The sequence below is a fragment of the Pedobacter frigoris genome (assembly GCF_032678645.1).
GTDB lineage: Bacteria > Bacteroidota > Bacteroidia > Sphingobacteriales > Sphingobacteriaceae > Pedobacter > Pedobacter frigoris_A.
The window spans coordinates 1,384,113-1,441,783 of sequence record NZ_JAVTSP010000001.1 but is presented as its reverse complement, the minus strand read 5'-3'; the positions used below and the strand labels follow the sequence as shown (position 1 = coordinate 1,441,783).

Below are 57,671 nucleotides of genomic sequence, written 5' to 3'. Positions count from 1 at the left end.
ATTTTGCGAAGGCTTGCGCCATTGTAATTGTATCCTTGTGGAACTTCTTTGCTAACTACCTGTATACTTTCACGGGATAATCCTATTTTTAACGCATAAAACTCTATTTCATGTTGCAAACAAAGAGAAGTTCGGAACAACTGCTATTATTTTTTTTAGTGTTCTGGGCGATAATTAATATTATACAAGCTGCTTTCGTTGAATTACATGCTGATGAGGCTTATTATTGGATGTATTCCCGCTTTTTGGACTGGGGATATTTTGATCATCCTCCAATGGTAGCTGTGTTTATAAAATTGGGAGATACTTTGTTCCACAATTCCTTGGGTCTTAGATTAATTACTATTATCACGAGTACGCTTTCTGTTTATCTATTATGGAAGACTGTCAGCAGATACACACAAAATTTTAAACTTTTTGCTTTATTATTTAGCGCAGTCGTTTTGTTTCATGTATACGGCTTCATCACTACGCCCGATTCACCACTGTTCTTTTTCACTGTATTGTTTTTTTATGTTTACCAGCGGTATGCTGAAGAAGATAAAGTAAAATGGGCATTGTTGCTCGCTTTGATAATAGCTTGTCTTCTTTACAGCAAATACCACGGTATATTGGTGCTCTTTTTCACCATTCTGTCCAATTTTAAATTATTAAGGAGACCTTCTTTCTGGCTGATTGTGGTGGTTTCAATTGTTGCATTTTTACCACATATTATATGGCAGATTGACAATAATTATCCATCCTTTTATTATCATGTAATAGACAGGAATGCCGATTTTTATAAATTTAAATTTACATCTGAATACGTACTGGCACAACTCGCACTTGCGGGTCCGTTGGTAGGATGGTTTCTTTATAAATCTGCAGTACAACTTAAATCTTCTGATGCCTTCATTAAAGCTATTAAATTTAATTTTTACGGAATATTTGTCTTTTTTCTGTTCAGTACCTTTAAAGGAAGAGTAGAAGCACATTGGACTTTGCCAGCGATGCTTTGCTTATTTATTCTAGCTTATATAGAAATAGGACGTAAACCTGTTCCCAGGTGGTTTAATTATCTCGCAATTGTAAATATTGTGCTCATTATTGCCGTAAGGCTAATCCTTGTTTTTCCTATTGATGCATTGATGAAAGTCAAAGTTGTTGCATATTATTTCGGCACTAAGCAATGGGCAGCTCAGATTAAGGAGAAGGCAGGAACATTCCCGGTTATATTTACCGATTCATTTCAGGTTCCGTCCCGATATAATTATTATACTTACAGTACTAAGGGATTTGGGTATGACAGCAGGTACTACAGAAAAAATCAGTATGATATCTGGCCTTTGGAAGATAGCATAAGAAACAGAAAAGCATATTATGTATTGTCTCAGAGTCATGGAGATCATGTCAAGCAAGACACTATTGCTACGGATAAAGGAATGTTCTATGGTGTCTGGATTAATAAAGTGAGAACGTATCAAAAAATTGCGATAAATCTTTCAGAGGTTCCGGAGGCTTGGAAAAGAGGTGAAACAAAGAAGGTAACCTTAGAAATTACCAATCCGTATCATGAGCCAGTCTCTCTTGGTAATGCAGGCGAAGAATGGAAGTGTTTTCTGGAATATGGCTTTAAAAAGGACGGAAACTTTGTTTATTTTAAGACATTTACAGCAGATGTTTCTCAGCTTATCATTGCGCCCAATGCTACAGTACGCGTAGGTGGCATGATGAAGATCCCGGAAGAACCAGGAAAGTATAAACTGATTTTCTCCCTTAGAACTGAACCTTTTTCAGGTGGGCGGAACAGCGGTATGATTACTGCGGATGTAAAATAACTCTAGCTGATCCCTACTTAAATAATTTAACATATTTTAACACTAAACTATGCCGCTGGCATTTGCGAGAAAATTAACGTTTGTCTAATTTTCGCAAATAAAAATTAGGTCCAAAAATGGAAGAAACAAACATGACTGAGCGTTCATCATACGGAACTGATATCCGTGCTTTGAATGAAATGATACAGAAGGAGAGTGCGTTTATAGATCTCCTTTTTATTGAAATGGATAAAGTGATTGTAGGCCAGCGTTATATGGTAGAGCGTTTGCTGATAGGTCTATTGGCAGATGGGCATATTTTGCTGGAAGGCGTGCCCGGACTTGCAAAAACACTTGCTATTAACACACTTGCAAAAACAATAGATGCAGGATTTAGCCGGATCCAGTTTACGCCCGACTTATTACCTGCTGATTTATTGGGAACTATGATCTACAACCAGAAAAAAGAGGAATTTGTAGTAAGAAAGGGCCCTTTGTTCTCTAATTTTATTCTTGCCGACGAGATTAATCGTGCACCCGCAAAAGTACAAAGTGCTTTGCTGGAGGCAATGCAGGAACGTCAGGTGACGATCGGAGACAGTACTTTTCCGCTCCCTAAACCCTTCCTGGTATTGGCAACACAGAATCCAATAGAACAAGAGGGTACTTATCCACTTCCAGAAGCGCAGGTAGACCGTTTTATGCTGAAAGTGGTACTTGGCTATCCCAAAAAAGAGGAAGAAAAAAGAATTATGCGGGCGAATATAGCGCCAGAGGGAATGGCTAAACCAAATGCAATACTTCATCCGGACGATATCATAAGGGCTAGAAAAGTAGTGAGAGAGGTCTATATGGATGAAAAAATAGAGCAATATATTATTGATATCGTTTTTGCAACACGTTTTCCTGATCAATATAAACTAGCTGATTATAAAAATCTGATCAGTTTTGGTGCATCTCCTAGAGCAAGTATCAATATTGCCCTGGCTTCGAAAGCTTATGCCTTTATTAAGAGAAGAGGTTATGTAATTCCGGAGGATGTACGGGCGGTTTGTCATGATGTGTTGCGCCATAGAATAGGCCTTACTTATGAAGCTGAAGCCGAAGATATCACCACTGAAACTATCATTACGGGGATATTAAATGCTGTTGAAGTACCTTAATATTAATTCTTTTTAGAATTTTCTATATGGCCAGTATAATTTCATTCAGATATTAAATATGGATACTAAAGATCTCTTAAAAAAAGTAAGAAAGATTGAAATTAAGACGCGTGGGTTGAGCAATCAGATTTTTTCCGGAGAATATCATTCTGCTTTTAAAGGCAGGGGTATGGCTTTTAGTGAGGTTCGTGAATACCAGATGGGTGACGAGATCCGTACGATTGACTGGAATGTGACCGCCCGTTTCAATCACCCTTATGTAAAGGTATTTGATGAAGAAAGAGAGATGACTGTAATGCTGTTGGTTGACGTAAGCGGATCGAAAAGCTTTGGAACTCAAACCCAGCAAAAGCAAGATCTGGTGACTGAACTGTGCGCAGTTCTTGCTTTCTCAGCAATACAAAATAATGATAAGGTAGGTGTTCTGTTTTTTAGTGATCAGGTAGAGAAGTTTATACCGCCTAAAAAGGGCAGAGGGCATATATTGATGATCATCAGGGAACTGATTAATTTTAAACCAGAACATAAGGGTACTAATATAGCTCAGGCATTACAGTACTTTAATAGTGCTATAAAAAAGAGATCCACAGCTTTTTTAATCTCCGATTTCATGAGTGATACTTTTGAGAATGAACTTAAGATAGCCAATCGAAAACATGATCTGGTAGCATTGAGAATATTTGATATCCATGAAGAAGAATTTCCTAATCTGGGGCTGATTCCTGTGCAGGATGAGGAAACAGGCCAAATTGAATGGATCAATACTGCCGATGAAAAAATACGTCATGCTTTTAAAACAGCTGCTTTGGAAAGAAATGGCCGATTGGATAATCTTTTCAAAAAATCTGGAGTGGACTTTACAAAAATAGGGACGCATCAATCGTATGTGAAACCATTGATGACATTATTTAAAAAACGGGAAGCCAGAAGGTAGGAACATGAAACAATATTTTAATTTTTGCTGGTGTTTACTTTTGTGTTTAACCTGCTTTATTGGTCAGGGATATGCACAACAAGTTACGGTAGAAGCGAAACTCGATAAAAGCACCATTGCTTTGGGTGATCAGACAGTATTGCGTTTAATAGCAAGATTGCCAGTTGCCGAACAGCTTAGCTTTCCAGCTCTTACAGATACCATCTCTTCAAAAATACAGATTGTTGAGATTGGTAAAACGGATACGCTTAAGGATGCATCTAATCCTGCCGTTCATACGATAAGCAGGTCTTATGTAATTACTTCATTTGATGCAGGTATCCAGATAATCCCTTCATTTGCATTTACAACTAAAAGTGCAAGCTTCAATACGATCTCGATACCTCTGGAAGTGAAGGGGGTAAAGGTTGATACAACCAAAGCTATATTTGATATTAAGCAGCCTATAGCTGTATCTTATACTTTTATGGACTGGTTAAGGGATAACTGGCATTGGGTGGTGTTTGCTGCTGTTTGTTTGTTTATGCTTGGAGGAATCCTATACTATTTCAAGAAAATGCAAAAGGTTAAGCCGGTACTGGCAGTACCCGAAAAACCTGCTGTACCGCCACATCTTATTGCGATAGAAAAATTGAAGGAACTTAGAAATAAGAAATTATGGCAACAGGATGCTGTTAAGCAGTATCACAGTGAACTCAGTGATGTTATTCGTGAATATCTGGAAAAAAGATATGGGATCAACGCGCTTGAGCAGACTTCAGATGAAATCCTATCAGGATTGAAATTTACGGAAATTAAAGAGGAGGATAGAAATATGCTCCGACAGGTATTGTTGCTGGCCGATTTGGTGAAATTTGCGAAGGCCACTCCATTAAATACAGAGAATGAATTGAGTATGGACAATGCAATTAGGTTTGTTACGCATACAAGTGTGTTGAGTCCGATAGCTGAAAATAAAACTGATCAACGAAATGAAACTGTTTAGCGGAATCGAATTTGCCAATCCTGGATTCTTTTGGTTATTGATCATTATCCCTTTAGTGGTTGGATGGTACTTCTGGCGGAATGGAAGACTTCAGGGTACTCTTAAAATGTCTTCTGTACAAGGTTTTTTAAAAGCTAAAAGAAGCAAATTAAGCCATCTAAGACATTATAGTATTGTATTTAGATCACTTGCGTTGGTTGCCCTGATTTTTGCACTGGCGAGACCCCAGTCTGCCTTGAGCTGGCAAGATTCAACAACAGAGGGGATTGATATTGTGATTGCTACAGATATTTCAGGAAGTATGCTTGCGGAAGATTTGAAGCCAAATCGTTTAGAGGCAGGTAAAAATATTGCCATAGATTTTATAAAAGACAGACCAAATGACCGTATTGGGCTGGTAGTTTTTAGCGGAGAAAGCTTTACTCAATGTCCCCTTACTATAGACCATGATGTACTTATTAACTTGTTCAAGGACATTAATAATGGAATGATAGATGATGGTACGGCAATAGGAATGGGATTAGCAACTGCTGTAAATCGATTAAAGGAAAGCGAAGCCAAAAGCAAAGTAATTATATTACTTACTGACGGTTCAAATACAACAGGTTCCATACCTCCAGTTACCGCTGCTGAAATTGCAAAGCAAATGAATGTAAGGGTGTATACGGTTGGTGTTGGAACAAGAGGGTATGCTCCATATCCGGTAAAGACGCCTTTTGGTATCCAATATCAGAAAGTTCCCGTTACTATCGACGAGGGCGTATTGAGTAATATTGCAAAGATCACCGGAGGAAAATATTTCAGAGCTACAAATAACGAAAAATTAAAAGCGATTTACCAGCAGATCGACCAGTTGGAAAAAGCAAAAATTGCGGTAACTCAGTATCATAAAAAAACAGAACGGTTCTTGCCATTTGCGATATTGGCACTGGTGTTTTTACTATTGGAGTTTACATTAAGAAATACATTTTTTAAAGGAGCACTAACTTAATCATATGTTACGTTTTGCATATACGGAATTTTTATGGGGCCTTGCCGGAGTTCCTTTATTACTGATCATTTTTTTGATGATCAGAAGATGGAAGAAAAAAGCATTGGACTCTTTGGGCGATAGAGAAACAGTGAGGAAAATGATTCCGGAGGTTTCTTTCAGCAGACCAGTCCTGAAGTTTACGTTATTTTTAATTGCCTATAGCGCACTGATTGTGGGTCTTGCCGATCCGCAGATCGGGACAAAAATAGAAGAGGGAAAGAAAAGCGGGTCTGACCTGATGATCTTGCTGGATGTATCAAATAGTATGATGGCAGGTGATCTCGCTCCGAGCCGATTGGAAAATGCGAAACGGGCAATCTCGCAATTGATTGACAACTTGCACAACGATCGCATTGGTATCATTATTTTCGCAGGTGAGGCCTATGTACAATTGCCAATTACTACAGATTATTCTGCAGCCAAACTATTCCTCAATAACATCAACACCAGTATAGTACCAACACAGGGTACGGCTATAGGAGCTGCAATAGATATGGGAATGAAGTCATTTGATTTTGTGAATGGTACCAGTAAAGCGATGATCCTCATGACGGACGGTGAAAATCACGAAGATGATGCTTTAGCCGCTACAAAAAATGCAATAGCTAAAGACGTTTCAGTACATGTAATAGGTCTCGGACTGCCGGAGGGGGCACCCATTCCGATTTATAAAAATGGCAGTCCTGTTGGATTTCATACCGATGAAAACGGGAAGACTGTACTGAGTAAACTGAATGAAGAAATGTGTAAGGAAATTGCGACCGCAGGGAATGGAGTTTATGTGAGAGCAACCAATGCAAATAGCGGATTGAACATTGTTAGGGATCAGATAGATAAAATGCAGAAGAAAACATATGACAGTAAAGTGTTTAAGAACTATGAAGACAGATTTCAATTTTTTCTCGGACTTGCATTTTTATTGTTAGTGCTGGAGTTCTTTATTTCCAGCAGGAAAAACCTGAAATTAAGTGAAGTGAACTTGTTTGAAGTGAAAAAATGATGAAGCGAATAATAGTTATCATTTGCATTATGCTACAGGGATTTGTGCTTTTTGCACAAAAGGAGAAAAAGTATGTTCATAATGGCAATAAGTTATATGAGCAGCAAAAATTTGCTGAAGCAGAAAAAAGTTACAGACAATCTGTAGAACATTCAAAACAATCTGTTGAAGGTAATTTCAATTTAGGAGATGCATTGTACAAACAAAAGAAGTTTGATACTGCCATTCAGAAATTTACAGAAATTGCTGGTTCTTCAAACGATAGAGCAGTGAAAGCAAAGGCATATCATAATTTGGGGAATTCTCTTTTGGAATCCAAGAAGCTTGAAGAAAGTATTGATGCGTATAAAAAATCGCTGATTAATAACCCTAAGGACGATCAAACCAGGTATAACCTGGCTTATGCACAGGAAAAACTGAAACAACAGCAGGATCAGCAAAAAAAGAACGACAAGAATAAAGACAAGAATAAAAAAGATCAGGATAAGAAGGATCAAAATAAAGATCAACAGGACAAGGATAAGCAAGATAAGGATAAGCAGGATAAAGATAAAAAAGACCAGGATCAGAAGGACAAGGATCAAAAAGATAAAAATAAAGATGATCAGCAAAATGGTCAGAAGCCACAACCTGATAAACTATCTAAGGACGACGCAGAGCGTATGCTTGAGGCCCTGAATAATGAAGAGAAAAATACGCAGGACAAGCTTAAAAATAAAAAAGCTAAAGGTGTAAAAGGTCGCATCATTAAAGATTGGTAAGTAAAAAGTATTTGTTATTTTGGACAAAATGAAACATTATATATTAACGTTTTTATTGCTGTGGAGCAATCTTTTGCTGGCCAATGATCCCATTAAAATTACAGCAACAGTCAGTAGAAATCCAGTGGGTACGGGAGAACAATTTGAGGTTAGTTTCACAGTAAATGGTAACATAGAAAAATTTAGTCCGCCTGATTTTAGGGGTTTTCAAGTTTTAGGTGGACCAAATCAGTCGTCGAGTGTAACTTCCATTAATGGGAATACTTCTATGAGTATGTCCTTGAGCTATGTACTTGTTGCAGAAAGAACAGGAGACTACACCATAGGACCTGCAATAATTCAGGCGAATGGTAAGCAGTTAAGATCTAACTCGATCAGGATGAAGGTTGTGAAGGGGGCTTCTCTGCCCCAACAAGGTCAATCAGGAACATCCGGACAACCAGATCCTCAGGTTTCTCAAGCCGCAGCCAACGTAGATATATCCAAGAGATTGTTCATCAGGGCCGTGACCAATAAGTCAAATGTTTATCAGGGTGAGCAGCTTGCAGTAACGTATAAATTGTATACAAACATTGAACTCGTAGATAATGCATTAGATAAGCTTCCTGATTTTAATGGTTTCTGGAGCCAGGAGATTAAAAATAATAACCCAAATGTCCAATGGGAAACGGAAATTCTTAACGGTACTAAATATAGTGTTGCCACATTAAAACAGATCATTTTATTTCCTGAGCGCTCAGGAAAACTTACGTTGGATCCTTTGGGGATGACTTTTCTGGTCCGTGTACCCGTTCCATCGAATGATCCGTTTGAAATGATGTTTGGCGGATCTTACAAAGATTTAAAACGAAAAATAAAAAGCCAGCCTGTAACTATAAACGTAAAACCTTTGCCGGAAGCAGGTAAACCTGAGGGCTTTCAGGGAGCGGTAGGTAATTACTCAATGGAGGCTGCTGTAGATAGATCAGAACTTAAAGCTAATGAATCTCTGAACTATACGATCAAAATTTCAGGATCAGGAAACTTGAAACTATTGAAAGCCCCCGAACTTACACTGGCGGCTGATATTGAGAAATATGATCCTAAAGTAAATGATAAAATTACAGAAACCATTAGCGGTGTTTCAGGAAATAGAGATTTTACTTATTTGTTAATCCCGAGACATGAAGGAAACTATGCTGTAGCACCATTTAAATTTTCTTATTTTAATCCTGCTACGCAACGATATGTTACCTTAAATTCTAAAGGATTTAATCTTAAGGTAGCAAAAGGTGCGCCTGGATCAAATGTTACTGCTTATTCAGGCGGGCAGCAGGATGTTAAACTTCTGGCTAAGGATATCCGATATATAAAGACTGACGCCCCCAAACTGATCAGATCTGGCGAGGGATTTAATGGCTCCCCTTTATATTATGTCCTGCTTGGTGCCGGTCCGGTATTATTTCTATTTGCATTGGGATATCGCAAATGGTATCGTGAAAATAACAGCGATTATATAGCTGTAAAAAGCCGGAATGCAAATAAAATCGCTAATAAACATTTGGCTAACGCTAATAAACAATTGCAGTCGGGAGATAAGAAATTATTCTATGAAGCTATTTATAAAGGTTTGTATGGGTATTTAAGTGATAAGCTGAATATTGAGGCTGCTGATCTGAACAAGGAAAATATTACCTCTCAGTTGAAAGTCAAGGGGGTAAAAGATGAGTTTATAAACCAATTGTCTGAGACCATAGATTTGTGTGAAATGGCAAGATATGCCCCGGTTTCGGGTATTTCAGAAAAAGAAGTGTTTGATAAAGCTAAAACCATTATTAATGAGATCGAAACAAATGCATAAACATAATATCTGTTTACTACTGTTAGTACTTGGATTCCCTTTGTTTTCAATGGGAAATAATAAAGCTGAGGACTTTTTTTTAAAAGGCAATAAGGAATATGCAAAGGCTGACTATGAAGGGGCGCTAAAAACTTATCAGCAACTGCTTGATGATGGTTATGAATCTGCAGAGGTTTATTTTAATATAGGCAATTCAAATTATAAATTGGGTAATATGCCCTCAGCAATATTAAACTATGAAAAGGCACATAAACTAAATCCAGGAGATGAGGATATTGAGCTTAATCTGCAGTTGGCAAACCTAAAGATCACAGATAAAATTGAGCCAGTTCCTGAATTTTTTCTTGCGACCTGGTGGAGAAGTATTGTGCTATTTTTCTCAGTATCCTTGTGGTCTATACTTGGTATTGTAACTATTACGTTAGGGTTTCTGTTGTTGATTGTTTATTTATTTGCTCTGGCGCTTCCCATAAAGAAATCTGCATTCTATACAGGAATTTGCCTGATTTTTATCGGAGTACTCAGCATTATAATGTCTGAAATACAACAGGCTTATTTTAGCCGCCATCAGGAAGCTATTGTTTTTGCAGGAACGGTGAATGTTAAAAGTGGTCCGGATGCATCGCAAAAGACCTTATTTGTCATTCATGAGGGAACTAAAGTCAGTATTAAAAATAAGAATCAAAATTGGATTGAAGTCGAGCTTCCCAATGGCAACACCGGATGGATCACTTTATCTGATGTAAAAGAAATTTAGCGAACTTTTCAGTTCGCTTTTGGTTCCGCTTTTCCATTGTGACAAGTGACACATGACACTGCTAAAAGAGCTTTTCCTTCCTTTGTTTTTTCATCGTGGAAGTACTTCTTGTTAATTTTTGCTGTCATGCGCATCATGTTTCTGGCAATTTCTTTTTCCTTTTTCTCATCGCTGGCAAAGTCCATTTTTTTAGGATCCTCTTTTTGAGGTGAATGGCAAAAATTACATCTGACCCCAAGCGCTGAATTAAAGCCCCGCATTAATTTTTCGAGCTCTTCATGGCTAATGTTTTTTGGCAGAACCTTTAGGTTTTTCGCTTTTTGTTCCTGTTGCTTCGGCATAAATGCGCTTAGCATTCCTACGGTGATCATCAGGAATGATAAAGTAAGTGTTTTTTTATATCGCATGGGTCGTGTGTTTGATAAAACAAGATAAAAAATCGTAACGATAAAAAAGCAATGTTTACTGTATTAAAATTGTTTTATAACATATAAAATACCCAAGGTAGTTATGCAATATGGTACCACTCATTATTTCTTTATCATCTTTTATTTTTTAATTTCCCAAGCCTGTTTCATCGCCCCCAGGAAAGTTTCAGGAGGTTGTGCACCGGATACGGCGACTTTCTGATCAAATACAAAAAATGGAACACCTCTTACACCTATATTTTGAGCAGTTTGCTCATCATAGCGTACTTCATCTGTAAAATCAGCGCTTTTTAGCATCGTTTCAATAGTTAATTGATCCATTCCGATGGAAGTGCCAATTTCTATCAGGGTGGTATGATTACTTATGTCTTTTCCTTTTGTAAAATAGGCATCAAATAAGCACTCTTCTATCTGATCACCCAAGCCTTCCGTCTTCGCTAGTTGTATGAGCCTATGGGCATCGAAGGAATTGACAACAACAGAAATGTCAAGATGGAAATCCAGCCCGACTTCTGCGGCTGTTTGGGTTACATTCTGATGCATTTCTTCTGCCCATTCCCGCGATCTTCCGTATCTGTTGGCCAGGTAATCTACTGCATTGGCCCCAACGATTGTTTCAGCATTCGGATCCAATTCAAAGCTGTGCCATTCAATTTCAACCTGATCTTTATGTTCAAATTGTTGTAATGCAGCTTCAAATTTTCTTTTTCCTATATAACAAAACGGACAGCGTACGTCCGACCAGATGTCTACTTTCATGTTGGCAAATGTAGATGCTTAGCTTTTATAAGTACCGGTATTTATAGGATTATGATTTTGGGGTGATGTTTTGGTTCTTTATCAATGATTAATAAATGTTTATTTTTTCCTATTTTACATCATGAGTTTTTTAACTGCTGAATGGAGAAAATTAGCTATAGCTAATTATGCAATTGATAAAGAGTTACTGACACCTTATTTACCTGCCGGGACTGAACTGGATTTGTGGAATGATACCTGTTATGTGAGTCTGATCGGTTTCTTATTTAAAAACACCAAACTGCTTGGTTTTAGTATTCCCTTTCATGCAAACTTTGAAGAGGTAAACCTTAGGTTTTATGTTAAATATAATGACAATGGAGTTTGGAAAAGGGGAGTTGTTTTTATCAAGGAAATTGTTCCAAAATTTGCCTTGTCTGTGGTAGCAAATACAATTTACAATGAAAATTATGAAGCAATGCCGATGTCTCATAGCTTAAAAGAATTGGATGAAGAACGCGAAGTGATCTACAAGTGGAGGTATAAAAATCAGTGGCAGAGTTTTGCAGTCAAAGCACACAGAGCTTTATCGGAAATCCTTCCTGGTAGTGAAGCTGAATTTATAACCGAACATTATTGGGGGTATGCAAGGTATAGTGATGTCAAAACCAATGAGTATGAGGTAAAACATCCGAAATGGGCACAATATAAGGTAACTGGTTTTGAGATCAATGTCGATTTTGGATTGGTTTACGGGACTTCGTTTGCATTTTTAAACGAGCAGCAACCATCTTCATTAATGCTTGCGGAAGGTTCTGAAGTTTCGGTTGAGAAGAAGAGAACCATTATTTAGAAAAGAATAGAACAAGATTAACTGATCTTTTTACCCGTCATTTTAAAGATGATGAACATTACAATTCCTGAAAGGGCAATCAGGATCATGTAGCTATAGTTTAGGTGATATTGATCTTTGGCTGGTATGAAGAGTATGATGCCATAACTTAAAAAAGACACAATTACATAATTAATGCCCCCTGTAAGTCCGCTTGCAATTCCAGCATTTTTAGGGAATCTGCTCAGACAAAAAGTAAAAAAGCTATTGAAGGTATAGCCTGAACAGGCGTGGATCATAAATGCAAAGAAAATCATAGAATATAAGGTGGCTGCGAAGCCTGTGTATATAAACATGATGATACCAAAGAATAGCTGTATGCTCAAGTTGATGATCAGCTTTTTATTGAAGGGCTTGTTTATAGTTGACTTGCCAATGAAACCACCAAGCATTACTGCCGCACCTAATATTAGCGAGCTATATCCAGCCACTATCGGACTAAGTCCCAATTGGTGTTCTATGATAAAAGGGCCTGCCATATTGTAAATCATGACCATAGAGTACGATAACCCCAGCATTACAATCCCAAGTGTAAAGCTCGCCGTGCTAATCATTTCCTGATAGACGGTACTGATGATTTTCAGGTTAAAAGGCATCCGTTGTTTTATCGTTTCTCCGCTAAACATGAATTCCAATATAAATATGATGATCGCAAAACCTGCCAGGAAATAAAAATTAGCCTGCCATCCAAAATAATTTTGGAGATAACCTCCTGCGAAAGGAGCAATGATCGGAGCGGTAGCCCATATAATTGAAAACATGCTGAGGTAATGTTTTAATTTATCCCCGGAAAATACGTCTACAAAAAAGGCCCTTTTAGACACGACAATAGCACCTACAGTAATGCCATGGATAATTCGCATGGCATATATAAGATATATGCTCGAGGTGTTTGCGATAATTATACTGGCTAAAGCGAAGATAATAAGGCTGATCAGATTGATCTTATATCTGCCAAAACTATCCAGCAAGCTTCCAACGAATAACTGTGCTATACCATAGCTGATCAGGAATAAACTGAGTGTCATCTGTACCTGTATGTCACTTACCTGAAGATCAGCAGCCATACTGGGAAGAGAGGGTATATAAACATCTGTTGCAAAACCCGAGAGCGGAATCAGTGTAAATGCCAATACTGTAGAGATGCCCTGATGTTGCTGTTTTAATGTTTTTTCGCGATTCAAGTTGATGTTGTTTTGAGCGTTCAAAGTTAGTTTTTACAAATCCTTTTGCCGGAATCTTTTAGAACATGAGATTGTAATAAAATAAAATCCTGCTTTATGTAAGTATTTTGTTCTTATTGTTACTTATAGAATAAAGTAAGGTTATATGTATATTTCAATAAAAAAGGATGATGGATGATCACGAATTCTTAAAGGTGTTGCATTTGCATCAGGGAATTATCCATAAGGTCTGCAGGCTTTATCGCGATGGTAAAGAAGATCAGGAAGACCTCTTCCAGGAAATTACTTATCAGCTTTGGAAAGCCTGGCTAACTTTCAGGGGTGAAGCGAAGATTACTACCTGGATGTACAGGATTGCTTTGAACACTGCGATAGCCTCCTTCCGTAAAAAGAAACCTGTAATAGAATACACGTCAATACTGCCGGATGTTACTCAGGAAGATCAAAATGAGGAGCAGATTGAGCGACAAGAAAAATTATTAAGGGTGCTCAAACAGCTGGACGACAGTGAAAAGGCAATAGTGACGTTGTATTTTGAAGAACTTAGTTATAAGCAGATCGCTGAAGTAATTGGCATTACTGAAAATAATGTAGGGGTAAGGCTAAACAGAATCAAAAATAAAATTCAAAAACTCTTAATCAGATAAAACCATGGAACTAGATGAACTAATGTCAGATTGGAAGAACATATCTACTCCTGATAAAACAAATGAACAATTCAGTGCAATGCTGAAAGAAAATAATCATCCTGTCCTAAAAGGCATCAGGAGGCAGTTGGTTATTGAGATTGCGGGATGGACTACATTTCTCATTTGCTATTATAGTATGTTTGACGGTGAGCGAAAGCCTTTGTTAATCAATCTAATATTGATAGTGTCTATTTTGATCTCTATGATTCATAATGTTTCGTGGTATAATTTTGCAAAGCATCAAGTTGACGACGGAAGTATATTGAGTTCATTGGAAAATTATTTTTCTAAAGTGAAGCGGTTTGCAATATTGTCAGTGATATTCAGAATTGTATTCGCCGTTGGCTTGCTCAGCTTTTTTAGCTACAACATCAGATTTGGACCCGAAAAATATCTTTTATTAGCTGTTGTGATCTTTTTGTTTCTGATACAAATATTTATTCTTAGCGGTATATGGGTTAGACGATTAAAACTACTTCGACAAACTATTGATGATTTTGGAAATGGATAATGATGTTGAAGTCTAAGTGTTTTATTTACAGAATGGTAGAGGATGATTAATAGACAGGAAGATTTATTTTAAAAAAAAATGAAAATAAATCTTCCTGTTCGGGTAGAGTTAATCGTTAGCTAAATAATTATATCCCTAGATGTGCAAAATATTTGTCAATGCTCTCTTACATTGGCCGGGTCAGATGGTCAGTAGATACAATTAAATTAATTGTTTTTACTGACACTGATCCTTGCTCTTTTAGCACTAATTTTTCTTTTGCAGTTTTCTTATTTTTTGATTTAACATCTCAATGCTATCCAGTATCTGTTTATTCTGAGATTTAATACTATCCAATTGCAATTGAATTTTTTCATCTCTGATTTGACTTCTTCCCTCAGGAGATGATTCGCGATTACAAGATACTAATGCTGATAAAAGCAGAATGCCAATAAGTAGTTTCATAATAGATTTTTATTGTATTGGTTGCTGATGTGTTTAAAAACTTACAGTAGAATGTATTCATCTTTTAACAAATCTTAACATTTCTGTGTTTAAACCATTTTTCAATTCATGACTCTATTCTACAAAACACAAAAGATAAGTGATATGAGAAAATTAATCTTAAGCGCTATTTTATTCATTGGTATGGGTACAATGGCATTTGCACAGCAAACTGATCAGAAAAGAGAAAGAAAAACTCCGGAAGAAAAGGCACAGCGTCTTACTGATGTATTAGATAAAAAATTATCGTTAACTGCAGATCAAAAAACAAAGATTTATGCGATAAATCTGGAAGGAATAAAAGAGCAAAAAGGTAAGCATGTGAAAGGACAAAAACCTGACAGATCATTGATGAAAGCAGAATTTGACAAAAGAGACGGACAGATCAATGCTGTTTTGAATGATAGCCAACGTAAGTCATATCAGGACTGGAAAACTGAAAAAATGAATTCCATGAAAAATGGGAAAAAAGACGGGAAGAAGCTATAGAGGGCAAAAACGGATAAAGGATAAGGGATGTTGAAGGGGGATGATTGAAAAGCAGCTATAATGGCTGCTTTTCTGCGTTATGGTGGTTCCATAATATTTTTCAAACCCTAAGCCCCGTTAATTGTTCTCCATAAACATTTACCTAAACTTTGAGTTATGGAAGCCAACGAAAAAAACACCAAACCACTGAATAATGCTGTACAGCTAAATGATGACGTTAAATTTGAAAACTCCGATGTAGACCCAGGATTTTTAGGACATCAGGATGATCTCGTATTAAAAAGTAAAGAAGATAAACGTGAACATAATATTGATGCCAATATGAGTATTAAGGAAATGAGGGAAGAAAAGGATGAAGATAGTCAGGAGAATGATGCATTGAATTATAAAAACGACAGGGAGAACGGTGCATTCAATCCTAAAAATATCTAAAGATCAAATAGCAAATGGGTCTACCATATTTACCTCCTATAAGCATTTAAAAGAAGTCTATGTCAAAAATGGGCAACAGGTAAATTATTAGCCCGCCTGTTTACAAAGAAAGAATCTAAGAAGTATGGAGGAGACTGTCACCATCTGCATCTTGAAATCAGAAGAAAATTTGATGATTATGGATGTGCAAGCTGGCTTACAATGAACAAGACCCAACTCAATCTTAGATTCTTTAATCCACTGACTTTTTTAAATGAAAACTTAAAATAATTTGTTTAAGGCTTTCTTATCTTACATCAATGTTTCCAAATGGTATAACAGGTAATTTTGTTATATCAAAAAAGAAAGAATTATTATGGAATTAGGTATAGGTATGTTTGGTGATTTGTCTTTTGATGAGAAGACAGGAAAACCGCGTGACTCGAAAGTTAAATTACAGGAGATACTGGAACAGATCAAATTAGCTGATGAAGTTGGGCTGGATGTTTTCGGCTTAGGTGAGCATCATCGTCCGGATTATGCTGTTTCATCTCCAGAGATTGTTTTGGCTGCTGCTGCAAGTATCACCAAAAATATAAAATTAACTAGCACGGTGACCGTTTTGAGCTCGGCAGAGCCTGTGAAGGTGTACCAGGATTTTGCTACCATAGATTTGATTTCTAATGGCCGAGCAGAAATAGGCGTTGGCAGAGGTAGTTTCATAGAGTCTTTTCCTTTGTTTGGCTACAATCTGAGCGATTACGATCAGTTATTTGAAGAGAAGTTGGACCTGTTACTGAATATCAATAATAATGATGTGGTGAACTGGAAGGGCAAACTCCGTGCGCCTCTTGTGAATCAAATGGTACTGCCCCGCGCTACTAATGGAGGCCGGCTGCCGATATGGATAGCCGTGGGAGGAACGCCTGAATCGGTGTTACGTGCTGCAAAGCTTGGATTGCCATTAATTGTAGCGATTATTGGGGGAATGCCAAAGCAATTTCAGCCGCTGATTAATTTTTATAAACAAGAATACATTAAATATGGACATGATGTAAGTCAAATGCAGATTGGTATTCATTCGCATTCCTTTTTGAGTGACAATGAAGCAAGTACTGACCAATATTATGATAACTATGCTGCTCAAATGGACAGAATTGGAGCAACGAGAGGCTGGTCGCCTTACACCAAAATGCAATATGATGGTGGCAGGGCCAAAGACGGAGCTTTGTTTATCGGTGATGCAAATGAAGTGGCTGACAAAATTTTATATATGCATGAATTATTTGGTATTACCCGTTTTATAGGTCATATGGACGTTGGAGACCCTTCACATGCCGGGATGATGAAATCCATAGAGATTTTTGGGACTAAGGTAGCACCGATAGTCAAAAAAGCTTTAAAAAGTTAAAAAGCATGTCTCGATTTAGTGATTCACTTTCAAGTCCTTATGCTTTGATTGCAGCATTATTGCTTATTACTGCGATGGTTTTAAGCGTAATGACCAGAAAACTCACCCTCATGGGTTCAGTGGTGGCTGTGATTATTGGCGGGTTGGTGTTTCTGGCTGCAGGAATGAAAGGTATTTTGATGCTGATGGTCTTTTTTCTGCTTGGCGTAGCGGCAACTGCATATAAAAAAGAATTTAAGGTAAAATTGGATAATCAGAGTATACAGACGGAAGGCAGAACCGCAGGCCAGGTATTGGCAAATGGTGGGGTGGCAGGATTAATGGCTGTCATGGCGCTATTGTACAGCAGCCATTCCGCTGTCTTTCTCTTGATGATGGCAGCAAGTTTGGCTGCCGCGCTTTCTGATACTTTGTCTTCCGAATTGGGTACAATATACGGTAGTAGGTTCTATAATATCCTGGGTTTTAAGAAAGACGAGAATGGGTTGGATGGGGTTATAAGCCTGGAAGGTACTTTAATAGGTGTTACAGGAGCATTTATTGTAGGGTTGATCTATGCCGGAATAAGTAAAACCTGCGTATTGATCACAATTGCCGGTATTTTAGGAAATCTCATGGATTCATTACTGGGGGCAGTCTTAGAACGGAAAGGATATATAGGAAATAATCTGGTGAATTTTTTGAATACGCTGTTTGCTGCGGTAGTTTGTATGATTTTTTATATTGTTGCATAGATTGGAAGATTGTGGAGCATAAGATATAATCTTGTCATAATATAAAATTAACAGCACCGACTTAGCTTTGCGGCATAAATATTTGGTTAGTATTTATACGTTTAGGTTTAGTTGATAAAAGAAGCCATGATGGATGTCAGGGCTTTTTTTTTATCTTCACCTCTGTTTAAATGAAGTGTTATGACTGAAACGGAATATTTGCAATTTTGCAAAGAACAAATCAATGGGCCATTGAAAGACGAGGACCTGATCACTATGCTGACTGCCTGGGGCGCGATTAATTATTCGTTGGGTTACAACAAGGCATTAACAGACAATAATATAAAGGTTGATAAGGAGCAGTAGTATTACATGCGATGATCAGTTCGGTGGATAACTATCATAAAGTGGATAAATAAGCTAAACTTCTAAAAATCAGCAATGTTATTTAGATACATTAAGATCATGAGTTATGAAAAAATGTATTTATGTCGTAGAAGACAATGCCGCAATAAGAGATGTCATTGAATTTATGCTTACTGAGGAGCTTTATGATGTAGTTGTGTCACCTAACGCAACTGAATTCTGGGAGCAAATGCAAAAACATATTCCTGACATGATTGTGCTTGATGTGATGCTCCCTGACGGAAATGGTATGGACATCTGCAACCAATTGAAATGTAATATTAAAACGCATAACATTCCTGTGATGGTTATGTCGGCCAATAATAATATCAACAAGGTCAAGTCAAAATGTACGGCAGATGATTTTATCAATAAACCATTTGATTTGGATGATTTTGCAACCCGGATAGAATATTATATTCCAAACTGATGATTTAAGAGAAATCTTTATCTTCATCGGATGAAAAAAAACAGCCTGTTCAATTGGAGTGGAGGGAAAGATAGTACATTGGCACTCCATTATGTCCTGCAGGATGAAAGCTTTGATATTCAGTATTTGTTGACCACCGTTAATGAGGTGTACAATCGTGTTAGCATGCATGGCGTGAGGGAAAGTCTTTTAATTGAACAGGCTAGAAGCCTGGATATCCCACTTTATCAAGTAAGATTACCAGAATCGCCTGATATGCCAGCGTACGAAGCGCATATGCACAAACATTTATCAGAACTAAAGGCTATGGGCATCACACACTCCATATTTGGTGATCTGTTTTTAGAAGATTTGAAAATCTATAGAGAGAAGAAGTTGAAGGAAATAGGCATTGAAGCCGTTTTTCCAATATGGAAGAGAGATACTACGGAAGTTTTAAAAACCTTTATCTCTCTTGGATATAAGACGATCGTTGTATGTGCCAAAGCAGGTCTCGAAGAATTTGTTGGTAGAATAATTGATGAAAGTTTTATTAAGGATTTGCCTTCTGATGTTGATCCATGTGGTGAAAATGGTGAATTCCATACCTTTGTTTTTGACGGTCCAATCTTCACAAAACCAATAAATTTTACCCTGGGGGAGAAGGTATTTAAAACATATCCCTCTCCCAATGGGCAGATAGATGAAAGCACTGGATACTGGTATATAGACTTGATTTAACTATTTCGCACCAGGTAAATACTTTGTTCTGTACCGATCTGTTTCAAAAAATATTCATCGTGAGATATAACCAGTAGTGTTCCTTTATAATCGTTAATTGCATTTGTAAGGATTTCAATATTCTGAATATCGAGGTTGTTTGTAGGCTCATCCATGATCATCACGTCGGGTTGGGCGCTATTGATTGTAAGGGAACATAACATCAATCTCATTTTCTCACCGCCACTAAGACTTTTACAAGGTTTGTCCCAATCCTCTTTGGTAAAAAGAAACCTGTTTAATCGAATTTTAATCTCGTGTTCGAGTAATGTACCGGTATTAAATTGTTGTGCCTGTTCATAAATACTTAAATGATCATCTATTAATGAATAGTCCTGGTCGACATACATTGTTTTGTTATTAAATACATCGAGAGATCCTGTTTTGGGTTGAAGCTCAGTCAGGATCATCTTTATTAAAGTTGTTTTTCCCGAACCATTTGCCCCTTTTATCACAATGCGCTCTCCGCTTCTGACTTGAAAGTTCAGGGGTTCTTTCCAAAGCAACTGCCCGTCGTATCCAAAATTAATATGGATTGCATTGATCAGCGTTTTACCATTATGAAGTTCGGAGTTGTTAAAATTCATCCTCATTTTGTCGATATCTGGTATGGAAGAACGCAACTGATGTAATTCTTGCGAAATAGTGTCTACCTTTTCTGCATGAATGCCTTTTATCCGCGAAGTGCTTTTTTCTGCATTGTTTTTAAGGGTATTCATTGAAATTGTAGGAAGCCCGGCTTTTTCCTGCTTTTTCTTCCCTTTGGCATCAAGCTTTTGCTGGCGTTCCACAGATATCCGTTCTGTTTCTTTCACTTTACGAAGCGCTTTCTCTTTATTTTTCAGATCTTGATTCAAGACCTTGTTTTCGATACTTTTTTGGTGTGTGTAAAAATCATAATTGCCGCCATAAATGGTAATGCCATGCTTATTGAGTTCGTATATCTTATCTATGGAATTCAATAAGGTCCTGTCATGACTTACAACGACTAATGTATTTGTTGTATGGTTGATGTAGTCATAAAGAATATTTCTGCTATACAGATCTAAATGATTGCTTGGTTCGTCCAGCAATACGATTTCAGGTTTATGAATCCCAATTCCGGCGAGGAATACTTTGGTTTTTTGACCACCACTGAGTGTTCCCATTTTTTGCGATAAATCCAGATTACCTAGTTTCCAGTGAGCAAGCGCTTGATCACAACGTTCTTCTATTGTCCAGTCGTCATTGAGTAGGTCCAGATTTGCATCAGTTATATTTCCGTTAAGGATTTCTTTTAAAGCCTGGAGTTTATCTTCAATACGAAGCGCCTGGGCAATACTATAATCATTAAACTGCCCAAAAAGCTGCGGTACATAATAGGGTTTAGAGCTAACAGATGTATGGCCTTTTGCAGGATTCAGGTATCCGGCTAGAATTTTTAAAAGCGTAGACTTGCCCGAACCATTATTGCCAATTAAGGCAATTTTATCTTTTTTATTGATGCTGAGGTTTATATCATTAAATAATATGCCTCCATCAGAATGTATATGAGTGATGTTTTGAAGAATAAGCATAATTTCTTTCTTTAAAAAGTGAATAATTAAAAGAGAAAAGAAATTATATCCTACATTGATTTTTTGTTTTGTTTGTTCAGGCAAAAATACTAAATTCTAAAATAGAATCAAATTCACTTAAGCCTCATTTATAAATCAATAATGATAAAGCTTTGGTAATAAGCGTCTAACAATGCCAGCAGCATTAGAAAAGTCCCTGAAAAGGAAAAACGGGAATAAATCCTAAGACCTATCCCCGTTTTAAATTAACGCTCTCGGAAGCAAATATAATAAAATTTTTATTGTTTGGTAACTATTTTATTATTCAGCGCTAATTTTTAGTATAAATTAGGTATAATGCGTCCAAAATAAAAACAACTTATTAGGAATGAAAAAACAAATTGGATCGAAAGCAGCATTGATTTTCGGTATGCTATGTTTGCCAATGGCAATGTATGCACAAAAGCAGGATTGGCATTTACAATCTAAAGATATAGAAAAGGTTTATGGAACCGGAGTTACCCGGGCTTATAACGAACTTCTGAAAGGTAAGACACCTAAAACTGTGGTTGTAGCAGTGCTGGATGGCGGTATAGATACATTACATGAAGATTTGAGAGCGAACTTGTGGAGGAATGCAAAAGAGAAGGCAGGAAATCAGGATATCGACGGAAATGGATATAAAGGTGATGTATTGGGTTGGAATTTCTTAGGAGGAAATGGCCAGGTAACTGATGAAGCCTCAGAATATCAACGCGTTTATTTTAAGTACAAGTCTTTGTTTGAAAATGTTCAGAATGAAAAGGACGTTAAAAAGAAGGATAAACAGCATTATTATTCATGGGTACTGAGTAAAAGCTTATTGAAAAAAGCGGATACTGTAGCTCCGGTAGATTTTAGGGCTAAAGAAGTAAAAGACGATTATTTCAATATTAAGGATCGTTTCTATGGAAATGCAAATTTAATGGGTGATCCATATTTTCATGGAACACACGTAGCTGGAATTATAGGTGCTGAACGTGGCAATGGAGCCGGTATGGATGGCATTGCCGGAGCAGTAAAATTAATGGGAGTAAGGGTAGTTCCAAATGGGGATGAGTACGATAAAGACGTGGCACTTGGAATACGTTATGCCGTAGATAATGGTGCTCAGATTATCAATATGAGTTTTGGTAAAAGAGTTTCTCCAGAGCGTAAAATGGTTGAAGATGCCATTCGATATGCGGAAAAAAAGGGAGTCTTAATTGTTAATGCTGCTGGAAATGAAGGCACAGACATTGACAGTATCCCTCATTATCCATCACCTTTTCATATGAAAGGAAATATGCGTGCATCAAATATGATCACAGTTGGTGCGAGTGGTTCTACAGAAGCAGGTTTGGTTGCTGCTTTCAGCAATTATGGAGATCAGACAGTTGATGTATTTGCGCCGGGTGTTGGCATTTATTCAACTTTACCGGATAATAAATACAGTCCCTTGTCAGGTACCAGTATGGCTACTCCGGTTGTTGCAGGAGTGGCGGCTTTAATAAAAAGCTATTACCCTCAATTAACGGCAAAGCAGATCAAGCAGATCATTGAGCAGAGTGTTACCAAAATTGATTTCCCTGTTACTAAGCCAAAATCAGGAGGTAAAAAAGTTAAAATGACCGACCTTTGCAGAACTGGTGGAGTTGTTAATGCTTATGAAGCATTAAAACTGGCTGAAAATATGAAATAATTATAAATTCTCTCGTATACCGGGTTTGAGCTGGCTTTAGTCTGGTATATACTGAGAGCATGCTGGCAGTATCATCAATCCACGGTGAGTCCACGTTTTTTCTGGAAAAAGGTGGACTCACCGTGGACTCATGGTGCAGTCATGATGGACTCATGATGGACTCATGACGAATCAGGTATGTCTTATGTCCTATCTGAAGCCAATCAAATTACTTTAGTAATACCAGGCAATGCGACCGGTTGGTTTTCCCATTTAAGATCCCAGTTATATTTATCCATCGCAGGTCCAAGAGTCTGATTGGAATTGAGTGCCTGATCCCAGGTAAGGGTCTGTCCGCTATAAGCGACCATTCTGCCCCATATCGCCAGCATGGTGCTATTTGCCATTTCAATTCCCTGATTTATTGGTTTGCCATTTCTGATTCCTTCAAATAATTCGTTATGCTGGGTTTGGTACATGTTGTTTTTTTCGCCGCTATAAACCCATTTATTTTTGCCGGTGATCTCCTGTTTTGTCATTACATTGATCATTGCACTGCCATCAGTACCCAATACATCCATGGTGTTGCGGTGCGAAGTGCCTTCCTGTTGCCTGCAGAAATGATATCCTTTAGCACCATTTGCATATTCAAATTCAATGGCAAAATGATCATAAATGTTGCCAAATATTTCATCTGTTCTTACCTGTCTTCCACCGGTTCCTGTTGCGCGGACTGGTAACTGATCGCCCATGGCCCATGACATCAGGTCGAGGCTATGCACAGCTTGTTCTACAATGAAATCGCCTGAAAGCCAATTGTGATAATGCCAGTTTCGTAATTTGTAGGTAAGGTCTGTCCAGCCGGGCTGGCGTGGATTTGACCAGTTGCCTGCACCATTTCTAAACGTAGAAATGCTTCTGATTTCTCCTATATCTCCATTGAGCACTTTTGCTATTGTTGCTCTGCTTGGCAGATCGTAACGGAAGCAGAAGCCAGAGACCAATGAGAGATTTTTCTCTTTTGCCAGTTTTGCGGCTTCAAGTACCTTCCTTATTCCCGGGGCATCTACAGCTACCGGTTTTTCACAAAAAACATGCTTTCCTGCCTGTATAGCAGCAGTGAGGTGGTCTGGTCTGAAAGAAGGAGGGGTAGTGAGCAATACTACGTCAACTCCCGAGTCTATAAGCCTCTGGAAGGCATCAAATCCTATAAATTTATTCTTTTGATCTACTTTTACCTGCTTGGCTCCTATTTCTTTGAGTGAGGTATAGGCAGACTCGAGTCTGTCTTCGAATATATCTGCTAAAGCTGTAATTACTACATCTGGATCTGCTTTGAGGGCTTGTGAAGCAGCACCTGTGCCTCGTCCGCCGCATCCAACCAACCCTACTTTAAGCTTGGGTTTAGCTGATGGAAATAAAGGGGAGGCATATCCCGTATGATAAGCCAAGGTACTTCCCATGGCAATCAATCCTGTTTTTTTTAGAAACGACCTTCGGTCTGTTGAATTTAAGTTTGATTTTCTGCTCATAATCTATGAAAGTAGATTTATTTAGTGATAAAAGAAAAACCGTAATGATTTTGTTATTTAAGCGTTGTTAATATTGTTAAATAAATTGCTTTTTTTATTAATAATGCGCATTTTGTAACATCAGACCATTAAAATTTATACTTATGAAGTACCTGTCTTTTTTAATTCTGCTTACCACGATTTCCTTGTCCGTATTTAGTCAAAACAAAGATGCTATTCTCGGTAAATGGATCAATTCATCCGGCGAAGCACATATCGAGATCACCAAACGAAGTGACAAATACTTTGGAAAAATTGTTTGGCTCAAAGAGCCAAAAGATGCAAAGGGAGTAGTGAAGACTGATGTGAACAATCCAAATGCAGCGCTTCGTTCAAAACAAATTTTGGGATTGGAGATACTAAAGGATTTTGAATTTTCTGGCGATAAATGGACCGATGGAAAAATCTATGATCCTAAATCAGGGAAAACGTATAGTTGTAATATGAGCCTGAAAAGTAACGGTGACCTTAACATGAGAGGATATGTCGGCATTTCATTAATTGGAAGATCAGAAACCTGGAAAAGAGTAAAATAATGATCAGATATCTTATAAGTTTATTTGTGATGCTTCCCTTTTTTGGAAATGGTCAGGTTTATAATCTGGTGCCAGTGAACCAAATGGGTAATGCGAGTTTCAGAGGAATGTCTATCGTTTCTGATCAGGTTGCCTGGGTAAGTGGAAGTAATGGCACAATAGGCCGTACAGTTGATGGAGGCAAAACCTGGCAACAGATACAGCCAAAGGGCTATGAGAAATTAGATTTCAGGGATATTGAGGCTTTTGACAAAGACAGAGCAGTTACTGTCAATGCCGGTTCCCCTGCGTATGTACTGGTGACTTCGGATGGTGGAGCAAGCTGGAAAGAAGTCTATAAAAATGTGGATTCAGCAATATTTTTAGATGGTATGGGTTTTTGGGACAATAAAAACGGAATTATTTTTGGTGATCCCATCAACAATAAAATGCAATTGTTAAAAACCAGGGATGGCGGATTAAACTGGCAAGATGTTTCAGGAAATTTGAAATCCGAGCTAAGTCCCGGAGAGGCAGGTTTTGCAGCTAGCGGTACCACCATTAGGACCGCAGGTAAAGGCAAAGTCTGGATCGCAACGGGAGGCAGTGTGTCAAATATCTATTTTTCTGATAACTATGGGTATAGCTGGAGTGTATTTAAATGCCCGATTTGGCAAGGTGAAAATAGTACAGGACCGTTTTCTATCGATTTTTATGATCAAAAAACAGGTGTAGCAGTAGGGGGGAACTATTTGAAGGACAAGGAAAATCCGAACAACATATTGCTTACAGCGGACGGAGGTAAGACCTGGGAGAAACCTCAAAAACCTGTGGAAGGTTTTCGGTCTGGCGTTCTTTATGTGAATAAAAAAACATTGCTAGCTACGGGAACTTCAGGAACAGATGTATCTAATGATGGAGGAAAGAACTGGCACAAGATTTCGGATCTTAGTTTCAATGTTGTTCAGAAGGCCAGGAAAGGAAGTTTGATACTAATAGCAGGTAACAAGGGGCAAATCTATCAATTGAAGATCAGTGATGATAAATAAAGTTCATCATATTGCCATTATTTGCAGCGAATATGAGGTGTCTAAAAGATTTTATATAGATGTGCTGGGACTGAAAATAATCAGGGAAGTCTATAGGGAAGAACGAAAATCCTATAAACTGGACCTGGCGCTCAATGGTGAGTACATCATTGAATTGTTTTCTTTCCCTGATCCCGTTGTAAGACCGTCCAGACCGGAGGCGGTAGGATTGAGGCACCTAGCGTTTGAAGTGGATGACATTGATGCCGTTGTAAATAGATTGAATAACATGGGGGTGATTTCGGAGCCAATCCGAATAGATGAATTTACTGGTAAACGCTTTACTTTTATCACCGATCCCGACCTGTTACCCATAGAATTTTATGAAAAATAATTTTTTTATAGTGCGATACAATAAATGCAATGTTTGATCGTCTATATATATGAGAGCGTTAATTTAGATAGCGGGGATACGGTGGATTGCTGTATCCCCGTTTCTTTTTGCAAAGATTTTAAATAAGAAAAGCCAGGTCATCCAACCTGGCTTTCTTTTTAAACAAAACTTAGATCTAACCAAACATCTAAAAATTCAGACAATTATGAGAACTGTACTGGACGTCAAGGGCGGATTCGAACCGCCGTCAAAGGTTTTGCAGACCCTCACCTAACCACTCGGCCACATGACTATGTTTTTATTCAAAAGCAGCTCCCTGCGTTTGATGATACAAATATATATAAAGTCTATTAAATTACTAGACTTTTTTAAAATATTTTTTTTTGACCTTACAGACTGGGATAAGTTATGTCTGATAATCACTAATATTGTTGAAAATTTACAGCTATGCAGTATCCCATTTTAATTATAGATGATGAGAAAAAATTATGTAGCCTTCTGGCCCGGATTATTGAGCTTGAAGGATTTACAGTTTTTCAGGCAAATACTGGTAAAGAGGGGTTGAAAATTCTGGCATCACAGGAAATCTATGTGGTCTTAAGTGATGTCAGGCTGCCGGATATCAATGGTGTAGACCTGGTTAAAGAAATAAAACAGATAAGACCTTACACAGAGGTTATTAATCTCACGGCTCATGGCACCATACAAGATGGAGTAATGGCGATGAGGAATGGTGCTTTCGATTACATTACCAAAGGAGATGATAATGATAAAATTATTCCTTTGGTCTATAAGGCTCTGGATAAGGCTAAGCTGCAATACAGGGTAGGTGAACTTGAAAGTAAAGTAAATAAGAAACATGACTTCGGCTCAATTTTAGGGCAATCCAAGGCAATTCATATAGCTGTGGATTTGGCAAGAAGAGTTGCAGGTACAGATACGACCGTTCTTTTGTTGGGAGAGACAGGTACAGGAAAAGAAGTTTTTGCTCAGGCTATACATTACGAGAGCAAGCGAAAAATTAAGCCATTTGTAGCGATAAACTGTAGCGGGTTTAATCATGAGTTACTGGAAAGTGAATTGTTTGGTCATAAGGCAGGAGCATTTACAGGTGCGACGAAGGATAAAAAAGGGCTATTAGAGGAAGCTAATGAAGGTACTTTGTTTCTTGATGAAATTGGAGAAATGAGTCTGGATCTACAAGCCAAATTACTTCGTGTGCTGGAGAACCAAACCTTTATTAAAGTAGGAGACACTTTGACCAGTAAAGTGAATGTAAGGATCATAGCGGCTACCAACCGCGATCTAAAGAACGAGTCTGAAACAGGAAAATTCAGACTGGATCTTTATTATAGACTCTCAGTATTTTCTATAGAATTGCCGCCGCTTTCTCAGCGTAAATCAGATATCTTACTCATAGCAAAGCATTATTTGAAAGAATTTGCAGGTAAAGTAAACCGGTCGGGCTTAACAATGGATGAAACTTTTGAGGAATTGCTGTTGAAACATTCCTGGAAGGGTAATATCAGAGAATTGAAGAATGTTATGGAAAGAGTAGTAATTCTTGCAGATGAAAATCTGCTCTCTGCGAATTTACTCCCTTATGAGTTTCATTATCCTGAAATTGGAAATGGTGATTCCATGAAAATGGAAGTCATAGAAAAACTGCATATCATTAAAGTGCTCAAATATACCAATGGGAATAAAACAGAAACGGCCAGATTGCTTGGTATAGGGCTTACTACGCTGTATAGGAAGATGGAAGATTTTAAAATAGTCTGATTCTGCAATCAGTTGCAGAAAACAATTAATTGTCAGGATGTGTTCTATAGCTACATCACCTAACAATTAAAATATGGAAAGTAAAGAAAAATCGCGCGACAGCTCCAATAACACACAAGCAACCGATGAACATCTTCTCACACTTGAGGGAGAAGAGGCATTAAAAAAACTAAAGCATATAGCCACAAGTGCTGAAAACTGCTTTTTCTGCACCAACATTAAGACAGGACTACCCTTGTCTGTGAGACCAATGTCTGTACTTCAGGTCGATGATGAAGGAAATCTATGGTTCATGAGTATGAACGACAGTACAAAAAATAAAGAACTTGAATCAGACCCCTTTACACATTTGTTTTTCCAGGAAAATAAAAATTCGGGATTTCTGAACATATATGGAATTACTGAGGTAAGTACCGATCAGCAAAAAATTGATGAGCTGTGGAATCCTTTACTAAAAGTGTGGTTTCAGGATGGGAAAGAAGACGAACATATTAGTCTTTTAAAAGTAATCCCAACAAGTGTTTATTACTGGGATACCAAACACGGAGAGATGATCGCATTCGTTAAAATGGCTGCTTCTATTATAACAGGGAAGACTATGGACGATTCCGTGGAGGGAAAATTAGAGATCTAGATAAATAGGAATTCCTAAATGCGCTAATAAATAGGTCTGAATATTATAGATAATAAAATAAAGTTTCTTATTTTGGCTATTACTTTATCGTTTTAGCACGCAATATGAAAAGAATTTTATTATCTATTTTATTGAGTTGTTCTGCAGTTTATGCTCAGCAACGGAAGGCTCCGGCATATCCATTGGTAGCTCATGATCCCTATTTTAGTATTTGGTCTTCTTCAGATACGCTAAACGCGGGAACTACTAAACACTGGACAGGCACTAACCAGTCTCTAACAGGCATGATCAGTGTTGATGGCCAGGTGTATAGTTTCCTTGGGAAATTTGAAAAGGTATATCAATCAATTTTGCCATCGGCAGATGAAAAGCCGGAACCTATGAGTTATACTGACTCCAGACCTTCATCTGAATGGACAAATATTAATTTTGATGATGGAAATTGGAAAACAGCTTTAGGTCCAGCTGGGAGTGAACCTTCTCAGGCTAAGACTCCATGGAAAAAAGATGAGATTTGGGTACGAAGAGTTTTTAATCTCGATCAGATCAGTAACAATAAACTTTTTCTTCAGATCAGACATGACGATAAGGCCACTGTTTTTTTAAATGGAAAGGAAATATACAGCAGACCAAAGCTAGAAGGTAAGTTTATTTATATTCCGTTGGATGACGAAGTAAAAAACATACTCAAAAAAGGAAAAAATGTCTTAGCTATCTATGCGGTGAATACCGGAGGGCCATCATTTTTAGATGCTGGTTTGGTAGAGGAACCTTCCGGTAAAGACGCGGTGCAGATTATTGATGCCCAACAAAAAAGCATGGAATTTAATGCTACGCAGACCATATATCAATTTACTGCAGGGAAAGTAGATTTGACGCTTACTTTTACTTCTCCCCAGTTAATGGACGATCTCAATTTACTTTCGAGACCTGTGACCTACATCTCGGCACGAATGAAATCAAACGACAAATTGCAGCATGATGTAAAACTCTATTTTGGCGCTTCTACTACGATCGCTACGCATACGGCATTTCAGCCTGTGGTTGCTAAGCAGTATAATTCAAATAGCTTGTCTATACTAAAAGCAGGGACAGTTGAACAGCCTATGCTGAAAAGGGCTGGAGATGATGTGAGAATTGATTGGGGATATATGTACGTAGCTGTCCCTTCTGATTATAAAAGCATACAAAGTATTTCTACAACAGCTGATGCACCTAAATCTTTATTGGCCAAAAGCAGCAAAGATGTAAAAGAACTGACCGGAGAAAAATTGGTTTTGAACACAGTGGTTCCGGTAGGTAAAGTAGGAACTATAGTCAAGGAAAGCACTATAATGCTCGGCTATGACGATGTGTATTCAGTTCAGTACTTTAAAACCAACCTAAGGCCATGGTGGAACATTAATGGACAGCAAACAATTGAAGGACAATTGGCCCTGGCATTTAAGGATTCAAAAACCATACTGCAAAAGTCCGCTGCTTTTGATAAAAAGTTATATAATGATGCAGTTAAAAGCGGGGGTGAAGCTTATGCCCAATTGTGTATACTTGGGTACAGGCAGGCGATTACAGCTCACAAACTCGTGAAAAGTCCGGATGGTGAAATCTTGTTTTTATCGAAGGAAAACTATAGTAATGGCTCCATAGGGACAGTAGATATCACCTATCCATCTGCTCCATTGTTTTTAGTTTACAATCCCGAGTTGTTGAAGGGAATGTTAAATGGCATTTTTTATTTCAGTGAAAGCGGTAGATGGAAGAAGCCTTATTCAGCTCATGATCTTGGTACTTATCCACTGGCAAATGGGCAAACTTATGGTGAGGATATGCCTGTGGAGGAATCCGGAAATATGCTGATTCTTGCTGCAGCAATAGCTAAAACAGAAGGGAATGCTGCCTACGCTAAAAAGCATTGGAAAACTTTGAGCATTTGGGCAGAGTACCTGAGTGAAAAGGGATTGGATCCGGAAAACCAACTATCGACTGATGATTTTGCCGGCCATCTCGCCAGAAATGCCAATTTATCAATAAAAGCAATTGTTGCGCTCGGAGGATATGGAATGATGGCAGATATGCTTGGAGAGAAAGCGACCGGAGAAAAATATACTGCAATGGCCAGGAATATGGCCAGAAAATGGATGGAGCTGGCAGATGCGGGAGACCATTATGTATTAACTTTTAACGATAAAAATACCTGGAGTCAGAAGTATAACCTGGTATGGGACAAAGTATTAAGTTTGAACCTTTTTCCTGAGGAAGTTTATGAAAAGGAAGTGAAGTACTACCTCACTAAGCAGCAGAAATATGGCTTGCCATTGGATAGCCGTAAGACCTATACTAAGTCTGACTGGATCATGTGGACGGCTACATTAGCAAGCAATCGTAAAGATTTTGAAGCGCTGGTTGCACCTGTCTATAAATATGCGATTGAGACACCTGATAGAGTCCCTATGAGCGACTGGTATGAGACACTTGATGCAAGGCGTCAGAATTTTACTGCACGAAGCGTGGTGGGTGGATTTTACATCAAGATGCTTGAAGATAATTGAAAAAGTAATTTGCATTTATTACAACAGTATTGATTGAGTTATTGCTGTATTTAGTAATATTGCATATGTTCGAATCTTCAAAAAAAGCGGTTGTCAAACTCGATAAAAAAGCTGCACTTGCAAAAGCAGAACATTATTGTGCTTATCAGGAGCGTTCACAGCAGGAGGTAAGAGATAAGCTCTATGAATGGGGTTTGTGGAGTAACGATGTTGAAGAAACAATTTCTGAACTCATACAGACTAACTTTTTAAATGAAGAACGCTTTGCTGCGGCTTATGTTTCAGGTAAGTTTAATATCAAAGGCTGGGGGAAAATTAAAATTAAACAGGGACTAAAACTTAAAAAAGTTCCTGATAAGATGATTGCAAATGCATTAAAGGCTATAAATTATGATGATTATCTTAAGACTATATTAGCATCTGCGGAGAAAAAACTTAAAACCATTGCTGAAAAAGACAGCTATAAAAGAAAATATAAGCTTGTGAATTACCTTTTGACGAAAGGTTTTGAAAATGATTTAATTTTAGAGGTGCTGAAAAACAATAACTTAACCTGATTGCAGTATTTTTTATGAAAAATAACTTGACGGAAATATAAATCTGCTTATATTTGCATTCCCAAACGGAAACAACGGGTGTAATTAAAAAGACCTTTTGAAGTTTGGAATGATGTCGGAGATATCAAAGATTATGCGAAAGTAGCTCAGTTGGTAGAGCACGACCTTGCCAAGGTCGGGGTCGCGAGTTCGAATCTCGTCTTTCGCTCTAAATGCCTTCTTTAGAAGGCATTTAATTTTAAAAGGTTATTCACCTGCTCAGATGGTGGAACTGGTAGACACGCAGGACTTAAAATCCTGTGACCTTAAAAGTCGTGCGGGTTCGATTCCCGCTCTGAGTACAATGTAACAAAGCCCTGTAAATCCTACAGGGCTTTTTTTATTTCACAATTATCGATTTATGAACATTTAGGCGCTATTTATATTAATTTATTGCTAAAAAGATGTAAATTGGCTCATCCAAGGAACCCTTAGTCATCAGCTCCTAATATGAGTCAAAAAAGAGTACTAAAAGTCGGATTAGATTCTGCAGCTCCATTTCCAATGCATTCAGATTATAATGCGGAGAATTTTGAAGGCTTTGAGGTCGATTTAATGAAAGCAATTACTGAATTGCTGGATTTAGAGGTAGAGTACGAAGTATCATTGTGGTCCAACATCCTGGAAAAACTCTTTAAAGGTGAACTTGATTTAATTTGTTCTGCAGTTACGGTGACATCATCCAGGAGGCATATTTTGGAATTTACAAATCCTTATCTTCATTTCAGGCTTTGTGCAGTTATTAATCAGGGGGATTCCCTTTCAGAGGTCGCCGATTTTAAAAACAAGACCATTGGAATCAGGGAAGCTACTGAAGCAGAGAAATATGTTCATACTCATTTTCCTGCAAATAATATGGTGCATGCAGAAACAAACAGGGAACTTTACAGGAAACTACAGGCTGGTAAGATAGATATGCTGATTGATGATTCGCCAATTGCAGGCGGTTTTCTTCAGAAAAACAAGAAACTTAAGGTAGGGATGTATCTTCCTAAAACAGATTCACAATATGCGATAGCTATGAAAAAAGGAGATCTGAAGCTTAAGGAACAGTTTGACGGAGCGCTTATCGCCTTAAAAGAAAACGGCGTATATCAGGACATTTATAAAAAATGGTTCGCTGATATTCAATTTTAATTCATTGGAAAATATACTAAATCATGTTGTGGCTGAGTAAAATCAGTAATAATGTTTTGATGTCTATTTTGCTTTATGTAAAAAACACATTAAGTATTACATAATGTTAATTGAATTATTTACTTTAGATTCCTGAACAACCAAACACACAAATGAAAAAAAGTACATTACTGATTCTGTCAGTGTTAATGAGTCATATAGTATATGCTCAGAAAAAGCCGAATATCATCATTATTGTCTCAGACGATCATGCCTTTCAAGCTATTAGTGCTTATGGGAATAAATTGGTTAAAACACCAAATATTGACAGGATTGCTAAGGAGGGAGCAATATTTAACAAGGCTTATGTGACCAATTCTATCTGTGGACCAAGCAGAGCGGTGATACTGACAGGTAAATACAGTCATAAAAATGGTTTTAAAGATAACGAAACCTCAAAATTTGACCACAGTCAGGATAATTTCGCTAAACATTTGCAAGCCGGAGGCTATCAAACTGCCTGGGTAGGGAAAATACACCTTAGTGGAAAGCCACAAGGTTTTGATTTTTACAGCTTGTTGCCCGAACAAGGTCAATATTATAATCCAGATTTCATTGGAATGGATGGCAAAGTGACTCGGAAGGAGGGATATGTGACCAATTTAATAGAAGATGCTTCCGAGCAATGGCTTGATTCCAGAGATCCATCCAAGCCATTTTGCCTGGTGATTGGTCATAAAGCAACTCACAGAACCTGGCTTCCCGATACCTCCGATATGGGGAAATATGATGATGTTAATTTCCCTTTACCGACCAATTTTTATGATGACTATAAGAACAGAGCCGCCGCTAGTATACAGGACATGACGATTGATAAAACCATGCTTATGGGATATGATTTGAAAATGCTTTCAAATGTGAAAAACGGAGATGGAACTGTCAACAGGATGAATGCTGCTCAGAAAGCAAAGTTTGATTCCTATTATAAGCCAATTGAAGCAGACTTAAATGAGAAAAAATTGTCGGGTAAGGCACTGGTAGAATGGAAATACCAACGATATATGAGAGATTACATGAGTACTGCCGCATCTTTGGACAGGAATATCGGAAGGACGCTAGCTTACCTTGATAGACACGATCTAGCCGGAAATACAATTGTAATCTACCTTTCAGACCAGGGATTCTATATGGGAGAGCATGGATGGTTTGATAAACGCTTCATGTACGAAGAGTCTTTTAGAACGCCAATGGTGATGCGGTATCCAGGTGTGATAAAGCCCGGAACCAAATCAAACGATATGGTGATGAACCTGGATCTGGCGCCTACAATTTTAGAGGCCGCAGGTTTAACTGTCCCTGCTGATTTTCAAGGAGAATCAATCCTTCCGCTATTTAAAGATAAAAATGCAAAAAAGAGGGATGCCATGTTTTATCACTATTATGAAAATGGAGAACATTCTGTTTCTCCTCATTTTGGCGTGAGTACGAAGAAATATAAACTCATCCGTTTTTATAAAAGGGTAGAAGGATGGGAGCTTTATGACCTTCATAAAGATCCTTCAGAAATGAATAATATTTTTGGTAAAAAAGGATATGAAAAAATAACAGATGAATTAAAGGCGAAATTAAATAGTCTGATTGCTCAATATCAGGATGAAGATGCTAAAAAGATACTTGCAGATGCAGCACGTTAAGTTATTGCTGACAGCATCCGGCAGCATGAATTTTATGAGTAAGCCGTAAAACTCTGTGCTGATATCATGAACTAAAATAGTTAATTTTGGGGTATGACTGACTCCAATTATAGCATTGAAAACATTGCAGGTATTTTAAAGGCAAAATTATTTGTACAAAATCAGCCTGCATTGATTAGCAAGCTAGTTATTGACAGCAGAAGTGTAATAGATCCTGAGGAATCTTTATTTTTTGCGCTAAGTGGAAAACGAGATGGTCATTATTATATTGATGATGCTTATTCAAACGGCATTAGAAACTTTGTAGTTAGTGATGAAAATTATACAAGAACCTATTCTGACGCAAATGTAATTTTAGTTGACGATGTGTTATTGGCGCTTCAGACACTGGCTGGATACAATCGCAGGTATTATCATCTGCCAGTTTTAGCAATTACAGGCAGCAATGGCAAAACTATTGTTAAAGAATGGCTCTATCAGTTACTTGCTGCTGACTATAATATTGTTAGAAGTCCTAAAAGTTTTAATTCGCAAATCGGAGTGCCGTTATCTGTCTGGCAAATTGATGAAATGCATACCCTTGGCATATTTGAAGCAGGAATTTCCAGGGCAGGAGAAATGGATGCCCTGGCCGAAATCATAGTTCCAACAATAGGAATACTCACAAATATAGGTGAAGCCCATGCAGAAGGTTTTTCATCACATATGGAGAAACTCCTGGAGAAATTGAAGCTCTTCAAGGGAGCGGAGCTGTTTATATACTCTCCTGAGTATACAGCAGGATTAGATGAAAAAGAGTTGCCCGGGAAAAGCAGGTTTTCCTGGAGCACGAAACAAAAGGCTGACCTGCAAATTCTATTCGTAGAGCCTATTGACGGCAGAAATTATGTCAGAGCACTATATAAAGGTGAAGAGATTGAATGTCTGATTCCATTTAGTGATAATGCATCTTTGGAAAATGGCATCATTTGTTGGGCTACCTTGCTGGCTATGGGGTATACAGCAGTACAAGCAGATGCCAGTTTAGAAAAACTGACGTCGGTGAGTATGCGCCTGGAGCTGAAAAATGGAATTAATCAATGCTCTGTCATCGATGATTCTTATAGTGCAGATATTTCATCATTGGCAATTGCTCTCGATTTTTTAAATCTTCAAAATCAACACCCAAAAAGAACACTGATATTATCAGATCTGTACGAAACTGGTAAACCAGATGAAGTGCTGTATGCTGAAATAGCAGCTTTGTTGAAACAAAAGAATGTCAATAGGATCATAGGTATAGGTACCCATATTTCAGCCTGCGCTGAAGCTTTTGAAATGGAATCTGCATTTTATGAAAATACCCAATCCTTTATAGATAATTTTCCTTCCATTCATTTCAGCAATGAGACCATTTTAGTCAAGGGAGCCAGAAGGTTTGAATTTGGTAGAATCAGTAAATTGATTGTTCAAAAAATACACGATACTGTATTGGAAATAGATCTCAATGCACTTGCAGGGAATCTTCAATTTTACCGCAATAAATTGAGACCTGGTGTTAAGGTAATGGCTATGGTCAAAGCATTTTCCTATGGAAGTGGTAGCTTTGAGATTGCAAACTTGCTGCAATATCATAAAGTAGATTATCTGGCTGTTGCTTATACAGATGAAGGGATTTCTTTAAGAAAATCAGGAATATCTATCCCAATTATGGTCATGAGTCCTGAGCCATCTGCTTTTGATGCTATCATAAAACACAAATTGGAACCCGAAATCTATAACCTGGATATACTTCGAAGTTTTACCACATTTCTGGGAGAAAATGAACGCAATTATCCCGTGCATTTAAAAATAGATACAGGGATGCATCGATTGGGCTTTGAAGAACCTGATCTGAAAGACTTGCTTATTCTGCTGAATGAATCAGATAAAGTTAAAGTTGTTTCTGTTTTTTCTCATCTTGTGGGTAGCGACGATGAAGTTCACGATGAATTTACTGCCCACCAGTTATCCAGGTTTACTGCTATTGCTGATGAAATAGCTCAAGGATTGGATTATACTTTTATCAGACATATTTCCAATACATCCGGAATTAGCCGTCATCCGGAGGCTCAGTTAGATATGGTTAGGATAGGAATCGGACTATATGGTTTTGATGGGGGACTCAAGAATAACAGAGGGCTACAAACTGTTGCAGTGCTTAAAACGACCATCACGCAGTTGAAGCATATTAAACCCAATGAGACTGTAGGCTATAGCAGAAAGGGAATGCTTAGCGAAGGAGGAACAATAGCGACTGTAAAAATTGGTTATGCGGATGGATATAACCGGAAATTTGGAAATGGTACAGGCAAAATGCTGATTAAAGGTAAATTAGTCCCAACCGTTGGTGTAATCTGTATGGACATGTGTATGCTCGATGTAACTGGTTTAGATGTGAAGACCGGAGATGAGGTGATTGTTTTTAATGGTGAACTGACCATTGCAGAGCTGGCCAGACAAATTGAAACTATTCCTTATGAAATACTTACCAATATATCTCAAAGAGTGAAGAGGGTATATTTTTACGAATAGTCTTTATTTTACCTAAGTTTGCATTATGAATAGAATTGGCAGGGCCTTATTGAATTACCTGATTAAAGGTTTACTGATTGTGCTTCCTATCGCATTAAGTGTTTTTATCGTGGTGTGGGCTGTAACTACTGTAGACAGCTGGTTGAATATCAATAATATACTTGGGGTAGATCCCCGTACTGGTGCAAGTAGAAATATTCCGGGCCTTGGACTTGGGCTTGTCATTTCAATCATATTGATGGCAGGGATATTTGTAACCAATTTCGTTACAGAACCGATGTATAATTGGTTTCAAAAAGCAATGGACAGGCTGCCAATACTGAAGTTTATCTACTCATCTATTAAAGACCTGACCGAAGCATTTGTTGGCGATGAAAAAAAATTCAACAATCCGGTACTGGTGGATGTTGAAGGGGATTTGAAACGCATAGGTTTCTTGACGCAAGGTGATTTGGCAGCTATTGGTCTGCCAGGTGAGTCTATTGTATACTTTCCTTTTTCATACTCTTTTGCCGGACAGGTATATGTGGTCAAAAATGAAAAAATTAAACCTTTGAAGATGAGTGCCCCTGATGCTATGAAGCTGGTTGTCTCAGGTGGTGTTAGTCATTTTTGATATAGTATTGTTATAAATGATAAAGATTTACCACAATAACAGATGTAGTAAAAGCAGGTGTGCATTGGCTGTTTTGGAAGAAAGCGGTCAGGATTTTTTAGTTATTAACTACCTCCAATCTCCTCCGGATAAGGATGAGTTGAGGGAAATTATTAAAAAATTGGACATTAAAGCACAAGATCTTGTCCGCAGATCGGAAAGCATCTACAAAGAAAACTACAAGGATAAAGTTCTTTCTGAAGAGGAGTGGGTTTCAGTTATGGTTGAAAACCCAATTTTGATTGAACGGCCTATATTAGTTTCGGATGATAAGGCCGTAATAGCCCGTCCTACAGAGAAAATTAACGATATTTTAGCTTAGCTGTAATACCTGCAAAGAAATTGGAATGAGATGATAACCGTTCTTTGCAGGTATTGAATACTGTGTATATCGAATGTTGACTATCTAGAAATTTGGCTTTAATACATACTTGTCGTAGAACCTGAAGATATGTTCTGTAGCCTCTTCTGCGGTATCGACTAATCTGAAAAGGTTTAGATCCTCTTCATGGATATTATGTTCTTTTTTAAGCATGGTACTGGTAATCCAGTCGATTAACCCACCCCAGTAATCCTTTCCTACGAGAACAATAGGGAAACGTGCAATTTTTCCAGTTTGAATTAAGGTAATGGCCTCAAAGAGTTCATCCATAGTACCCATTCCACCGGGTAAAACAATAAATCCCTGTGAATATTTCATAAACATTACTTTTCTAATGAAGAAGTAATCGAATTCCAGTAATTTGTTATGGTCTATATATTTGTTGTGGAACTGTTCAAAAGGGAGTTCTATGTTCAATCCAACGGACTTACCTCCATTCATATGTGCCCCTTTATTTCCAGCCTCCATGATACCCGGTCCGCCTCCGGTTATTACACCATATCCTCTTTCTGTCAACAGCCGTCCGCATTCTACTGCTATTTCATAATAAGGATTGGTCTCTGCAGTTCTTGCTGATCCAAATATGGATACACAAGGGCCAATTTTTGCCAGTTTTTCAAAACCGTCAACAAATTCTGCCATTATTTTGAAGATTTGCCAGGAGTCTGTTACTTTAATTTCCTGCCAGTTTTTATTTTCAAATGCACTTCTTATTTTCTCTTCACTTGTCATTCTATAGGTATTAATGTATTAAAATTTTGTTTGCTGATCAGTCTTTTTACTGATCAATAATAATCCGATGAAGGTAATCAGGCCATTTACGAGGATAAGTTCCACACTAAAAGTATAACCTCCAAGTAAAGAAGCAGAGTTTGCATTCAGGTAATAGCAAATTACAGGGGATATGACACATACGAATGGTACAAGTTTGTCGTGTAGCCCCCTGTTTCTTACAAACAGACCAAAACTATACAAACCCAACAAAGGGCCATAGGTGTATGATGCCACCTTAAATATGCCTTTTACTACTGATTCATCATTGAATGCATTAAAAATGATGATCACCAGGAACATCAGGATAGAAAAGGCAACATGGACTGTATGTCTTTTGTTTACGGATTCTTTTGAGTTTTGGTTTTCTCCCTTATTCATTTGCAAAAAGTCTACGCAAAATGAAGTGGTCAATGCAGTTAAAGCAGAATCAGTGGTCGCAAATGTAGCTGCAGTAAGACCCAGCATAAATATGATTGCGGGAACAACTGTTAAATGATTAAACGCAATTTCAGGGAACAGGAAATCAGTTCTAGGTTTGCCTGTAATGTGATCTAAGGGTATTTCTATCCCATTTTTAGCAGCGTAAACATATAGTAAAGCTCCTACGCTCAAAAAGAAGATATTCAGAATAATAAAAATACCTGTAAAGGTAAACATGTTCTTTTGAGCCTCACCGATGGTTTTCATGCTCAAATTCTTCTGCATTAAGTCCTGATCTAGTCCGGTCATGGCGATCGTGACAAATACTCCACCAATGAAGGCTTTAGTAAAGTGGAATCCATTGGTGAGAAAATCTTCGAAAAAGAAAACCTTGGAATAGCCACTGTTCTTAATGGTTTCAAAAGCCTGTGGAATGTCCAGATTCAGGCTGCTGCAAATGAAATACAGTGTTAAAAAAACGGAAAGTACCAAAAAGAAAGTCTGCAATGTATCTGTAATGATGATTGTTTTGAGGCCTCCCTTAAATGTATATGACCATATCAATAACAACGAAATTAATACTGTAGCCCAGAAAGGGATGCCGTAGCTGTCAAAAATAAAGCGCTGGAGTACGATTACAACCAGATAAAGTCTGAACGCAGAACCTATTGTACGACTGATTAGAAAGATAGACGCAGCAGTTTTGTAGCTGTAATGACCCAAACGTTGTTCAATATAGCTATAAATTGAAGTTAGGTTCATTCTATAGTATAAAGGCAGTAGTACTGTGGCAATAATGATAAAGCCAACTGCATTTCCAAGAATGAATTGAAAATATTGAAATTGATTTCCCGCAGGTGCTCCAACTTCACCGGGTACAGAGATGAATGTAACTCCTGAAAGTGCAGTCCCGATCATTCCAAAAGCTACCAGATACCATTTGGAATTTCTGTTGGCTATAAAAAATGTAGAATTGTCCGATGACTTCTTTGATGTCGCAAAGGCGATAACAATGAGCAATAAAAAGTAACCGATTAAGAAAGATAGGAGTATAGCTGGGCTCATGTTAATTCTTTTGTTAAGATTCTAAATGTAAGAAACCGCTATGATTTTATACTCAAAAAAGATAAAATTATCTAAGTTTGTAAGATGAACTTTTCTTCTAAATTGCTTGAAGATGCTGTCAACGAATTTTCGAAGTTGCCCGGTGTTGGTCAAAAGACGGCTTTGCGGTTGGTGCTGCATTTATTGAACAGGGAGCAGGAAGAAGTGGAGCATTTTGGGAATGCCATTGTGAGGCTTAGGAAAGAAATTAAGCATTGCAGTATTTGCCATAATATCTCAGACAACCATATATGTGAGATTTGTACGGCGGGTAAGCGCGATAAAGAAGTGATTTGCGTAGTAGAAGATACCAGAGATGTCATGGCTGTCGAAAATACTTCACAATATTTCGGGGTTTATCATGTGCTGGGCGGGCTGATTTCTCCTATGGATGGAATAGGGCCATCAGACCTGTTTATAGATTCATTGGTGCAAAGAGTGGCTACTACTCCGGTGAAAGAGATTATATTGGCCCTCAGTGCTACTATGGAAGGAGATACTACTCTTTTTTATCTTTATAAAAGACTAAAGGATTTTCAAATACCCATCACAACCATAGCAAGAGGAATCGCATTCGGGGGTGAACTTGAATACGCTGATGAAATTACGCTGGGTAGGTCTATCGTTACGCGGATACCTTATGAAAACTCATTAACAAAATAAGAATGGATTTTAAGAATAAAGTAGTCATTATTACAGGTGCCTCTTCTGGTATCGGCAAATCTTGCGCAGAAGAGTTTGCCAAACGTGGCGCTAACCTTGTACTTGCTGCGAGGCAATACGTAACCTTATGCGAAATTACTTCAGATCTGGAAAGAAAATATGGTATTAAAGCTGTTGCTGTTCAGGCTGATGTAAGTAAAGAATCTGATTGCGAGCAATTGGCGAAACAGGCACTGGTTACTTTTGGCCGCATTGATATTTTGATTAACAATGCCGGGCTTTCCATGAGAGCCTTATTTAATGAGTTGGATCTTTCCGTGCTCAAAAATCTGATGGATGTGAATTTTTGGGGAACAGTATATTGTACGAAATATGCACTGCCGGAAATTATGAAAAGCAATGGTAGTGTGGTTGGTATTTCTTCTATTGCCGGTTATCGCGGTTTACCGGGTAGGACAGGTTATTCTGCATCAAAATTTGCGATGAATGGTTTCATGGAATCCTTACGTACCGAGTTGTTAAAAACCGGGGTGCATGTGATGGTTGCCTGTCCCGGCTTTACGGCATCAAATATCAGAGTGGCTGCGTTGTCAAAGGATGGGGTCTCACATGGTGAAACAAGCATGGAAGAGGATAAAATGATGAGTTCTGAAGAAGTTGCGACCCGGATTGCCGATGGTATTGCAGTCAGAAAACGTACATTGATCATGACGGGACAAGGTAAATTAACAGTGTGGCTTAATAAATTACTGCCTGCGCTGGCTGATAAGCTGGTTTTTAATCATTTTACCAGAGAAAAAAATGCACTCATTAAATAATATTTGTAATAAAATTTCATTTTTTCGTCGAAACATTTGCTGCTTTGCAAAAACAATTCCATATTTGTTGCGATGATTTTAACAAACGGACTTAATAACTGGTGGTGGCACAACGCAATTGCGTAGTGTAACCCCGTTTTGGACGTTTTATTTTATATAGAAAATATAATGAGGGTTGCTTAAAGCAGCCCTTTTTTGTTTTATAACCTTTTTTAATTATTTGTTTGAAAAGCGAAACAGCATGAAGAAGATATTAAACCATTTATTTGAAAACAAAACCTTTAGCCGTACAGAAGCTCAAAAAATATTGACTTCCATCGCTTTAGGAGAATTTAATACCTCACAGGTAGCTGCTTTTATTACAGCTTATGGCATGCGTAATATTACTGTAGCTGAATTGCAAGGTTTTCGTGATGCCATGCTTGATCTTTGCATAAAGCTTGATTTTTCTGATTACGAACTGGTAGATCTTTGTGGTACAGGAGGTGATGGAAAGGATACTTTTAACATTTCAACACTTGCTTCTTTTGTAGTGGCAGGAGCGGGTTATAAAGTTGCTAAGCACGGCAATTATGGTGTATCCTCAGGTTGTGGGTCGTCAAATGTAATGGAATATCTGGGCTATACTTTTACTAATGATCAGGATACACTGAAACGTAGTCTTGACTCGGCAGGTATATGTTTCATTCATGCCCCATTGTTTAATCCTGCGATGAAAACTGTAGCGCCAATACGTAAAGAACTCGGTGTAAAAACATTTTTTAATATGCTTGGGCCAATGGTAAATCCTGCTCAGCCTAAAAATCAGATCGTTGGTGTATTTAGCTTGGAGCTGGCGAGGTTATATGCTTATTTATACCAGGATACGGATAAAAACTATACCATACTGCATGCGGTGAATGGCTTTGATGAGGTATCTTTAACCTGTGATTTTAAGACCTTTAGTAAGAAAGGGGAGGCTTTGGTGAGCGTGGCGGATCTGGGTTTCTCAGAAATAGAAGAACAGGCAATAAAGGGTGGTGACACTGTAGAATCTTCAGCTGAGATATTTATAAATGTAATTAATGGAAATGGTACTGATGCACAGCAAAACGTAGTTTTATGCAATGCAGCATTGGCAATACAAACTATTGATGACACTAAATCATTCTCTGATTGTTACTACGAGGCAGAAGAGTCATTACTCAGGAAAAATGCATTAAGCAGTTTTAATAAATTAACGGGAAGATCATGACAATGAAACTCAAAATATGTGGGATGAAGATTCCTGAAAATATCACGGCTGTCGCTGCGCTGCAACCGGATTATTTAGGTTTCATATTCTTTAGGGAATCCAAACGGTTTATAGAAGGACTGACACCTTCTTTTGTTAGTGGGTTGCCTGCAGGAATAAAAAAAACTGGGGTATTTGTTAACGAAGAATTGAATCGGGTCGTGGAATTGGCTGTTTTGTATGGTTTGCAAACGATACAATTACACGGAGATGAGCCACCAAAATATTGTATGGCGCTTAGGGGATTGCTGGCTGATACAGGGATTGAACTGGTCAAGGCTTTTGGAATAGACGAGCATTTTGATTTTCATAAGCTTGATGCCTATGCAAATATAGTTGACTACTTTTTGTTTGATACTCAGACAGCAGGTCATGGTGGATCAGGGAAGACATTCAATTGGACTCTCCTTGATAAATTTAAGCTGAATAAACCTTATTTTTTGAGTGGAGGAATAGGCTTAGATCAGGTTGAGCAATTAAAAGAAATAAAAGACGAGCGCTTATATGCTATAGATGTCAATAGCAGATTTGAATTCGCGCCCGGACTAAAAGATGTAGATAAATTGATTGAATTTAAAACTAAACTATGAGTTATTTTGTAAACGAAAAGGGATATTATGGAGATTTCGGCGGTGCATATATTCCTGAGATGCTATACCCTAATGTAGAGGAACTGAGACAGAATTATCTTAAAATAATTGGAGATGAAGATTTTAAAAAGGAATTTCATCAATTGTTAAAAGATTACGTTGGCAGGCCTTCGCCACTATATCTTGCAAAACGTCTGTCTCAAAAATACAACGCCAATATATTTTTAAAACGCGAAGACTTAAATCATACCGGCGCACATAAAATCAACAATACAATTGGACAAATTTTATTGGCAGAGCGATTAGGAAAAAAACGTATTATAGCTGAAACAGGTGCTGGTCAGCATGGCGTGGCGACCGCTACCGTGTGCGCTTTAAGAGGTTTGGAATGCGTGGTGTATATGGGAGAGGTAGACATTAAGCGTCAGGCACCAAATGTCGCCCGGATGAAAATGCTGGGGGCCAAAGTAGTACCCGCAACTTCGGGTAGTAAAACGTTAAAAGATGCAACAAATGAGGCGATGCGCGACTGGATCAATAATCCCGTTGATACACATTATATTATTGGCTCTGTTGTAGGTCCGCATCCTTATCCAGATATGGTCGCAATTTTTCAATCAATTATTTCGGAGGAGACAAAAAAGCAGTTAATTGAGCAAACTGGTAGTGATCAGCCTGATTATGTTCTCGCTTGTGTAGGTGGTGGTAGCAATGCAATGGGTATGTTTTATCATTTTATTGATGATGAAAAAGTTAAATTGATTGCTGTGGAAGCCGCAGGTAAAGGAGTAGACAGCGGGTTCTCTGCTGCAACGACAACTCTAGGAAAAGAGGGAGTATTACACGGTAGCAGAAGTATACTTATGCAGACTCATGATGGACAGGTTGTAGAACCGCATTCAGTTTCTGCGGGTTTAGATTATCCGGGAATAGGTCCACAGCATGCTCACTTGTTTAAAACAGGCAGGGGAAGTTATGTCTCTATTACTGATGATGAATCCTTACAGGCCGGACTTTTACTTACACAGATGGAAGGGATCATTCCTGCTATTGAAAGTGCACACGCATTAGCTTACCTTGAAAAAATGAATTTTAGCGGTGGAGAGAATGTAGTAGTTTGTTTATCCGGAAGAGGGGATAAGGATATGGATACCTACATGAAGTATTTTAATTTATAATGATGTCGATTTTAACCAGTATGAGCAGAATAAAAGAACTCTTTGAAACAAAGAAAAATATACTATCAATATATTATACGGCCGGTTATCCAAATTTAGGAGATACTGTTTCCATTGCTGAAGAATTGGAGAGATCTGGAGCAGATTTATTGGAAATAGGGTTTCCTTATTCCGATCCCGTAGCAGACGGGCCTATAATTCAGGCAAGTAGTAAACATGCTTTGGACAATGGCATGGATTTGAAATTACTTTTTGAACAATTGAAAGACTTGCGTAAAACAGTCAGTATTCCTGTACTTTTAATGGGGTATGTAAACCCAATGCTTCAATTTGGTGTAGAGAACTTTTGTAAGGCATGCGCTGAAGTTGGAGTAGATGGTTGTATAGTTCCCGATTTGCCAATGATTGAATATGAAGAGTTATACGCGCCGATTTTTACCAAATATGGATTAAGTAATATTTTTCTAATCACTCCACAGACATCTCCTGAACGTATTCAGAAAATTGATGGATTGAGCAATGGGTTTATCTATCTCCTTTCGTCATCTGCTACAACCGGGCAAAATTTGGAGGTTTCCAATACTACTGAGGCGTATTTTTCAAGAATTGCAGCACTTAAACTTAATAATCCCACTATGATTGGTTTCGGTATCAGCAGCAAAGAAACTTTCGATAAAGCGTGTCATTATGCAAATGGAGCAATCATAGGTAGTGCATTCGTTAAAAATCTTGATGCAAAAAATGTGCAGCAAAGTATTCAGCAATTTATGCAGAAATTCAAGGCTTAACAGGTTTTCGAATTGACTTCAGGTAAATAAAACCAACAAGACCAGATATAACCGAAGCACATAGTATTGCAAACTTTGCTTCGGTTACATGCATCTTGTCATCAAAAGAAAGCAGTGCTATAAAAATAGACATGGTAAAGCCTATTCCAGCCAACATGCCCAGACCAACGATATGCTTCCATCCAGATCCTGAAGGGAGGGTGCCCAGTTTAAATTTTACTGCCAGCCAAGAAAATAGAGTTACTCCAATGGTCTTACCGGCGAATAGGCCGGCTATGATACCCATGCCCAAAGGAGAGCTTAACCCACCGATCATTTCTTTCTGAAATGTAATATTGGTGTTTGCTAAAGCAAAGAGAGGCATGATAAAGTAATTAACAGGTCCGTTTAGGAGGTGTTCCAATTTCTCAAGTGGCGACGGTACATTTGAAATATTAGTAGGAATAGTTAATGCAAGTAAAACCCCTGCAATGGTTGCATGAATTCCTGAATGGTGTATCAGGTACCATAGTAATATTCCAGGAATCAGGTAAAAATAAAGTGATTTTACATTGAAAAAGTTTAATGCAATTAGAAATACCATGACTCCGCCTGCCATCAGCAAGTAGTTGAAGTGTACCTCATCGGTGTAAAAAACTGCAATTACCAAAATAGCACCCAGGTCATCGACGATAGCCAATGCAGCAAGAAATATTTTTAAAGACGAAGGAATACTTTTACCAAGCATGGCAATGATTGCCAATGCAAATGCAATGTCGGTAGCCATCGGGATGCCCCATCCAGAAATAGTAGAGGAATCTTTATTTAGCAGGTAGTAAATAAATGCAGGAATAAACATTCCTCCAAGAGCTGCAACGACGGGTAGGGCAGCCTTCTTTAAAGACGACAATTCTCCTTCCACAAGTTCTCTTTTTATCTCCAGGCCTACCAGTAAAAAGAAAATGGCCATTAAAGCGTCATTTATCCATGCTGAAACAGTGTAAGGTGTCCCGAAATCTTTTGTAAGAAAAGCGCTAAAATCCGTAGCAAAGCCTGAATTGGCTATGATTAATGATATAGCAACGCATATCATGAGTAAGATTCCGCCTATTTGACCTGATCTGAAAAATTCCTTAAATGCTTGTAAATTCATTTGCTATCCAATAAAATTTTCTAAATCTCCTTTTCCCTGGCGAATAATCTCGAAGTCTCCGGAAGTACAGTCGACAACGGTAGATGGTTCGTTGTCGCCAAAACCTCCATCAATAATAATATCTACTGTGTCTTCATATTTTTCGTGAATAAGCTCGGGATCTGTTGAGTATTCTATCACTTCATCGTCGTCATGAATGGAGGTCGAAAGTATAGGATTGCCCAATTGCATTACTATTTCTCTGGCAATATGATTATCTGGAACCCTTATACCCACAGTTTTTTTATTGGAACTAAGTAGTTTAGGTACATTGTTGTTTGCATTGAGGATAAAAGTAAAGGGACCGGGAAGGGCCTTTTTGAGTACTCTGAATACGGTAGTGTCAATGGGTTTTATATAATCCGATATATGTCTCAAATCAGAGCATATGAACGAGAAGTTAGCTTTCTCAGGTTTTATTCCTCTTAGCCTGCAAATTTTCTCTATGGCTTTCTGATTGGTAATGTCACAGCCGAGACCATATACTGTATCAGTTGGATAAATGATGATTCCACCTTTTTTTAACACTTCAACAACCTGCTCGATTGCTTTTGGATTAGGGTTCTCCGGATAGATTTTAATAAGCATGTTTAAAATTACACAAATCTTATAATGAAATCTGATAAATATTGCCCAATTGGCATGTTTTTTAGTAAATTGATAAGTATGAGAAAAGCATTTATCGCAATTGCGGCATTTTTGGTAGCGCTTACAATTATGTTAGGTCTTACCTATTCTCCACTATGGTGGATAGCGATTTTTACTGGTCCGATTGTACTTTTAGGAATTTATGATCTTTATCAACCTAAACATAGTATTGTGCGGAATTATCCGGTGGTGGGTAGGTTAAGGTACTTTATGGAAGATCTCAGGCCCAAAGTTTATCAGTATTTTGTAGAAAGTGATACAAACGGAAAACCCTTTAGCAGATTAAGCAGATCACTGATCTATCAAAGGGCGAAAATGGAAAATGATACCATCCCTTTTGGTACGCAACTGGACGTTTATGAAAATGGATATGAGTGGTTGAGTCATAGTATTGCAGCAATCAGCCATCACGAATTGAATGAAGACCCCCGGGTACTTGTCGGAGGGCCGGATTGTATAAAGCCATATTCGGCCAGTATTTATAACATTTCAGCAATGAGTTTTGGCTCTTTAAGTCAGAATGCTATTTTGGCTTTGAATGGGGGAGCTAAACTCGGAAATTTTGCGCATAACACAGGAGAAGGTGGAATTAGTGATTATCATTCCGGTCCTGGTGGCGATTTGATATGGCAAATAGGAACTGGTTATTTTGGTTGTAGAAATCATGAAGACGGTTCGTTTAATCCTGTTGCTTTTGCTGAGAGATCCAAAACTGAGCAGGTAAAAATGATTGAAATTAAATTGTCTCAGGGAGCAAAACCTGGTCATGGTGGTATTTTGCCGGCGCGTAAGGTTACGCCCGAGATTGCAAGGATTAGATTGGTCAAGGAAGGTTATGATGTGATCTCTCCGCCAGCGCATTCAGCTTTTAGCACGCCAATAGAACTGATGAACTTTGTAAAGCAATTGAGGGAACTATCCGGCGGAAAGCCAATTGGCATTAAGCTATGCATAGGAAGAAGAAGTGAATTCATGGCGCTATGTAAAGCCATGGTGGAGACCGGTATTTATGTTGACTTCATCACTGTAGATGGTGGTGAGGGAGGTACAGGGGCTTCGCCGCAGGAATTCTCAAATGCTGTGGGTATGCCCTTGAGAGAGGCGATAGCATTTGTTTACGATGTGCTCAGCGGCTTTGATCTGAAAAAACACATCAAAATTATAGCTTCTGGAAAAGTAGCTTCAGGATTTGATTTGGTGAAAAATATAGCTCTTGGAGCAGATTTGTGTAACTCTGCACGAGGAATGATGTTTGCGCTCGGATGTATACAGGCTTTGGAATGTAATAGTAATACATGTCCTACCGGTGTAGCTACTCAGGATCCTAGTTTGATGAAAGGATTGGTAGTAGAGGATAAGAGAGTGCGTGTTTTTAATTTTCACAGACTTACAGTAGCTAGTGCCGTTGAATTATTGGGTGCTGCGGGCCTTCGTCATCCATATCAGTTAACGAGGGCTTATATCAATAGAAGGGTAGCTCCTAATGTAATGCAGTCCTATCTGGAGAGCTTCCCTTATATCCCTGAAGGTAGTTTATTGAAAACTCCATATCCATTAAGGTTTGAACTGGGAATGGCGCTTAGTGTGTCTTCCAGTTTTATACCGACAGATTATAAAGTATCGCTGGTCGACTATGCACATGCAAATTCTTATGCTGATGACTTAGATGAAAGTAAGAGTAAGCCTTAAAGGAGTTTATGTTTAAATACAAAGGCCGTAAGTTTATCGCTTACGGCCTTTTTTATTGATGTTAAATGTGGATTAAAATTCTGCATTTCTTGGAAAACGTGGGAAGGCTATTACATCCCGGATGTTGGTCATGCCACTTACAAAAAGAACCAGGCGTTCAAATCCTAATCCGAAGCCTGAGTGGGGTGCGGATCCGAAGCGTCTCGTGTCGAGGAACCACCATAATTCTTCCTGTGGAATATTCATGGCTTCCATTCTTGACGTAAGTTTGTCCAGACGTTCTTCCCTTTGAGATCCGCCTACTATCTCGCCGATTCCAGGGAAAAGAATGTCCATAGCCGCAACGGTTTGTCTTCCTTGAGCATCAGGTTCATTCTGACGCATGTAGAAAGATTTGATGTCTGCAGGATAATCGGTCAGGATTACAGGTTTTTTAAAATGCTTTTCAACAAGATAACGTTCGTGTTCGGATTGCAGGTCTGCTCCCCATTCATCGATAAGATATTTGAATTGCTTTTTTTGATTGGGTTTAGACGACTTTAAAATAGCGATAGCCTCTGTGTAGGTCAGGCGCTCAAAGTCATTGTTTAAACAGAAGTTTAGCTTATCGATAAGGGATAATTCGCTTCGCTCATTTTGAGGTTTTGATTTTTCTTCTTCCAGTAAACGCGTATTTAAGAATTCTAGTTCCTCCTTGCAATTTTTTAATGCATAGTTTATTACATATTTCAGCATGTCTTCTGCAAGTTGCATATTGTCTTCTAAGTCAGCAAAAGCCACTTCTGGTTCAACCATCCAAAATTCAGCAAGGTGACGCGTAGTATTGGAGTTTTCTGCTCTAAAAGTAGGGCCAAAAGTGTATATCTGACCAAAAGCCATTGCAGCTAACTCACCTTCCAGTTGTCCAGAAACGGTCAGGTTAGCAGAGCGGGCGAAAAAATCTTCTGAATAATCAATTTTTCCATCCTCAGTACGAGGTGGATTGTCCATATCTAAAGTAGTAACCTTAAACATCTCGCCTGCTCCCTCGGCATCGGATGCAGTAATGATAGGGGTGTGCATATAGACAAAACCTCTCTCATTGTAAAACTGATGTATTGCAAAAGCTAAAGCGTGCCTGACTTTAAAGACTGCATTGAAAGTGTTGGTGCGAAAACGAAGGTGAGCGATTTCCCTTAAAAATTCTAAGCTATGTTTTTTTGGTTGCAGAGGAAATTTCTCAGGGTCACTATCCCCTAATATTTCAATGGACTCCGCTTTGATGTCAACTCTTTGTCCTTTTCCTAAAGATTCAACTACAGTTCCTTTTACTGAAATAGCTGCACCCGTAGTAATTCTTTTAAGTATTTCTTCAGGAGTATTATTAAAATCGACCACAATCTGGATGTTCCCTAGGCAAGACCCATCATTTATAGCAATAAACTGATTGTTGCGAAATGTGCGCACCCAACCCATAACTGTTACTTCTCTGTTAAATTCGTTTGTCTCTAGTAGACTTTTTACTTTTTCTCTTTTAATCATGATTTTATTGTGGAGAGCGTCAAAAATAAGGAATTTCACCAATAAATAATAGATATGTTTGATTGGTTGTGTGGTTTAGTGTTTTTGATGTTTTTTGGTTGTTTGTTAGTATTTTTTTTGGTTATTACGTGTTTTATCTTGTTGTTTTTGGTTTTTTGATCTGAATTTTAGTATAATTCATTGTGTTTTGTCTTTTTAAGTGTGAAAAGTGTGATTTATAACTGTATTTTTTAGTTATATTGTTGTGTTTTTATGTTTAAGTGTTGTTTATTTGGTTTTTTTGTTGTTTTTATTTGTCTTAAATGAGTTATTTGTGATTTATTTTGATTTTTTATTAATAAAAATATGATAAATTGATAAAAGTACTTATATTTGTAATGCTCGTTTAATTTATATTTGGTTAGAGAGGCCTACAATTGGATAGTTGTAGGCCTCTTCTTGTTTGAAGTGGTTTTTATTTGATAGCCAATGGTCAGTTTACATCTGCTAGATGTTATAATCAGAGAAATTCAAAAGGGGATATAAACAAAAATCCCTGGCTATGTATCATAACCAGGGATTCTATCAATAGTAATAGTTATTATTCTACGATAAGAACGCCTTTCATCATTGAGACATGTCCAGGGAAAGAGCAAATGAATTCATATTTGCCTTTTTCAGCAATTGTAAATTCAATAACATCTTCTTCACCACCGCCCAATAATTTAGTGTGTGCTATAACTGAAGCTGCTTCAGATGCAGGAATGTAATCTGTAGCTTTAGCTTCCAATGCTTTGGCTGCGTATGCTGCCGCATCAGTACCTGGTTTCAAAATAACTACATTATGTCCCATTGCTTCCTTAGCAATTGTTCCGATATGCTTAAATGTAAGTTTAATAGGTTTTCCAGCCACAGCTTTCAACTCATTGGTGCTATACTTCATTTGATCGTTGCCGGCTAGTACAAGTTCTGTTGTGGTAACTTCAGGTGTAGTAGCAGTTGTGGTAGTTGTTGAGTCTGCAGTAGATGCTTCCTGCTTTTTTTCACTATTGCATGATACAATTGTAGTTGCAGCTAATAAGAAAGTCAGGACTTTGATTGATGTTTTCATTGTTGATTTTGTTTTATTTGTTATGTTAATGGTTGTCAATTCGTTTTTAAGCATAGTGTGTATTATTTACACAATTGCGCGAACAAGGTAATGAAAATCGGGCTTAATTAAAAAAGATAAGCCGTCTCTTTGAGACGGCTTATCTTAATATATTTTATAACAGCTTATTTGGTCTTATGCCAATACTTTAGTTACCAAATCAGATGCATCCTGCAATGCGATAGCTGAATAAACTTTTAATCCTGATTCATCAATCAGCTTTTTAGCTTCTTCTGCGTTTGTACCCTGTAAACGGCAGATGATTGGAACAGGCACATTACCGATTTCATTATAGGCATCTATAACACCTTGTGCTACACGGTCACACCTAACAATACCTCCGAAGATATTGATCAGGATAGCTTTAACATTAGGGTCTTTAAGGATGATATTGAAACCAGCTTTAACTGTTTGTGCATTTGCAGTACCACCTACATCCAGGAAGTTAGCTGGCTCACCACCGGCAATCTTAATGATGTCCATAGTTGCCATAGCCAGACCAGCACCGTTTACCATACAACCAACGTTTCCGTCAAGTTTTACATAGTTAAGGTTTGATTCACTTGCCTCTACATCCGTAGGATCCTCTTCAAGTTTGTCACGCATAGCAGCATAATCAGGATGACGGAACAATGCATTCTCATCAAGATCAACTTTTGCGTCAACAGCAATGATTTTATCATCAGAAGTTTTTAGCACTGGATTAATTTCAAACATTGAAGAATCAGTGCTGTCGTATGCTTTGTAAAGGGCGGTAACGAATTTTACCATTTCTTTAAATGCTCCGCCGCTTAAACCTAAATTAAAAGCAATTTTTCGGGCCTGAAATCCTTGAAGACCAACTTTAGGATCTATTTCTTCTTTGAAAATCAAGTGCGGTGTGTGTTCTGCCACTTCTTCGATGTCCATACCACCTTCTGTAGAATACATGATGATGTTTCGGCCATTTGAGCGATTTAACAAAACACTGATGTAGAATTCTTTAGTTTCTGAAGCTCCAGGATAATAAACGTCCTGTGCAACTAAAATTTTGTTCACTTTCTTTCCTTCCGGACCAGTTTGAGGAGTTACAAGCTGCATTCCTAAGATAGCGGTAGCTCTTTCTTTAACCTCATCAAGATTCTTGGCAAGTTTAACACCTCCACCTTTACCTCGTCCACCTGCGTGAATTTGAGCTTTAATTACAACCCAATCAGAATTGTAGTCAGTTTTCATTTTTTTAGCAGCTTCTACAGCCTGCTCAACCGTGTCGGCTACTACGCCTTCTTGTACGGCTACTCCAAAACTTTTAAGTATTTCTTTACCTTGATATTCGTGGATATTCATTTGCTGAAAAAATTTGTCCAAATCTACAATTTCAGATTGGTTTTAAAAACAGTAAGTTTGCATTTATGCTAAAAGCGACAGGTATAAAAAAAGCTTATGGGAATTTACCCATTTTAAAAGGTGTAGATTTTGAAGTTGAGAAGGGGGAGATTGTAAGCATTATTGGTGCTTCAGGAGCGGGGAAAAGTACTTTGCTTCATATTTTAGGGACATTAGATAAGCCAGACAACGGATCTGTTATACTTAACGGTACAAAAATAAGTCAGTTGAACGGAGAATTGCTAAGCGTTTTTCGTAATAAAAATATAGGCTTTGTATTTCAATTTCACCATCTGCTTCCAGAGTTCACTGCAATGGAAAATATCTGTATCCCGGCTTTTATAGCGAAAGTATCTAAAAAGCAGGCTGAAATCCGCGCTATGGAGTTGTTGGAACTCCTTGGCTTACGCGATAGGGCAGATCATAAACCTAATCAAATGTCCGGTGGCGAACAGCAACGTATAGCAGTTGCCAGGGCGCTGATAAATAACCCGGCAATTATCCTGGCAGATGAGCCATCTGGGAACCTGGATTCTGCAAATGCCAACTCATTACATGAGTTTTTTATTACGCTGCGTGACAATTTCAAACAAACATTTGTTATTGTTACCCATAATGAAAATCTCGCAAAGATTAGTGATCGCGTGGTTACAATGAAAGATGGATTAATTATATAAGTTTTGAAAATATTGATTACAGGCGGAAAGTCAGTCCAGGCCTTAAAACTGGTAGACAGGTTTGCTGGTGATACAGTGATTTTGGCAGACTACGGTGAAGCTCCTTCATTCCCATCAACAAAATATTTTTTTATTTCTCTTGGAGAAAGAAACGACGATGTTATTGCTCATAATTTGCTAAATCATTGTTTGAATGAAGCGGTAGACGCTATATTGCCATTAAATGCTTTTGAAAAAGAAGAGGTATTGAAGTCAAGTGTCTTGTTTAAAGAATTTAATATTGATGTTTTAACACCTGATTTGTAACCCCGAATAGTTATTTACATGGCATTTGAACAATACCTTAAAGAGAAAAACGCTTTTGTTTTTGAACTAGACGATGTAATTTATCCTCATAAGGATTATTTATTACAGGTTTATTACCTGTTTGGGCAATTTATTGAATATGCCGAACAGATCAACGCGACGGAGATTGTTGCAGGAATGCAAGATATTTACAATGCAGAAGGGGCGGAGAACATATTTGAAAAGGCAGCAGCTAAATTTGGAATCCCTGAAAAATACAAAGTGAATTTTGATTTGCTGTTTTTGAGTGCCCGTTTACCATTAAAGTTGCTTATCTTTAATGAAGTACTTAGTTTATTGCAGGCAATTGTCGTGGAACGAAAGCAAATTTTTTTATTAATTGATGGAGATCCGGGGATGCAGCTGAATAAAATCAAGCAAATAGAATGGAATGGTCTCGAAAAATACCTCATAGTTTATTTTACTGCTGAAACTTCCCCAAAACCCTCAAATGAATCTTTAATGCAAATCCTTGAAAAACATAATCTTGAGAGAGACAAAATGCTGATGATAGGAAAAAATGAAAACGATGAATTGTGTGCAAATAATTCAGGTATACAGTTTTTGCAAGTCGACAAACTATTGTTACCTTAATTGCGTTTATACTGCTGATTAGATAAGCTTATTCCATAAAATTAACGAACTCATATAACTCAAGACAAAACTCATTCTGATGAAAAGCTATAGCTATAAAAATTACTGCATTGTTGCTGCAATGATGGTTTTAACTGTATTTGGTGCTTGTAAGAAAAATAAAACACAGCCCAAAACAGATGAACCTGCGGTTCAGTCCAATACTAAGCAAACACCCACTACAAACAGACGTGAACTCACTAATGATTCGCTTTTCCTTTATGCAAAAGAGATTTATTTCTGGAATACGTCTCTGCCGACTTATGATGCTTTTGAGCCCAGGAAATACACTACTCAAAGCACAGATCTGGCTAATTATGAGTTGAATTTATTCAATATAGTAAAATCTTCAGGATCTGCTGATTATGTATCTACATCTCCTTATCCAAAATATTCTTTTATAGATGATATTACAACCAGGAATCCAGCTGTAAAATCTGCTGCTCCAGATCCTAAAGCATCTGTGGATCTTGAAGGCAATGGTAATGATATGGGTATTTATGATATCAGTGCTGTGGGTATTGGTAATAGCATGTATAGATTATATATATTGGCTGTGAGTAAAGGTTCGCCGGCCGATCTGGCCCAAATAACCAGAGGTGCAAATATTACTAAAATTAACGGGACCAGTATTGGTAGTGCATCCGGTGGTCAGATAGCTGCCTCGGAAGTTTCTTTGATCAATGCTACCATATTTGGAAATCCTACGACTTTGCAACTTGAAGGCGTAAAAACTGATGGCGCTACATTTAGTGTTACGCTGCAAAAGGCCGCTTATAAAAGTAATCCTATTTACAAAACGAATGTGATAACTGCAGGTACTAAAAAGATCGGTTATTTAGCTTACGCAAGGTTTTCAAATTCAGAAAATTCAATATCAGCGTTAAATGATGCTTTTGCTGATTTTACAACTAAAGGGGTTACCGATCTTGTTATTGACCTTCGTTTTAACGGTGGGGGATATGTTAGTACTGCCAGACATTTGATCAACTTAATTGCTCCTTTAACCGCTACAGGTACGATGTATGTAGAGCATTATAACAATAACCTAAAGAACAGGAAGCAATCTGACCAGAGTATTTTAAGTCACCAACCATTACTGGATGAAAATGATAAGGTTCAGTATGAGAATGGAAAGATGGTAACCTATGCAGATATAGACTTTTCTGTAGCAAAGAATACAGAGGTTTTCAGCAAGGTAGGAGGACTCACCGGTGTAAAGAATGTTGTATTCATTGTGACTGGTAGTACGGCTTCTGCAAGTGAACTGGTAATTAATAGTTTAAAGCCGCACATGACTGTTAAACTGGTAGGTCAAAAAAGTTATGGAAAACCAATTGGGTTTTTCCCGATAAGACTTGAAAACAGATACGAAGTTTATTTCTCTCTTTTTGAAAGTAAAAATTCATTGGGGCAGGGTGAGTACTACAGTGGAATGACTCCTGATTATGTAATGAGTGATGATCTCGGTACTTTTGACTTCGGAAATCCACAAGAGCTATACCTAAAACAAGCATTGAACTATCTTGCTCCTAATATAACAACATTTAGTTCAGGGAATAAAGTGATGAGTGTTTCGGCAAAAACAGGCAACGTTGCATTGAGCAGAGTTGAGGGTGAATTCAAAAATGGAGAACGTGGATTTGTAGGAATGATCGAAACCAAATACAAGATTAGAAAATAACTGTTACTGGGACAATGGATTATACATTTTAATGTAACTCTTTTTATATATTATTGCTATTTAAGTAGATTAAATGCATATTTAAGTAAGAAACAGCCATTATAATATGTTAGGGGAATTAATAGAAAAAGAATCAATTGCAGTTAATGAAATCATACCTGCTGATCAAAATCATTCAGAAGAATTACGTGATAAATTAAACTCTGCACAGCGATTAGGGAACGAATTCAAATCAAAGGCAGACATTACATTTAATACTAAAGACGGACCAAAAACGGTAAGTACAACTGTATGGTCTGTTACAGAGAAGTACTTACAGCTCAAAAGTGGAATTCATATTCCTTTAAACAGTTTAATTGATATAGATTTTTAATATTACTGTTTTTTCATCTTTAAGTTGTCCTTAAAGATCTTTTGACTATCCCTTTTTTTATCGATGTTGTTGATGATTTCAAGGATTGATTCTGCAGCATCGGTAAAAAAAGCCTTGTTGATATTCTGATATTCATCAGTCGCTTTGTGGTAGTCTTTATGATCTTCTACACCAAAATAAATAAAAGGTATATTTTTAGCATTAAAGGCACCCTGGTCACTTTGGTTTGTCCAGTCATCATGACCTTGCTTAGGGTCGTCATGTCCCAATAAAACTTTAATGTTTGGATTCGTAATAATGATGTACTTTTTTA

Annotated in this window: 59 protein-coding genes and 3 tRNA genes (2 of these 62 cut by a window edge); 47 read left to right on the top strand and 15 right to left on the bottom strand. The window is 37.8% G+C overall.

From position 1 onward, the window contains the following. The 10 genes from R2Q78_RS06320 to R2Q78_RS06275 all read left to right on the top strand — a co-directional run. Positions 1-80 carry the 3' portion of a GtrA family protein gene (locus tag R2Q78_RS06320; RefSeq protein ID WP_316789952.1) on the top strand. It extends 376 nt beyond the left edge of the window, so only the last 80 of its 456 coding nucleotides appear in the window; its start codon lies off the left edge, out of view; the stop codon is at positions 78-80. A gap of 30 nt (positions 81-110) precedes the next feature. Next, a complete protein-coding gene (locus R2Q78_RS06315) occupies positions 111-1,817 on the top strand; it encodes an ArnT family glycosyltransferase (RefSeq protein ID WP_316789950.1) in 1,707 nt (568 codons plus the stop codon). Between the two features lie 179 nt (positions 1,818-1,996). Continuing rightward, entirely contained in the window at positions 1,997-2,959 is a 963-nt protein-coding gene (locus R2Q78_RS06310; protein ID WP_410478479.1) for an AAA family ATPase, read from the top strand. 58 nt (positions 2,960-3,017) lie between these two features. Then, the gene (locus R2Q78_RS06305; protein ID WP_316789946.1) at positions 3,018-3,893 is read left to right on the top strand and encodes a DUF58 domain-containing protein; all 876 of its coding nucleotides are present in this window, start codon (positions 3,018-3,020) and stop codon (positions 3,891-3,893) included. A gap of 4 nt (positions 3,894-3,897) precedes the next feature. Next, a complete protein-coding gene (locus R2Q78_RS06300; RefSeq protein WP_316789945.1) occupies positions 3,898-4,878 on the top strand; it encodes a hypothetical protein in 981 nt (326 codons plus the stop codon). Beyond that, the gene (locus R2Q78_RS06295) at positions 4,865-5,869 is read left to right on the top strand and encodes a VWA domain-containing protein (protein WP_316789944.1); all 1,005 of its coding nucleotides are present in this window, start codon (positions 4,865-4,867) and stop codon (positions 5,867-5,869) included. Before R2Q78_RS06300 ends, R2Q78_RS06295 begins: the two co-directional genes overlap by 14 nt. Before the next feature lie 4 nt (positions 5,870-5,873). Next, a complete protein-coding gene (locus R2Q78_RS06290; RefSeq protein ID WP_316789942.1) occupies positions 5,874-6,911 on the top strand; it encodes a VWA domain-containing protein in 1,038 nt (345 codons plus the stop codon). Then, entirely contained in the window at positions 6,908-7,672 is a 765-nt protein-coding gene (locus R2Q78_RS06285) for a tetratricopeptide repeat protein (RefSeq protein WP_316789940.1), read from the top strand. Before R2Q78_RS06290 ends, R2Q78_RS06285 begins: the two co-directional genes overlap by 4 nt. Before the next feature lie 28 nt (positions 7,673-7,700). Further along, the gene (locus R2Q78_RS06280) at positions 7,701-9,512 is read left to right on the top strand and encodes a BatD family protein (protein WP_316789939.1); all 1,812 of its coding nucleotides are present in this window, start codon (positions 7,701-7,703) and stop codon (positions 9,510-9,512) included. Then, positions 9,490-10,269 (top strand): tetratricopeptide repeat protein, encoded by a 780-nt coding sequence (locus tag R2Q78_RS06275; protein ID WP_316789938.1) that lies wholly within the window; start codon positions 9,490-9,492, stop codon positions 10,267-10,269. The genes R2Q78_RS06280 and R2Q78_RS06275 overlap by 23 nt, the downstream gene beginning before the upstream one ends. An 8-nt stretch (positions 10,270-10,277) precedes the next feature. Here the strand turns inward: R2Q78_RS06275 and R2Q78_RS06270 are convergent, their stop codons facing one another. Then, on the bottom strand, positions 10,278-10,640 hold the full coding sequence (locus R2Q78_RS06270; protein WP_316789937.1) for a c-type cytochrome: 363 nt from the start codon (positions 10,638-10,640) through the stop codon (positions 10,278-10,280). A gap of 177 nt (positions 10,641-10,817) precedes the next feature. After that, positions 10,818-11,456, bottom strand: a complete 639-nt coding sequence (locus R2Q78_RS06265; protein ID WP_316789936.1) for a DsbA family oxidoreductase — start codon at positions 11,454-11,456, stop codon at positions 10,818-10,820. A 121-nt stretch (positions 11,457-11,577) separates the two neighbouring features. On the opposite strand from R2Q78_RS06265, the gene R2Q78_RS06260 reads away from it, so the two are divergent. Further along, complete coding sequence (locus R2Q78_RS06260) at positions 11,578-12,288, top strand: DUF2071 domain-containing protein (protein WP_316789935.1); 711 nt, start codon at positions 11,578-11,580, stop codon at positions 12,286-12,288. Between the two features lie 17 nt (positions 12,289-12,305). On the opposite strand, the gene R2Q78_RS06255 is transcribed toward R2Q78_RS06260, so the two are convergent. Further along, positions 12,306-13,511, bottom strand: coding sequence for an MFS transporter (locus R2Q78_RS06255; RefSeq protein WP_316789932.1), 1,206 nt, complete (start codon positions 13,509-13,511; stop codon positions 12,306-12,308). Between the two features lie 167 nt (positions 13,512-13,678). Between R2Q78_RS06255 and R2Q78_RS06250 the strand changes: the two genes are divergently transcribed. Both R2Q78_RS06250 and R2Q78_RS06245 read left to right on the top strand, forming a co-directional pair. After that, on the top strand, positions 13,679-14,158 hold the full coding sequence (locus tag R2Q78_RS06250) for a sigma-70 family RNA polymerase sigma factor (protein WP_316789931.1): 480 nt from the start codon (positions 13,679-13,681) through the stop codon (positions 14,156-14,158). A gap of 4 nt (positions 14,159-14,162) precedes the next feature. Then, a complete protein-coding gene (locus R2Q78_RS06245; protein WP_316789930.1) occupies positions 14,163-14,711 on the top strand; it encodes a hypothetical protein in 549 nt (182 codons plus the stop codon). Positions 14,712-14,957: 246 nt separating this feature from the next. Here the strand turns inward: R2Q78_RS06245 and R2Q78_RS06240 are convergent, their stop codons facing one another. Beyond that, positions 14,958-15,155: a hypothetical protein gene (locus R2Q78_RS06240; RefSeq protein ID WP_316789928.1), complete on the bottom strand. Its 198-nt coding sequence runs from the start codon at positions 15,153-15,155 to the stop codon at positions 14,958-14,960. Positions 15,156-15,299: 144 nt separating this feature from the next. Here R2Q78_RS06240 and R2Q78_RS06235 point away from each other — a divergent pair, with 144 nt between their 5' ends. The 7 genes from R2Q78_RS06235 (at position 15,300) to R2Q78_RS06205 (ending at position 19,773) form a co-directional block, all read left to right on the top strand. Then, positions 15,300-15,683: a hypothetical protein gene (locus R2Q78_RS06235; RefSeq protein WP_316789927.1), complete on the top strand. Its 384-nt coding sequence runs from the start codon at positions 15,300-15,302 to the stop codon at positions 15,681-15,683. Between the two features lie 156 nt (positions 15,684-15,839). Beyond that, positions 15,840-16,115, top strand: a complete 276-nt coding sequence (locus R2Q78_RS06230; RefSeq protein WP_316789926.1) for a hypothetical protein — start codon at positions 15,840-15,842, stop codon at positions 16,113-16,115. 355 nt (positions 16,116-16,470) lie between these two features. Continuing rightward, the gene (locus tag R2Q78_RS06225) at positions 16,471-17,505 is read left to right on the top strand and encodes an LLM class flavin-dependent oxidoreductase (RefSeq protein WP_316789924.1); all 1,035 of its coding nucleotides are present in this window, start codon (positions 16,471-16,473) and stop codon (positions 17,503-17,505) included. Positions 17,506-17,510: 5 nt separating this feature from the next. After that, on the top strand, positions 17,511-18,239 hold the full coding sequence (locus tag R2Q78_RS06220) for a DUF92 domain-containing protein (protein ID WP_316789922.1): 729 nt from the start codon (positions 17,511-17,513) through the stop codon (positions 18,237-18,239). Positions 18,240-18,419: 180 nt separating this feature from the next. Then, positions 18,420-18,584: a hypothetical protein gene (locus tag R2Q78_RS06215; RefSeq protein WP_316789920.1), complete on the top strand. Its 165-nt coding sequence runs from the start codon at positions 18,420-18,422 to the stop codon at positions 18,582-18,584. 106 nt (positions 18,585-18,690) lie between these two features. Further along, entirely contained in the window at positions 18,691-19,053 is a 363-nt protein-coding gene (locus R2Q78_RS06210; RefSeq protein ID WP_316789919.1) for a response regulator transcription factor, read from the top strand. Between the two features lie 30 nt (positions 19,054-19,083). After that, positions 19,084-19,773, top strand: coding sequence for a diphthine--ammonia ligase (locus R2Q78_RS06205; protein WP_316789918.1), 690 nt, complete (start codon positions 19,084-19,086; stop codon positions 19,771-19,773). On the opposite strand, the gene abc-f is transcribed toward R2Q78_RS06205, so the two are convergent. Then, the gene (gene abc-f / locus R2Q78_RS06200; RefSeq protein ID WP_316789917.1) at positions 19,770-21,368 is read right to left on the bottom strand and encodes a ribosomal protection-like ABC-F family protein; all 1,599 of its coding nucleotides are present in this window, start codon (positions 21,366-21,368) and stop codon (positions 19,770-19,772) included. The two genes, R2Q78_RS06205 and abc-f, sit on opposite strands and share 4 nt — an antisense overlap. A 367-nt stretch (positions 21,369-21,735) precedes the next feature. Between abc-f and R2Q78_RS06195 the strand changes: the two genes are divergently transcribed. Further along, positions 21,736-23,067, top strand: a complete 1,332-nt coding sequence (locus tag R2Q78_RS06195; protein ID WP_316789915.1) for a S8 family peptidase — start codon at positions 21,736-21,738, stop codon at positions 23,065-23,067. A 203-nt stretch (positions 23,068-23,270) separates the two neighbouring features. On the opposite strand, the gene R2Q78_RS06190 is transcribed toward R2Q78_RS06195, so the two are convergent. Then, positions 23,271-24,578 (bottom strand): Gfo/Idh/MocA family oxidoreductase, encoded by a 1,308-nt coding sequence (locus R2Q78_RS06190; protein ID WP_316789913.1) that lies wholly within the window; start codon positions 24,576-24,578, stop codon positions 23,271-23,273. Positions 24,579-24,721: 143 nt separating this feature from the next. Between R2Q78_RS06190 and R2Q78_RS06185 the strand changes: the two genes are divergently transcribed. From R2Q78_RS06185 to R2Q78_RS06175, 3 genes are read left to right on the top strand one after another with little or no spacing between them, the layout of a single operon-like run. Next, entirely contained in the window at positions 24,722-25,153 is a 432-nt protein-coding gene (locus R2Q78_RS06185; RefSeq protein ID WP_316789911.1) for a DUF2147 domain-containing protein, read from the top strand. Further along, positions 25,153-26,181: a WD40/YVTN/BNR-like repeat-containing protein gene (locus R2Q78_RS06180; protein WP_316789910.1), complete on the top strand. Its 1,029-nt coding sequence runs from the start codon at positions 25,153-25,155 to the stop codon at positions 26,179-26,181. The genes R2Q78_RS06185 and R2Q78_RS06180 overlap by 1 nt, the downstream gene beginning before the upstream one ends. Further along, a complete protein-coding gene (locus tag R2Q78_RS06175) occupies positions 26,171-26,554 on the top strand; it encodes a VOC family protein (RefSeq protein ID WP_316789907.1) in 384 nt (127 codons plus the stop codon). The genes R2Q78_RS06180 and R2Q78_RS06175 overlap by 11 nt, the downstream gene beginning before the upstream one ends. A 218-nt stretch (positions 26,555-26,772) precedes the next feature. On the opposite strand, the gene R2Q78_RS06170 is transcribed toward R2Q78_RS06175, so the two are convergent. After that, a tRNA-Cys gene (locus R2Q78_RS06170) sits at positions 26,773-26,846 on the bottom strand. Between the two features lie 155 nt (positions 26,847-27,001). On the opposite strand from R2Q78_RS06170, the gene R2Q78_RS06165 reads away from it, so the two are divergent. The 11 genes from R2Q78_RS06165 (at position 27,002) to arsC (ending at position 38,455) form a co-directional block, all read left to right on the top strand. Beyond that, complete coding sequence (locus R2Q78_RS06165) at positions 27,002-28,336, top strand: sigma-54 dependent transcriptional regulator (protein WP_316789905.1); 1,335 nt, start codon at positions 27,002-27,004, stop codon at positions 28,334-28,336. A gap of 73 nt (positions 28,337-28,409) precedes the next feature. Further along, positions 28,410-28,970 carry a pyridoxamine 5'-phosphate oxidase family protein gene (locus tag R2Q78_RS06160; protein ID WP_316789903.1) on the top strand — a complete coding sequence of 187 codons (561 nt, stop codon included), beginning with the start codon at positions 28,410-28,412 and terminating at the stop codon, positions 28,968-28,970. A 104-nt stretch (positions 28,971-29,074) separates the two neighbouring features. After that, positions 29,075-31,519: a glutaminase family protein gene (locus R2Q78_RS06155; protein WP_316789902.1), complete on the top strand. Its 2,445-nt coding sequence runs from the start codon at positions 29,075-29,077 to the stop codon at positions 31,517-31,519. Positions 31,520-31,584: 65 nt separating this feature from the next. After that, positions 31,585-32,076 carry a regulatory protein RecX gene (locus R2Q78_RS06150; RefSeq protein WP_316789901.1) on the top strand — a complete coding sequence of 164 codons (492 nt, stop codon included), beginning with the start codon at positions 31,585-31,587 and terminating at the stop codon, positions 32,074-32,076. Positions 32,077-32,211: 135 nt separating this feature from the next. Continuing rightward, positions 32,212-32,284: transfer RNA gene (locus R2Q78_RS06145), tRNA-Gly, on the top strand. A gap of 48 nt (positions 32,285-32,332) precedes the next feature. Beyond that, positions 32,333-32,417 (top strand) — tRNA-Leu (locus R2Q78_RS06140). Between the two features lie 148 nt (positions 32,418-32,565). Continuing rightward, positions 32,566-33,252: a transporter substrate-binding domain-containing protein gene (locus tag R2Q78_RS06135; protein WP_316789899.1), complete on the top strand. Its 687-nt coding sequence runs from the start codon at positions 32,566-32,568 to the stop codon at positions 33,250-33,252. A 152-nt stretch (positions 33,253-33,404) separates the two neighbouring features. After that, a complete protein-coding gene (locus R2Q78_RS06130) occupies positions 33,405-34,925 on the top strand; it encodes a sulfatase (RefSeq protein WP_316789898.1) in 1,521 nt (506 codons plus the stop codon). A gap of 93 nt (positions 34,926-35,018) precedes the next feature. Next, entirely contained in the window at positions 35,019-37,478 is a 2,460-nt protein-coding gene (locus tag R2Q78_RS06125; protein WP_316789896.1) for a bifunctional UDP-N-acetylmuramoyl-tripeptide:D-alanyl-D-alanine ligase/alanine racemase, read from the top strand. A gap of 25 nt (positions 37,479-37,503) precedes the next feature. Then, entirely contained in the window at positions 37,504-38,094 is a 591-nt protein-coding gene (locus R2Q78_RS06120) for a DUF502 domain-containing protein (protein ID WP_316789894.1), read from the top strand. A 16-nt stretch (positions 38,095-38,110) separates the two neighbouring features. Then, a complete protein-coding gene (gene arsC, locus R2Q78_RS06115) occupies positions 38,111-38,455 on the top strand; it encodes an arsenate reductase (glutaredoxin) (protein ID WP_316789892.1) in 345 nt (114 codons plus the stop codon). An 84-nt stretch (positions 38,456-38,539) separates the two neighbouring features. Here the strand turns inward: arsC and R2Q78_RS06110 are convergent, their stop codons facing one another. Beyond that, on the bottom strand, positions 38,540-39,247 hold the full coding sequence (locus R2Q78_RS06110) for a TIGR00730 family Rossman fold protein (RefSeq protein ID WP_316789890.1): 708 nt from the start codon (positions 39,245-39,247) through the stop codon (positions 38,540-38,542). Between the two features lie 18 nt (positions 39,248-39,265). Next, positions 39,266-40,774: a sodium:solute symporter gene (locus R2Q78_RS06105; protein WP_316789888.1), complete on the bottom strand. Its 1,509-nt coding sequence runs from the start codon at positions 40,772-40,774 to the stop codon at positions 39,266-39,268. A gap of 84 nt (positions 40,775-40,858) precedes the next feature. On the opposite strand from R2Q78_RS06105, the gene recR reads away from it, so the two are divergent. The 6 genes from recR (at position 40,859) to trpA (ending at position 46,123) form a co-directional block, all read left to right on the top strand. Further along, on the top strand, positions 40,859-41,476 hold the full coding sequence (recR, locus tag R2Q78_RS06100; RefSeq protein WP_316789885.1) for a recombination mediator RecR: 618 nt from the start codon (positions 40,859-40,861) through the stop codon (positions 41,474-41,476). A gap of 2 nt (positions 41,477-41,478) precedes the next feature. Then, positions 41,479-42,294: an SDR family oxidoreductase gene (locus R2Q78_RS06095; RefSeq protein ID WP_316789884.1), complete on the top strand. Its 816-nt coding sequence runs from the start codon at positions 41,479-41,481 to the stop codon at positions 42,292-42,294. Between the two features lie 241 nt (positions 42,295-42,535). Continuing rightward, positions 42,536-43,528: an anthranilate phosphoribosyltransferase gene (gene trpD, locus R2Q78_RS06090; RefSeq protein ID WP_316789883.1), complete on the top strand. Its 993-nt coding sequence runs from the start codon at positions 42,536-42,538 to the stop codon at positions 43,526-43,528. Positions 43,529-43,530: 2 nt separating this feature from the next. Then, positions 43,531-44,157, top strand: coding sequence for a phosphoribosylanthranilate isomerase (locus tag R2Q78_RS06085; protein ID WP_316789881.1), 627 nt, complete (start codon positions 43,531-43,533; stop codon positions 44,155-44,157). Continuing rightward, positions 44,154-45,335 carry a tryptophan synthase subunit beta gene (trpB, locus tag R2Q78_RS06080; RefSeq protein ID WP_316789880.1) on the top strand — a complete coding sequence of 394 codons (1,182 nt, stop codon included), beginning with the start codon at positions 44,154-44,156 and terminating at the stop codon, positions 45,333-45,335. The genes R2Q78_RS06085 and trpB overlap by 4 nt, the downstream gene beginning before the upstream one ends. A 20-nt stretch (positions 45,336-45,355) precedes the next feature. Beyond that, positions 45,356-46,123 carry a tryptophan synthase subunit alpha gene (gene trpA, locus R2Q78_RS06075; RefSeq protein WP_316789877.1) on the top strand — a complete coding sequence of 256 codons (768 nt, stop codon included), beginning with the start codon at positions 45,356-45,358 and terminating at the stop codon, positions 46,121-46,123. On the opposite strand, the gene nhaA is transcribed toward trpA, so the two are convergent. Next, entirely contained in the window at positions 46,113-47,255 is a 1,143-nt protein-coding gene (nhaA, locus tag R2Q78_RS06070) for a Na+/H+ antiporter NhaA (protein ID WP_316789876.1), read from the bottom strand. The two genes, trpA and nhaA, sit on opposite strands and share 11 nt — an antisense overlap. A 3-nt stretch (positions 47,256-47,258) precedes the next feature. Next, positions 47,259-47,882: an L-threonylcarbamoyladenylate synthase gene (locus R2Q78_RS06065; RefSeq protein ID WP_316789875.1), complete on the bottom strand. Its 624-nt coding sequence runs from the start codon at positions 47,880-47,882 to the stop codon at positions 47,259-47,261. 78 nt (positions 47,883-47,960) lie between these two features. On the opposite strand from R2Q78_RS06065, the gene R2Q78_RS06060 reads away from it, so the two are divergent. Continuing rightward, complete coding sequence (locus tag R2Q78_RS06060) at positions 47,961-49,631, top strand: FMN-binding glutamate synthase family protein (RefSeq protein ID WP_316789873.1); 1,671 nt, start codon at positions 47,961-47,963, stop codon at positions 49,629-49,631. 72 nt (positions 49,632-49,703) lie between these two features. On the opposite strand, the gene asnS is transcribed toward R2Q78_RS06060, so the two are convergent. The 3 genes from asnS to sucC all read right to left on the bottom strand — a co-directional run bounded on the left by asnS (position 49,704) and on the right by sucC (position 53,607). Continuing rightward, on the bottom strand, positions 49,704-51,152 hold the full coding sequence (gene asnS, locus R2Q78_RS06055; protein ID WP_316789871.1) for an asparagine--tRNA ligase: 1,449 nt from the start codon (positions 51,150-51,152) through the stop codon (positions 49,704-49,706). A gap of 580 nt (positions 51,153-51,732) precedes the next feature. Next, the gene (locus R2Q78_RS06050; RefSeq protein ID WP_316789869.1) at positions 51,733-52,242 is read right to left on the bottom strand and encodes a plastocyanin/azurin family copper-binding protein; all 510 of its coding nucleotides are present in this window, start codon (positions 52,240-52,242) and stop codon (positions 51,733-51,735) included. 174 nt (positions 52,243-52,416) lie between these two features. After that, positions 52,417-53,607 carry an ADP-forming succinate--CoA ligase subunit beta gene (gene sucC, locus R2Q78_RS06045; RefSeq protein WP_136836523.1) on the bottom strand — a complete coding sequence of 397 codons (1,191 nt, stop codon included), beginning with the start codon at positions 53,605-53,607 and terminating at the stop codon, positions 52,417-52,419. A gap of 65 nt (positions 53,608-53,672) precedes the next feature. Here sucC and R2Q78_RS06040 point away from each other — a divergent pair, with 65 nt between their 5' ends. From R2Q78_RS06040 to R2Q78_RS06020, 5 genes are all read left to right on the top strand, one after another. Further along, complete coding sequence (locus R2Q78_RS06040) at positions 53,673-54,323, top strand: ABC transporter ATP-binding protein (RefSeq protein WP_316789867.1); 651 nt, start codon at positions 53,673-53,675, stop codon at positions 54,321-54,323. 3 nt (positions 54,324-54,326) lie between these two features. Further along, positions 54,327-54,629 carry a hypothetical protein gene (locus tag R2Q78_RS06035; RefSeq protein WP_316789865.1) on the top strand — a complete coding sequence of 101 codons (303 nt, stop codon included), beginning with the start codon at positions 54,327-54,329 and terminating at the stop codon, positions 54,627-54,629. A gap of 18 nt (positions 54,630-54,647) precedes the next feature. After that, positions 54,648-55,262, top strand: a complete 615-nt coding sequence (locus R2Q78_RS06030) for an HAD hydrolase-like protein (protein WP_316789863.1) — start codon at positions 54,648-54,650, stop codon at positions 55,260-55,262. A gap of 79 nt (positions 55,263-55,341) precedes the next feature. Continuing rightward, positions 55,342-56,985, top strand: a complete 1,644-nt coding sequence (locus R2Q78_RS06025) for a S41 family peptidase (protein ID WP_316789861.1) — start codon at positions 55,342-55,344, stop codon at positions 56,983-56,985. 106 nt (positions 56,986-57,091) lie between these two features. Beyond that, positions 57,092-57,358 carry a hypothetical protein gene (locus tag R2Q78_RS06020; protein WP_136836518.1) on the top strand — a complete coding sequence of 89 codons (267 nt, stop codon included), beginning with the start codon at positions 57,092-57,094 and terminating at the stop codon, positions 57,356-57,358. Between the two features lie 2 nt (positions 57,359-57,360). Here R2Q78_RS06020 and R2Q78_RS06015 read toward each other — a convergent pair whose 3' ends face one another. After that, positions 57,361-57,671 carry the 3' end of a M28 family peptidase gene (locus tag R2Q78_RS06015; RefSeq protein WP_316789857.1) on the bottom strand. The gene runs 631 nt beyond the window's last position, so only the last 311 of its 942 coding nucleotides appear in the window; its start codon lies off the right edge, out of view — the gene reads right to left on this strand; the stop codon is at positions 57,361-57,363.

Coding starts and splice junctions, on each gene's coding strand:
- R2Q78_RS06040 (WP_316789867.1), top strand. CDS start 53,673: ATGCTAAAAGCGACAGGTATAAAAAAAGCTTATGGGAATTTACCCATT.
- abc-f (WP_316789917.1), bottom strand. CDS start 21,368: ATGCTTATTCTTCAAAACATCACTCATATACATTCTGATGGAGGCATA.
- R2Q78_RS06250 (WP_316789931.1), top strand. CDS start 13,679: ATGATGGATGATCACGAATTCTTAAAGGTGTTGCATTTGCATCAGGGA.
- R2Q78_RS06125 (WP_316789896.1), top strand. CDS start 35,019: ATGACTGACTCCAATTATAGCATTGAAAACATTGCAGGTATTTTAAAG.
- arsC (WP_316789892.1), top strand. CDS start 38,111: ATGATAAAGATTTACCACAATAACAGATGTAGTAAAAGCAGGTGTGCA.
- R2Q78_RS06280 (WP_316789939.1), top strand. CDS start 7,701: ATGAAACATTATATATTAACGTTTTTATTGCTGTGGAGCAATCTTTTG.
- R2Q78_RS06180 (WP_316789910.1), top strand. CDS start 25,153: ATGATCAGATATCTTATAAGTTTATTTGTGATGCTTCCCTTTTTTGGA.
- R2Q78_RS06105 (WP_316789888.1), bottom strand. CDS start 40,774: ATGAGCCCAGCTATACTCCTATCTTTCTTAATCGGTTACTTTTTATTG.
- R2Q78_RS06225 (WP_316789924.1), top strand. CDS start 16,471: ATGGAATTAGGTATAGGTATGTTTGGTGATTTGTCTTTTGATGAGAAG.
- R2Q78_RS06220 (WP_316789922.1), top strand. CDS start 17,511: ATGTCTCGATTTAGTGATTCACTTTCAAGTCCTTATGCTTTGATTGCA.
- trpD (WP_316789883.1), top strand. CDS start 42,536: ATGAAGAAGATATTAAACCATTTATTTGAAAACAAAACCTTTAGCCGT.
- R2Q78_RS06240 (WP_316789928.1), bottom strand. CDS start 15,155: ATGAAACTACTTATTGGCATTCTGCTTTTATCAGCATTAGTATCTTGT.
- R2Q78_RS06110 (WP_316789890.1), bottom strand. CDS start 39,247: ATGACAAGTGAAGAGAAAATAAGAAGTGCATTTGAAAATAAAAACTGG.
- R2Q78_RS06175 (WP_316789907.1), top strand. CDS start 26,171: ATGATAAATAAAGTTCATCATATTGCCATTATTTGCAGCGAATATGAG.
- R2Q78_RS06195 (WP_316789915.1), top strand. CDS start 21,736: ATGAAAAAACAAATTGGATCGAAAGCAGCATTGATTTTCGGTATGCTA.
- sucC (WP_136836523.1), bottom strand. CDS start 53,607: ATGAATATCCACGAATATCAAGGTAAAGAAATACTTAAAAGTTTTGGA.
- R2Q78_RS06020 (WP_136836518.1), top strand. CDS start 57,092: ATGTTAGGGGAATTAATAGAAAAAGAATCAATTGCAGTTAATGAAATC.
- R2Q78_RS06235 (WP_316789927.1), top strand. CDS start 15,300: ATGAGAAAATTAATCTTAAGCGCTATTTTATTCATTGGTATGGGTACA.
- R2Q78_RS06165 (WP_316789905.1), top strand. CDS start 27,002: ATGCAGTATCCCATTTTAATTATAGATGATGAGAAAAAATTATGTAGC.
- recR (WP_316789885.1), top strand. CDS start 40,859: ATGAACTTTTCTTCTAAATTGCTTGAAGATGCTGTCAACGAATTTTCG.
- R2Q78_RS06290 (WP_316789942.1), top strand. CDS start 5,874: ATGTTACGTTTTGCATATACGGAATTTTTATGGGGCCTTGCCGGAGTT.
- R2Q78_RS06150 (WP_316789901.1), top strand. CDS start 31,585: ATGTTCGAATCTTCAAAAAAAGCGGTTGTCAAACTCGATAAAAAAGCT.
- R2Q78_RS06160 (WP_316789903.1), top strand. CDS start 28,410: ATGGAAAGTAAAGAAAAATCGCGCGACAGCTCCAATAACACACAAGCA.
- trpA (WP_316789877.1), top strand. CDS start 45,356: ATGAGCAGAATAAAAGAACTCTTTGAAACAAAGAAAAATATACTATCA.
- R2Q78_RS06205 (WP_316789918.1), top strand. CDS start 19,084: ATGAAAAAAAACAGCCTGTTCAATTGGAGTGGAGGGAAAGATAGTACA.
- trpB (WP_316789880.1), top strand. CDS start 44,154: ATGAGTTATTTTGTAAACGAAAAGGGATATTATGGAGATTTCGGCGGT.
- R2Q78_RS06285 (WP_316789940.1), top strand. CDS start 6,908: ATGATGAAGCGAATAATAGTTATCATTTGCATTATGCTACAGGGATTT.
- R2Q78_RS06060 (WP_316789873.1), top strand. CDS start 47,961: ATGAGAAAAGCATTTATCGCAATTGCGGCATTTTTGGTAGCGCTTACA.
- R2Q78_RS06185 (WP_316789911.1), top strand. CDS start 24,722: ATGAAGTACCTGTCTTTTTTAATTCTGCTTACCACGATTTCCTTGTCC.
- R2Q78_RS06190 (WP_316789913.1), bottom strand. CDS start 24,578: ATGAGCAGAAAATCAAACTTAAATTCAACAGACCGAAGGTCGTTTCTA.
- R2Q78_RS06245 (WP_316789930.1), top strand. CDS start 14,163: ATGGAACTAGATGAACTAATGTCAGATTGGAAGAACATATCTACTCCT.
- R2Q78_RS06155 (WP_316789902.1), top strand. CDS start 29,075: ATGAAAAGAATTTTATTATCTATTTTATTGAGTTGTTCTGCAGTTTAT.
- R2Q78_RS06270 (WP_316789937.1), bottom strand. CDS start 10,640: ATGATCACCGTAGGAATGCTAAGCGCATTTATGCCGAAGCAACAGGAA.
- R2Q78_RS06065 (WP_316789875.1), bottom strand. CDS start 47,882: ATGCTTATTAAAATCTATCCGGAGAACCCTAATCCAAAAGCAATCGAG.
- R2Q78_RS06120 (WP_316789894.1), top strand. CDS start 37,504: ATGAATAGAATTGGCAGGGCCTTATTGAATTACCTGATTAAAGGTTTA.
- R2Q78_RS06135 (WP_316789899.1), top strand. CDS start 32,566: ATGAGTCAAAAAAGAGTACTAAAAGTCGGATTAGATTCTGCAGCTCCA.
- R2Q78_RS06050 (WP_316789869.1), bottom strand. CDS start 52,242: ATGAAAACATCAATCAAAGTCCTGACTTTCTTATTAGCTGCAACTACA.
- R2Q78_RS06030 (WP_316789863.1), top strand. CDS start 54,648: ATGGCATTTGAACAATACCTTAAAGAGAAAAACGCTTTTGTTTTTGAA.
- asnS (WP_316789871.1), bottom strand. CDS start 51,152: ATGATTAAAAGAGAAAAAGTAAAAAGTCTACTAGAGACAAACGAATTT.
- R2Q78_RS06265 (WP_316789936.1), bottom strand. CDS start 11,456: ATGAAAGTAGACATCTGGTCGGACGTACGCTGTCCGTTTTGTTATATA.
- R2Q78_RS06025 (WP_316789861.1), top strand. CDS start 55,342: ATGAAAAGCTATAGCTATAAAAATTACTGCATTGTTGCTGCAATGATG.
- R2Q78_RS06295 (WP_316789944.1), top strand. CDS start 4,865: ATGAAACTGTTTAGCGGAATCGAATTTGCCAATCCTGGATTCTTTTGG.
- nhaA (WP_316789876.1), bottom strand. CDS start 47,255: ATGAATTTACAAGCATTTAAGGAATTTTTCAGATCAGGTCAAATAGGC.
- R2Q78_RS06300 (WP_316789945.1), top strand. CDS start 3,898: ATGAAACAATATTTTAATTTTTGCTGGTGTTTACTTTTGTGTTTAACC.
- R2Q78_RS06310 (WP_410478479.1), top strand. CDS start 1,997: ATGATACAGAAGGAGAGTGCGTTTATAGATCTCCTTTTTATTGAAATG.
- R2Q78_RS06095 (WP_316789884.1), top strand. CDS start 41,479: ATGGATTTTAAGAATAAAGTAGTCATTATTACAGGTGCCTCTTCTGGT.
- R2Q78_RS06315 (WP_316789950.1), top strand. CDS start 111: ATGTTGCAAACAAAGAGAAGTTCGGAACAACTGCTATTATTTTTTTTA.
- R2Q78_RS06210 (WP_316789919.1), top strand. CDS start 18,691: ATGAAAAAATGTATTTATGTCGTAGAAGACAATGCCGCAATAAGAGAT.
- R2Q78_RS06085 (WP_316789881.1), top strand. CDS start 43,531: ATGAAACTCAAAATATGTGGGATGAAGATTCCTGAAAATATCACGGCT.
- R2Q78_RS06305 (WP_316789946.1), top strand. CDS start 3,018: ATGGATACTAAAGATCTCTTAAAAAAAGTAAGAAAGATTGAAATTAAG.
- R2Q78_RS06215 (WP_316789920.1), top strand. CDS start 18,420: ATGACTGAAACGGAATATTTGCAATTTTGCAAAGAACAAATCAATGGG.
- R2Q78_RS06130 (WP_316789898.1), top strand. CDS start 33,405: ATGAAAAAAAGTACATTACTGATTCTGTCAGTGTTAATGAGTCATATA.
- R2Q78_RS06230 (WP_316789926.1), top strand. CDS start 15,840: ATGGAAGCCAACGAAAAAAACACCAAACCACTGAATAATGCTGTACAG.
- R2Q78_RS06275 (WP_316789938.1), top strand. CDS start 9,490: ATGAGATCGAAACAAATGCATAAACATAATATCTGTTTACTACTGTTA.
- R2Q78_RS06260 (WP_316789935.1), top strand. CDS start 11,578: ATGAGTTTTTTAACTGCTGAATGGAGAAAATTAGCTATAGCTAATTAT.